Annotated in this window: 53 protein-coding genes (2 of these 53 cut by a window edge); 17 read left to right on the forward strand and 36 right to left on the reverse strand. The window is 62.1% G+C overall.

The window, feature by feature from the left end; translation table 11 throughout:
• On the reverse strand, positions 1-451 hold the 5' portion of the coding sequence (locus tag JYP46_RS06335) for a single-stranded DNA-binding protein (protein ID WP_206547595.1). Its footprint begins 50 nt before the window's first position; 451 of the gene's 501 nt are visible here — the first part of the coding sequence; its start codon is at positions 449-451; its stop codon lies off the left edge, out of view.
• A gap of 939 nt (positions 452-1,390) precedes the next feature.
• Between JYP46_RS06335 and uvrA the strand changes: the two genes are divergently transcribed.
• Both uvrA and JYP46_RS06345 read left to right on the forward strand, forming a co-directional pair.
• A complete protein-coding gene (gene uvrA, locus JYP46_RS06340) occupies positions 1,391-4,315 on the forward strand; it encodes an excinuclease ABC subunit UvrA (protein WP_206547596.1) in 2,925 nt (974 codons plus the stop codon).
• A gap of 4 nt (positions 4,316-4,319) precedes the next feature.
• Positions 4,320-5,120: a DUF72 domain-containing protein gene (locus tag JYP46_RS06345; protein WP_206547597.1), complete on the forward strand. Its 801-nt coding sequence runs from the start codon at positions 4,320-4,322 to the stop codon at positions 5,118-5,120.
• Between the two features lie 95 nt (positions 5,121-5,215).
• Here the strand turns inward: JYP46_RS06345 and JYP46_RS06350 are convergent, their stop codons facing one another.
• Entirely contained in the window at positions 5,216-7,600 is a 2,385-nt protein-coding gene (locus JYP46_RS06350) for a ComEC/Rec2 family competence protein (RefSeq protein ID WP_206547598.1), read from the reverse strand.
• 129 nt (positions 7,601-7,729) lie between these two features.
• Between JYP46_RS06350 and gltX the strand changes: the two genes are divergently transcribed.
• Both gltX and gltA read left to right on the forward strand, forming a co-directional pair.
• A complete protein-coding gene (gene gltX / locus JYP46_RS06355) occupies positions 7,730-9,151 on the forward strand; it encodes a glutamate--tRNA ligase (RefSeq protein ID WP_206547599.1) in 1,422 nt (473 codons plus the stop codon).
• Positions 9,152-9,345: 194 nt separating this feature from the next.
• Complete coding sequence (gene gltA, locus JYP46_RS06360) at positions 9,346-10,641, forward strand: citrate synthase (protein ID WP_113155150.1); 1,296 nt, start codon at positions 9,346-9,348, stop codon at positions 10,639-10,641.
• 88 nt (positions 10,642-10,729) lie between these two features.
• Here gltA and JYP46_RS06365 read toward each other — a convergent pair whose 3' ends face one another.
• From JYP46_RS06365 to JYP46_RS06440, 16 genes are all read right to left on the reverse strand, one after another.
• The gene (locus JYP46_RS06365; RefSeq protein ID WP_206547600.1) at positions 10,730-11,164 is read right to left on the reverse strand and encodes a glyoxalase superfamily protein; all 435 of its coding nucleotides are present in this window, start codon (positions 11,162-11,164) and stop codon (positions 10,730-10,732) included.
• Positions 11,161-12,552: an MATE family efflux transporter gene (locus JYP46_RS06370; RefSeq protein ID WP_206547601.1), complete on the reverse strand. Its 1,392-nt coding sequence runs from the start codon at positions 12,550-12,552 to the stop codon at positions 11,161-11,163. The genes JYP46_RS06365 and JYP46_RS06370 overlap by 4 nt, the downstream gene beginning before the upstream one ends.
• Before the next feature lie 263 nt (positions 12,553-12,815).
• A complete protein-coding gene (gene lpxB / locus JYP46_RS06375; RefSeq protein WP_206547602.1) occupies positions 12,816-13,991 on the reverse strand; it encodes a lipid-A-disaccharide synthase in 1,176 nt (391 codons plus the stop codon).
• Positions 13,988-14,878 (reverse strand): LpxI family protein, encoded by an 891-nt coding sequence (locus tag JYP46_RS06380; RefSeq protein WP_206547603.1) that lies wholly within the window; start codon positions 14,876-14,878, stop codon positions 13,988-13,990. The genes lpxB and JYP46_RS06380 overlap by 4 nt, the downstream gene beginning before the upstream one ends.
• Positions 14,865-15,695, reverse strand: coding sequence for an acyl-ACP--UDP-N-acetylglucosamine O-acyltransferase (gene lpxA, locus JYP46_RS06385; protein ID WP_206547604.1), 831 nt, complete (start codon positions 15,693-15,695; stop codon positions 14,865-14,867). Before lpxA ends, JYP46_RS06380 begins: the two co-directional genes overlap by 14 nt.
• 18 nt (positions 15,696-15,713) lie before the next feature.
• Positions 15,714-16,184 carry a 3-hydroxyacyl-ACP dehydratase FabZ gene (gene fabZ / locus JYP46_RS06390; RefSeq protein WP_113155145.1) on the reverse strand — a complete coding sequence of 157 codons (471 nt, stop codon included), beginning with the start codon at positions 16,182-16,184 and terminating at the stop codon, positions 15,714-15,716.
• On the reverse strand, positions 16,177-17,238 hold the full coding sequence (lpxD, locus tag JYP46_RS06395) for a UDP-3-O-(3-hydroxymyristoyl)glucosamine N-acyltransferase (protein ID WP_113155144.1): 1,062 nt from the start codon (positions 17,236-17,238) through the stop codon (positions 16,177-16,179). The genes fabZ and lpxD overlap by 8 nt, the downstream gene beginning before the upstream one ends.
• 65 nt (positions 17,239-17,303) lie before the next feature.
• Positions 17,304-19,667, reverse strand: a complete 2,364-nt coding sequence (gene bamA, locus JYP46_RS06400) for an outer membrane protein assembly factor BamA (RefSeq protein WP_206547605.1) — start codon at positions 19,665-19,667, stop codon at positions 17,304-17,306.
• A gap of 216 nt (positions 19,668-19,883) precedes the next feature.
• Positions 19,884-21,023, reverse strand: a complete 1,140-nt coding sequence (gene rseP, locus JYP46_RS06405; protein ID WP_206547606.1) for an RIP metalloprotease RseP — start codon at positions 21,021-21,023, stop codon at positions 19,884-19,886.
• Between the two features lie 195 nt (positions 21,024-21,218).
• Entirely contained in the window at positions 21,219-22,079 is an 861-nt protein-coding gene (locus tag JYP46_RS06410) for a phosphatidate cytidylyltransferase (protein WP_206545349.1), read from the reverse strand.
• A complete protein-coding gene (locus JYP46_RS06415) occupies positions 22,076-22,840 on the reverse strand; it encodes an isoprenyl transferase (protein ID WP_113155140.1) in 765 nt (254 codons plus the stop codon). Before JYP46_RS06415 ends, JYP46_RS06410 begins: the two co-directional genes overlap by 4 nt.
• A gap of 92 nt (positions 22,841-22,932) precedes the next feature.
• Positions 22,933-23,493, reverse strand: a complete 561-nt coding sequence (gene frr, locus JYP46_RS06420) for a ribosome recycling factor (protein WP_113155139.1) — start codon at positions 23,491-23,493, stop codon at positions 22,933-22,935.
• A gap of 12 nt (positions 23,494-23,505) precedes the next feature.
• Entirely contained in the window at positions 23,506-24,252 is a 747-nt protein-coding gene (gene pyrH / locus JYP46_RS06425) for a UMP kinase (RefSeq protein ID WP_113156292.1), read from the reverse strand.
• Between the two features lie 92 nt (positions 24,253-24,344).
• Entirely contained in the window at positions 24,345-25,268 is a 924-nt protein-coding gene (gene tsf, locus JYP46_RS06430) for a translation elongation factor Ts (RefSeq protein ID WP_206545350.1), read from the reverse strand.
• A 104-nt stretch (positions 25,269-25,372) separates the two neighbouring features.
• Entirely contained in the window at positions 25,373-26,155 is a 783-nt protein-coding gene (gene rpsB / locus JYP46_RS06435) for a 30S ribosomal protein S2 (protein ID WP_113155137.1), read from the reverse strand.
• A 162-nt stretch (positions 26,156-26,317) separates the two neighbouring features.
• Entirely contained in the window at positions 26,318-27,151 is an 834-nt protein-coding gene (locus JYP46_RS06440; protein WP_206547607.1) for a cell envelope integrity EipB family protein, read from the reverse strand.
• A gap of 234 nt (positions 27,152-27,385) precedes the next feature.
• Between JYP46_RS06440 and JYP46_RS06445 the strand changes: the two genes are divergently transcribed.
• The 3 genes from JYP46_RS06445 to JYP46_RS06455 all read left to right on the forward strand — a co-directional run bounded on the left by JYP46_RS06445 (position 27,386) and on the right by JYP46_RS06455 (position 29,878).
• Positions 27,386-27,853: a RidA family protein gene (locus tag JYP46_RS06445; RefSeq protein ID WP_113155135.1), complete on the forward strand. Its 468-nt coding sequence runs from the start codon at positions 27,386-27,388 to the stop codon at positions 27,851-27,853.
• On the forward strand, positions 27,853-28,563 hold the full coding sequence (locus JYP46_RS06450) for a glycerophosphodiester phosphodiesterase (RefSeq protein ID WP_206547608.1): 711 nt from the start codon (positions 27,853-27,855) through the stop codon (positions 28,561-28,563). The genes JYP46_RS06445 and JYP46_RS06450 overlap by 1 nt, the downstream gene beginning before the upstream one ends.
• Before the next feature lie 187 nt (positions 28,564-28,750).
• Positions 28,751-29,878 (forward strand): GNAT family N-acetyltransferase, encoded by a 1,128-nt coding sequence (locus JYP46_RS06455; protein WP_412033251.1) that lies wholly within the window; start codon positions 28,751-28,753, stop codon positions 29,876-29,878.
• A 4-nt stretch (positions 29,879-29,882) separates the two neighbouring features.
• Here JYP46_RS06455 and JYP46_RS06460 read toward each other — a convergent pair whose 3' ends face one another.
• Positions 29,883-30,212, reverse strand: a complete 330-nt coding sequence (locus JYP46_RS06460; protein WP_113156291.1) for a DMT family transporter — start codon at positions 30,210-30,212, stop codon at positions 29,883-29,885.
• 108 nt (positions 30,213-30,320) lie between these two features.
• Between JYP46_RS06460 and JYP46_RS06465 the strand changes: the two genes are divergently transcribed.
• A complete protein-coding gene (locus JYP46_RS06465; RefSeq protein ID WP_113155132.1) occupies positions 30,321-30,746 on the forward strand; it encodes an HIT family protein in 426 nt (141 codons plus the stop codon).
• Here JYP46_RS06465 and JYP46_RS06470 read toward each other — a convergent pair.
• The 5 genes from JYP46_RS06470 to clpS form a co-directional block, all read right to left on the reverse strand.
• Positions 30,743-31,681 carry a phosphatase PAP2 family protein gene (locus JYP46_RS06470; protein ID WP_206547610.1) on the reverse strand — a complete coding sequence of 313 codons (939 nt, stop codon included), beginning with the start codon at positions 31,679-31,681 and terminating at the stop codon, positions 30,743-30,745. The genes JYP46_RS06465 and JYP46_RS06470 overlap by 4 nt on opposite strands.
• A gap of 47 nt (positions 31,682-31,728) precedes the next feature.
• Complete coding sequence (locus tag JYP46_RS06475) at positions 31,729-32,079, reverse strand: AzlD domain-containing protein (protein WP_206547611.1); 351 nt, start codon at positions 32,077-32,079, stop codon at positions 31,729-31,731.
• Positions 32,076-32,825 (reverse strand): AzlC family ABC transporter permease, encoded by a 750-nt coding sequence (locus tag JYP46_RS06480; RefSeq protein WP_113155130.1) that lies wholly within the window; start codon positions 32,823-32,825, stop codon positions 32,076-32,078. Before JYP46_RS06480 ends, JYP46_RS06475 begins: the two co-directional genes overlap by 4 nt.
• A gap of 130 nt (positions 32,826-32,955) precedes the next feature.
• Positions 32,956-35,415, reverse strand: coding sequence for an ATP-dependent Clp protease ATP-binding subunit ClpA (clpA, locus tag JYP46_RS06485; protein ID WP_206547612.1), 2,460 nt, complete (start codon positions 35,413-35,415; stop codon positions 32,956-32,958).
• Between the two features lie 8 nt (positions 35,416-35,423).
• The gene (gene clpS, locus JYP46_RS06490) at positions 35,424-35,774 is read right to left on the reverse strand and encodes an ATP-dependent Clp protease adapter ClpS (protein WP_113156290.1); all 351 of its coding nucleotides are present in this window, start codon (positions 35,772-35,774) and stop codon (positions 35,424-35,426) included.
• 368 nt (positions 35,775-36,142) lie between these two features.
• On the opposite strand from clpS, the gene JYP46_RS06495 reads away from it, so the two are divergent.
• A complete protein-coding gene (locus JYP46_RS06495) occupies positions 36,143-37,465 on the forward strand; it encodes a D-alanyl-D-alanine carboxypeptidase family protein (protein WP_206545507.1) in 1,323 nt (440 codons plus the stop codon).
• 47 nt (positions 37,466-37,512) lie between these two features.
• On the opposite strand, the gene JYP46_RS06500 is transcribed toward JYP46_RS06495, so the two are convergent.
• From JYP46_RS06500 to JYP46_RS06535, 8 genes are all read right to left on the reverse strand, one after another.
• Positions 37,513-38,208: a DnaJ domain-containing protein gene (locus JYP46_RS06500; RefSeq protein WP_206547613.1), complete on the reverse strand. Its 696-nt coding sequence runs from the start codon at positions 38,206-38,208 to the stop codon at positions 37,513-37,515.
• On the reverse strand, positions 38,205-38,948 hold the full coding sequence (locus JYP46_RS06505; RefSeq protein ID WP_206547614.1) for a vWA domain-containing protein: 744 nt from the start codon (positions 38,946-38,948) through the stop codon (positions 38,205-38,207). The genes JYP46_RS06500 and JYP46_RS06505 overlap by 4 nt, the downstream gene beginning before the upstream one ends.
• Positions 38,949-39,014: 66 nt before the next feature.
• On the reverse strand, positions 39,015-39,449 hold the full coding sequence (locus JYP46_RS06510) for a DUF1489 family protein (RefSeq protein ID WP_113155125.1): 435 nt from the start codon (positions 39,447-39,449) through the stop codon (positions 39,015-39,017).
• Between the two features lie 71 nt (positions 39,450-39,520).
• Positions 39,521-40,921 carry an L-serine ammonia-lyase gene (locus tag JYP46_RS06515; protein WP_206547615.1) on the reverse strand — a complete coding sequence of 467 codons (1,401 nt, stop codon included), beginning with the start codon at positions 40,919-40,921 and terminating at the stop codon, positions 39,521-39,523.
• Between the two features lie 589 nt (positions 40,922-41,510).
• Positions 41,511-42,320, reverse strand: a complete 810-nt coding sequence (locus tag JYP46_RS06520; RefSeq protein ID WP_113155123.1) for a YdcF family protein — start codon at positions 42,318-42,320, stop codon at positions 41,511-41,513.
• Positions 42,321-42,361: 41 nt separating this feature from the next.
• On the reverse strand, positions 42,362-43,843 hold the full coding sequence (gatA, locus tag JYP46_RS06525) for an Asp-tRNA(Asn)/Glu-tRNA(Gln) amidotransferase subunit GatA (RefSeq protein ID WP_206547616.1): 1,482 nt from the start codon (positions 43,841-43,843) through the stop codon (positions 42,362-42,364).
• A 63-nt stretch (positions 43,844-43,906) separates the two neighbouring features.
• On the reverse strand, positions 43,907-44,194 hold the full coding sequence (gene gatC, locus JYP46_RS06530) for an Asp-tRNA(Asn)/Glu-tRNA(Gln) amidotransferase subunit GatC (RefSeq protein ID WP_113155121.1): 288 nt from the start codon (positions 44,192-44,194) through the stop codon (positions 43,907-43,909).
• Positions 44,195-44,360: 166 nt separating this feature from the next.
• Positions 44,361-45,068 carry a metal-dependent hydrolase gene (locus JYP46_RS06535; RefSeq protein WP_206547617.1) on the reverse strand — a complete coding sequence of 236 codons (708 nt, stop codon included), beginning with the start codon at positions 45,066-45,068 and terminating at the stop codon, positions 44,361-44,363.
• A 222-nt stretch (positions 45,069-45,290) separates the two neighbouring features.
• Between JYP46_RS06535 and ruvX the strand changes: the two genes are divergently transcribed.
• A complete protein-coding gene (ruvX, locus tag JYP46_RS06540) occupies positions 45,291-45,776 on the forward strand; it encodes a Holliday junction resolvase RuvX (RefSeq protein ID WP_113155119.1) in 486 nt (161 codons plus the stop codon).
• Here the strand turns inward: ruvX and JYP46_RS06545 are convergent.
• Positions 45,722-46,054, reverse strand: coding sequence for a DUF6105 family protein (locus JYP46_RS06545; protein WP_206547618.1), 333 nt, complete (start codon positions 46,052-46,054; stop codon positions 45,722-45,724). The genes ruvX and JYP46_RS06545 overlap by 55 nt on opposite strands.
• On the reverse strand, positions 46,054-46,638 hold the full coding sequence (locus tag JYP46_RS06550; RefSeq protein WP_206547619.1) for a hypothetical protein: 585 nt from the start codon (positions 46,636-46,638) through the stop codon (positions 46,054-46,056). Before JYP46_RS06550 ends, JYP46_RS06545 begins: the two co-directional genes overlap by 1 nt.
• 165 nt (positions 46,639-46,803) lie before the next feature.
• On the opposite strand from JYP46_RS06550, the gene JYP46_RS06555 reads away from it, so the two are divergent.
• On the forward strand, positions 46,804-47,742 hold the full coding sequence (locus tag JYP46_RS06555) for an AEC family transporter (RefSeq protein WP_113155116.1): 939 nt from the start codon (positions 46,804-46,806) through the stop codon (positions 47,740-47,742).
• On the opposite strand, the gene JYP46_RS06560 is transcribed toward JYP46_RS06555, so the two are convergent.
• Entirely contained in the window at positions 47,724-49,337 is a 1,614-nt protein-coding gene (locus JYP46_RS06560; RefSeq protein ID WP_204360903.1) for an acyl-CoA dehydrogenase family protein, read from the reverse strand. The genes JYP46_RS06555 and JYP46_RS06560 overlap by 19 nt on opposite strands.
• A gap of 218 nt (positions 49,338-49,555) precedes the next feature.
• On the opposite strand from JYP46_RS06560, the gene JYP46_RS06565 reads away from it, so the two are divergent.
• The 4 genes from JYP46_RS06565 to dprA are packed head-to-tail and all read left to right on the forward strand — an operon-like array spanning position 49,556 to position 53,576.
• Positions 49,556-50,518 (forward strand): aspartate carbamoyltransferase catalytic subunit, encoded by a 963-nt coding sequence (locus JYP46_RS06565; protein ID WP_113155114.1) that lies wholly within the window; start codon positions 49,556-49,558, stop codon positions 50,516-50,518.
• A complete protein-coding gene (locus JYP46_RS06570) occupies positions 50,515-51,801 on the forward strand; it encodes a dihydroorotase (protein WP_113155113.1) in 1,287 nt (428 codons plus the stop codon). Before JYP46_RS06565 ends, JYP46_RS06570 begins: the two co-directional genes overlap by 4 nt.
• A gap of 30 nt (positions 51,802-51,831) precedes the next feature.
• Complete coding sequence (plsY, locus tag JYP46_RS06575) at positions 51,832-52,446, forward strand: glycerol-3-phosphate 1-O-acyltransferase PlsY (RefSeq protein ID WP_206547620.1); 615 nt, start codon at positions 51,832-51,834, stop codon at positions 52,444-52,446.
• On the forward strand, positions 52,443-53,576 hold the full coding sequence (gene dprA / locus JYP46_RS06580; RefSeq protein ID WP_206547621.1) for a DNA-processing protein DprA: 1,134 nt from the start codon (positions 52,443-52,445) through the stop codon (positions 53,574-53,576). Before plsY ends, dprA begins: the two co-directional genes overlap by 4 nt.
• Here dprA and JYP46_RS06585 read toward each other — a convergent pair.
• Positions 53,538-53,786, reverse strand: a complete 249-nt coding sequence (locus JYP46_RS06585; RefSeq protein ID WP_113155110.1) for a hypothetical protein — start codon at positions 53,784-53,786, stop codon at positions 53,538-53,540. The two genes, dprA and JYP46_RS06585, sit on opposite strands and share 39 nt — an antisense overlap.
• 311 nt (positions 53,787-54,097) lie before the next feature.
• Here JYP46_RS06585 and topA point away from each other — a divergent pair, with 311 nt between their 5' ends.
• Both topA and rnr read left to right on the forward strand, forming a co-directional pair.
• Positions 54,098-56,719 (forward strand): type I DNA topoisomerase, encoded by a 2,622-nt coding sequence (topA, locus tag JYP46_RS06590; RefSeq protein ID WP_206547622.1) that lies wholly within the window; start codon positions 54,098-54,100, stop codon positions 56,717-56,719.
• A 4-nt stretch (positions 56,720-56,723) separates the two neighbouring features.
• Positions 56,724-57,671 carry the 5' end (the start) of a ribonuclease R gene (rnr, locus tag JYP46_RS06595; protein ID WP_206547623.1) on the forward strand. 1,395 nt of this gene lie beyond the right edge of the window, so the window shows 948 of its 2,343 coding nt (coding positions 1-948); its start codon is at positions 56,724-56,726; its stop codon lies beyond the right edge, outside the window.

Consider the following 57,671-nt stretch of genomic DNA (forward strand, 5'->3'; position numbering starts at 1 on the left):
CGCCGCTGCTGCCACCGGTGTCGGCGGGACCGGACTGGCCGAAGTCGGAGCTGCGACCACCGCCGCCGCCATAACCGACCTGGTTGTCACCGCCCTGCCCGCGCGCGTCGAGCATCTGCAGCTCGCCACGGAACTTCTGCAGAACGATTTCCGTCGTGTAGCGGTCCTGACCGTTCTGGTCCGTCCATTTGCGCGTCTGGAGCTGGCCCTCGACGTAAACCTTGGCGCCCTTCTTCAGATACTGTTCCGCCACCTTGGCAAGATTGTCGTTGAAGATCACGACATTGTGCCACTCGGTGCGCTCGCGCCGCTCGCCGGACTGGCGATCACGCCAGGTTTCCGAGGTCGCGATGCGGATGTTGACCACCGGATCACCGGAGTTGAGCCGGCGGATTTCCGGGTCTGCACCCAGATTTCCCACCAGAATGACCTTGTTGACGCTGCCCGCCATAACGCTTCTCCACGCTTATCCGAAATCTGCCGCGCACTTTATCGCAAGCAGGGCTGGCGCGCGCTCTCCCGCTGCCCCTGCTCCGGTCTCGTCCACAGCTCATTTGTTCTTCTTATGTTCGCATCTGACGGAATGCCTGTCAATGACCGCCCTCCAGCGCACACATGAAGCCGCGACGGAAACGGAAAAAGCCCCGCCGCTATTCTTCAAGCGCGCGGGGCTTCGGGTCTTCTGACCCTCCGTACCGGGAGTGGTTTACCGGTAATCATCAGGCAGGACGGGTTTCACCGTCCCTGTCTTCAAAGAGATTTGATTTTCATGGGGCAGCCAGCCGCCAGCGTTGTCGTGCCTGCCGACGAAAAAGGTTCTGCAGTGCAGTGTCCTCAATCGTCATGGACCGCGTCGGGAACGCATGATCGTACGAGACGGTTATGCGCTCAGGACCGATCAGCCAGCTGTGGCTTCGCACAAGAGGCGAAGCCCGATGCGTCGGTCAGGTGGAGTCATGCCTCCCTCCTTCTTCGCGTTACGAGGCTTTGCTCGGTGTCAGCGTGCTCAAGCAACCATGCGCGCCCGAAGCGCCCACCGGCGCGGTTTCAAGGGCGGCCAACAGCCACGAGCACTGACGAAAATGATACTGCGCCTTTGGTGAATGGCGGTCAAGGCGATGCGGCGGCGCGGGCGAAATTGTGATCATCTGTAACGGATGCTCACGAGAGCCAGCCCGGCGCAGGACGATAGTGTCAGGAGCGTGTTCGATATTTGTTCTTTTCCCTTGCTCTTTTTTTTAAAACGAGGGACAACCCCCGCAACGTCGAAACGCCCTCGTCTGTCAGCGGGCCGCGCGGCCCATCGACATTTGCGGCGCGTTTCCTACATGAAGCATGGTCCGGCATGCTGCCGGCCACACCAGATAAATGAGACAGGCAGCGACGGGGCATGCCAGAACACAAGTCCATCACAATTCGCGGCGCGCGCGAGCACAATCTCAAGAATGTCGATCTCGACCTTCCGCGCGAAAAGCTGATCGTCATGACCGGCCTGTCGGGCTCGGGCAAGTCTTCGCTCGCCTTCGACACGATCTATGCCGAAGGTCAGCGGCGCTATGTCGAAAGCCTTTCGGCCTATGCGCGCCAGTTCCTGGAAATGATGCAGAAGCCGGATGTCGACCAGATCGACGGGCTTTCGCCGGCCATTTCCATCGAGCAGAAGACCACGTCGAAAAATCCCCGCTCCACCGTCGGCACGGTGACGGAGATCTACGACTATATGCGCCTTCTCTTCGCGCGTGTGGGCGTGCCCTATTCGCCGGCGACCGGCCTTCCCATTGAGAGCCAGACCGTGAGCCAGATGGTGGACCGGGTGATGGCGCTGGAGGAAGGCACCCGCCTTTACATTCTCGCCCCCATCGTGCGCGGGCGCAAAGGCGAATACCGCAAGGAGATGGCCGAGCTTCAGAAGAAGGGTTTTCAGCGGGTGAAGGTGGACGGCACCTTCTACGAGATCGCCGATGTGCCCGCCCTCGACAAGAAGTACAAGCACGACATCGATGTGGTGGTGGACCGCGTCGTGGTGCGCGCCGATCTGGCGACACGCCTGGCGGATTCGCTCGAAACCTGCCTGAAGCTCGCCGAGGGGCTGGCTGTCGCCGAGTTTGCCGACAAGCCTCTTTCGGAAGGCGCGACCGCCAAGGGCGGCGGCGCAAACAAATCGAAGAACGAAACGCATGAGCGCATCGTTTTCTCCGAAAAATTCGCCTGCCCGGTCTCCGGCTTCACCATTCCGGAGATCGAGCCGCGTCTCTTCTCGTTCAACAATCCGGCCGGCGCCTGCCCCACCTGTGACGGTCTGGGCAGCCAGCGCGCCATCGACCCCAATCTCGTGGTGCCGGACGACAATGCGATCCTGCGCGAAGGCGCCATCGCGCCCTGGGCCAAATCCACTTCGCCCTATTATCTGCAGACGCTGGAAGCGCTTGGCCGCGAATTCGGCTTCAAGGTGGGCGACCGCTGGCGCGATCTGCCGGACGACGGCAAGGACGCGATCCTGAACGGCACCGGCAACAGGAAAATCGTCTTCGACTACGATGACGGCCTGCGCAGCTACCGCACCACCAAGCCTTTCGAGGGTGTCGTGGTCAATCTTCAGCGGCGCTGGAAGGAGACGGAATCGGCCTGGATGCGCGAGGAGATCGAGCGCTACATGTCGGCCCATCCCTGCCCCGCCTGTGATGGTCACCGGCTCAAACCCGAGGCGCTTGCCGTCAAGATCGACGGCCTGCATATCGGCCAGGTAACCGCAATGTCGATCAGCAAGGCCGGCGCATGGTTCGAGGACCTGCCGGAGCATCTGAACGACAAGCAGAACGAAATCGCGGTGCGCATCCTCAAGGAGATCCGCGAGCGGCTGCGCTTCCTCAACGATGTCGGGCTCGAATATCTGACCCTGTCGCGCAATTCGGGCACGCTGTCGGGCGGCGAAAGCCAGCGCATTCGTCTGGCCTCGCAGATCGGCTCCGGTCTGACGGGCGTGCTCTATGTTCTGGACGAACCCTCCATCGGCCTGCACCAGCGCGACAATGACCGCCTGCTGGCGACGCTCAGACATCTGCGCGATCTCGGCAACACGGTGATCGTGGTGGAGCACGATGAGGACGCCATTCTGACCGCCGACTATGTGGTCGATATCGGCCCCGCAGCCGGTGTTCATGGCGGACAGATCATCGCTGAAGGCACGCCACAGGAGATCATGGCCAATCCGGCATCGGTCACCGGCAAATATCTCACCGGCGAAATGGCAATCCCGATGCCGGAACAGCGCCGCGAAATCTCCAAGAAGCGGCGCATTCGCGTCGTGGGTGCGCGCGGCAACAATCTGAAAAACGTGACGGCGGATGTGCCGCTTGGCACTTTTGCCTGCGTCACCGGCGTTTCTGGCGGCGGAAAGTCCACGCTTCTGATCGAGACGCTGTTCAAGGCCGCATCGCGCCGCATCATGGGGTCGCGCGAGCAACCGGCCGATCACGACCGGCTCGAAGGGCTTGAGCATCTCGACAAGGTCATCGATATCGACCAGTCGCCCATCGGCCGCACGCCGCGCTCCAACCCGGCCACCTATACGGGCGCGTTCACGCCGATCCGCGACTGGTTCGCGGGCCTGCCCGAGGCCAAGGCGCGCGGCTATCAGCCGGGGCGCTTCTCCTTCAATGTGAAGGGCGGGCGCTGTGAGGCCTGTCAGGGCGATGGCGTCATCAAGATCGAAATGCACTTCCTGCCGGATGTCTATGTGACCTGCGACGTCTGCCACGGCAAGCGCTACAACCGCGAGACGCTCGACGTCACCTTCAAGGGCAAGTCCATTGCCGACGTACTCGAGATGACGGTGGATGAAGGCGTGGAGTTCTTCTCTGCCGTTCCGGCCGTGCGCGACAAGCTCGTCACGCTCTCGCGCGTGGGGCTCGGCTATATTCATATCGGCCAGCAGGCAACCACGCTCTCCGGCGGTGAGGCGCAGCGCATCAAGCTCGCCAAGGAACTCTCCAAACGGGCAACCGGGCGCACGCTCTACATTCTGGACGAGCCGACCACGGGTCTGCATTTCCACGATGTGGCCAAGCTGCTCGAAGTGCTGCACGAGCTGGTGGACCAGGGAAACACGGTGGTGGTGATCGAGCACAATCTCGAAGTCATCAAGACCGCCGACTGGATTCTGGACCTCGGCCCCGAAGGCGGTGACGGCGGCGGCGAGCTCGTGGCCTGCGGCTCCATCGACGATGTGATGGCCGAGCCGCGCAGCTACACCGGCAAATTCCTGAAAGAACTTCTGGAGCGCCGGCCAGCCGGCAAGGCCCAGGCAGCGGAGTAAGACGATGAGCGCAGGCACCATTCGCGCCGGCATGGGCGGCTGGACGTTTCAGCCCTGGGAAGGCACGTTCTATCCGGACGACCTTCCAAAGAAGCGGCAGCTCGAATATGCGGCGCGACAGGTGCCGACCATCGAAGTGAACGGCACCTATTACGGCAGCCAGAAGCCGGCCACCTATGCCAAATGGGCGGATGAGGCCCCGGATGGTTTTGTCTTTTCACTCAAAGGGAACCGCTTCGTGACGAACCGCAAGGTTCTTTCGGAAGCCTCTGCTTCTCTTGAGAAATTTCTGGGTTCCGGCATCACGGAAATGGGTGACAAGCTCGGCCCGCTCGTCTGGCAGTTCGCGCCCACGAAGAAGTTCGACCCGGAAGATTTCGAAGGGTTCCTGAAACTGTTGCCGGCCGAGCGTGACGGCATCGCGCTGCGGCACGTTCTTGAAGTGCGGCACGATTCTTTCTGCACGCCTGAATTCCCGCAGCTGGTTCGCAAATTTGGCGCGGCCATCTGCTACGCCCACCACAACACCTATCCCGAGATTGCCGATGTGACGGGTGACTTCGTCTATGCGCGCCTCCAGCGTGGCGAGGACGATGTGCCCACGGCCTATCCGCCCTCCGAACTGGAGAACTGGGCCAGACGCGCAGAGCAATGGGCCGAAGGCGGACAGCCAGACGATTTGCCGATTGTTGACCCCGGCTTCACGGCGGAGAAGAAGCCGCGTGATGTGTTCGTCTACTTCATTCATGAAGGAAAGATCCGCGCCCCACATGCTGCAAAAGCCTTCATGGGCCTTGTCGGCTGATCTCGCTTCAGGCCGCACGCAAAAGCGCATGTAGAGAGTCAATATAGCGGCGTATCTATCTGTTTTCATTCATTATGCGAACGATGGTGCGCCGCTTATTCTTTGTCTTTACGCCTGTAGGGGCCAAGCCCTCTCGATGCCCGTGAATATTGCCGGTGTTCATGCCAGGGCCGGTATGGCTCGCGGATCGCGAAGGCGATGTGCGGCATCCCGGCGCCTTCCGAAAAGCGGACTTCGGCGCTGCCGCGACGCGCAAGATCGCGCGCCGTGATGATGCGCGCGCCATCTTCACTGCAATGGCGATCAAGCGTTGGATCATTCACCACGACCAGATCGACCGATGCGCAAAGAGCGATGATGCTGCGCCGCACGGTCGCGGCATCGTCCGACTTTTTCACATGCGCGATCCGCATACCCTCTGGATGCCGCAGAACGCAGATCGATTGATTACACAGGAAACGGCCGACGCTCTGATCTGCGAGAAGGTCGGCCAGCGACGCGCCTTTCGAACCGGCGGGCTTGCGCACCGTTCCCGCGCCCGCTGCGCGCAACCAGTTCTCGATAGAAAACCCGTTGGGGCGCGCGCGGTTGACGGCGAGCGTGTCGTCCCCGATCTGGACCGCGACCAGCCGCGCATCTTCAGAAACGAACATGTCGGGCAGATCGTGGTTTGCCAGAAGCACGCCGCCCGCCAGCAGGAACGGAACAGCCGCCAGCCACAAACGGGTGGTTGTGAGGGTGGGAATGGCCAGCGCGCAGCTCAGGCTCAGCGTGGCTGACAGCGGGATCGCTCCCGTTGCATCGAATGGCGTGCGCTCAGAGAACCAGTGCGCGATCGCCATGACTGTCGAGATGCCGCGCCCCATGAGGGCAAGCACCCAGCCATCGAGATTCAAGGGCATCGTCGCCATGGCCGCGACCGCCGATGGCATGACGACAAGAGAGACGACGGGCATGGCCGCAAGATTGGCCCCGAGCGCCAGTGGCGATGCACGCTGGAAATGCCAGACGCCATAGAGCGTGGTCGCCACACCCGCGATCAGCGAAGTGAGCGCCAGACCGCCCGCATAGACCAGAACAAGGCGGAAAAGACGACGCGCGCCCGAAGGTTCGATCTCGGCAGAATTGCGCCCGAATGCCCTTTCACGACGTCGGTTCCAGGCCGCATAGCCGGCAATGAGCGCCGCCGTCGCGGCAAAGGACATCTGGAACCCCGGACCGACCACCTCATGCGGCGAAAACGCAATCACCACCAGCGCAGCGATGGCCAGATTGCGCATGGTGAGCGCGGCGCGGTCGAACAGAAGCGCCAGAAGCATGACGGCCAGCATGAGAAAGCTGCGCTGCGCGGCCACGCCCGCTCCGGAAATGAAAAGGTAGAGGAAGCAGACCATAAGTGCTGCGCCGGCCGCATATTTGCGGACCGGATGCCTTGAGGAGAAACCGGGAAAGAGCGCAAAGCCCAGCCGCGCCGCGCCGATGATGGTGAAGGCTGCGAGCGCCATGTGCAGGCCCGAGATCGCCAGCACATGCGCGAGCCCGGCCCGGCGCAGATCCTCATTGACCTCTTCCGGAATGCCGCTGCGCAGGCCGGTGATGAGCGCCGCGGCGACATTGCCCTCCGCGCCGCCGATCTTCTCGCGCAGCCGGGCGGCAAGCGCTTCGCGCACCGCCTGCAGGCGGGCGGCAAGCCGCTGCAGCAGCCCGACAGGGTGATCAAGGGCGATGCGCGCCGGCTCCCGCATGAAGAAACCGACTGCGCCAAGGCGGTCAAAATAGCTCTCGAACGAAAAATCATAGGCATGGGGGCGCACCGGACCTGAAGGCGACATGAGCCGGACAAGCCCGCTCAGACCCTCGCCGGGTTTCAGGTCTGGCGGGATCGTGCGGGCGGAAAGCCGCGCGCGCTCCGGCGCATAGCGCAGCTGCGGGCGTGCCGTGGACAGAATATCGATGGTCAGGCGGAACCGGCCATCGGCGCGTTGCTCGACCTTGAGCACACGCCCGGTGATGCGTGTGGTGATGTCGGAGCCGACCATGGGCGTGCTGGCGCGCCAGGTCTCCACCTTTGCGGCCACGAGCCCCAGAAGCACGACGAGACCGGCCAGAAGGGCAAGGCGCAGCCGGGGCTTTGCGCCGGCCAGATGCGCTGCCAGAACACAGAGCGCCAGCCCGCTGACCAGTGCATAGGCCGGCGGTTCGACCGGCAGGGCGAAATAGATGAGCGCCCCGCTGCCCAGAAGGACCGGAAGCCATAGAAAAATCGTGCCCCGCGCCACTTCCTGCGCGATGGCGAAGCGGATTCCTGCCGCAACGGGCCTGGCGCCATGGCTCGGGATCTTACGCGCCTCATAAGAGCGAAGCGCGCGCGCCTCAATGGCAGGCGCAGGGCCGCAACTGTCCACTGCGACGGGAGCCGGCTCTGTGTCGGTGAACTGCATGCGTTCATCGGCGCGCGCCGATGCCACCTCGCCCCCCATGGCGTGGTCCCCCGTGCAATGCTTGCGCCCCGAGCGTTGTATGCTACATGACTGCCAGTCGAATGCCACCTGCGGTATCACCTACCCCCTGCGGGCCGGGAGACCGCGACAATTCCCGGGAAAGACCCCATGACAAAACCCGTCGTCACGCGCTTTGCGCCCTCACCCACCGGCTACCTGCACATCGGCGGGGCACGCACGGCGCTCTTCAACTGGCTCTATGCGCAGCATACGGGCGGCAAGATGCTTCTGCGCATCGAGGACACCGACCGTCAGCGCTCCACCGAAGCCGCAACCGCCGCGATCCTCGACGGCCTTGCCTGGCTGGGCCTCGACTGCGACGGCGAGCCGATTTCCCAGTTTGCCCGCGCAGACCGGCACCGCGCGGTGGCCGAGGAACTGGTGGCCAAGGGCGAAGCCTATTACTGCTACAGCTCTCCCGAAGAGCTGGAGGCGATGCGCGAAAAGGCGCGCGCAGAGGGACGCCCGCCGCGCTATGACGGCACCTGGCGCGACCGCGATGCTTCCCAAGCGCCTGAAGGCGTGAAGCCCGTCATTCGCATCAAGACCCCGCAGGAAGGCGAGACGGTCGTCGAAGACCAGGTGCAGGGCACGGTGCGCTTCCCGAACAAGGATCTGGACGATTTCATCATCCTGCGCTCCGACGGTTCGCCGACCTATATGCATGCCGTGGTGGTCGACGATCACGACATGGGCGTGACCCACATCATCCGTGGCGATGACCATCTGACCAACGCCGCGCGCCAGACGGTGATCTACAAGGCCATGGGCTGGGACGTGCCGGTGATGGCGCATATTCCGCTCATTCATGGCGCCGATGGCGCAAAACTTTCCAAGCGTCATGGCGCGCTCGGCGTCGAGGCGTACCGCGCCATGGGCTACCTGCCTTCGGCACTGCGCAATTATCTGGCCCGCCTTGGCTGGAGCCATGGCGATGACGAAATCATGTCGGACGAGGACATGATTCGCTGGTTCGACATCACCGATGTGAACAAGGGCGCTGCACGCTTCGACTTCCAGAAACTGGAGGCGCTGAACGGCGTTCACATGCGCCAGATGGCCGATGAAGAGCTGCTTTCCCGGCTGATAGACACATTGCCGCATCTGGAAGGTGGCGAAGCGCTTCTTTCCGCGCTGGACGAGCAGCGCAAGGCGCAGCTTCTTGCCGCCCTTCCCGGCCTTAAGGAGCGTGCGAAGACGCTGGTTGAACTCGTTGAAAGTGCAGCATTTATCTTCGACCAGAGGCCGCTCTCCTTCGATGAGAAGGCACAGCAGCTTCTCGATGAGAATGCGCGTCAGCTTCTTGCGGAAATTCTTCCCGTATTGCAAAATGTCGGCGATTGGACCCTTGCGAACATCGAAGCAGCTGTCCGCGAATTCGCGGAGCAGACCGAACGCAAGCTTGGCAAAGTCGCCCAACCCCTCAGGGCAGCGCTCACCGGGCGCACCACATCGCCAGGCATCTTCGATGTTCTCTCCGTTCTTGGGCGCGAGGAGAGTTTGGCGCGTATCAGCGATCAGGCTGCCTAGCTTCGTCCCGCAAAGGACCTGGCTTGCGGAACGGGTTTGATCACCGAGTGCGTGCTGCACTGCAATATTTGCATGCTGCACGCGCTTGGCACCACGGGGGAAATGCGTTAGCTATTTCGCGCGCTCGACCGCCAGCCATTATTTTGGGCGACAGATTTCTGGCGCCAAGTTCCTTGAAGTGAGAGGTGATTGCGATGACCAAACCAACTGCGAAGCTGGAAATTGGCGGCCAGGAAGAAGGGCACGAATTCGAGGTATTGAAGGGCAGCGTGGGCCCGGATGTGGTCAACATCGCCTCGCTTTACAAAGACACCGGACTGTTCACCTACGATCCCGGCTTCACGTCGACCGCAAGCTGCGAATCGAAGATCACCTATATCGATGGCGATGAAGGCATTCTGCTGCACCGCGGCTACCCCATCGAACAGCTCGCCGAGCACGGCGACTTTCTGGAAACCTGCTACCTCCTGCTCTACGGCGAGCTTCCGACGAAGACGGAAAAGGCAGACTTCGATTACCGCGTGACGCACCACACCATGGTGCATGAGCAGATGAACCGCTTCTTTACCGGCTTCCGCCGTGATGCGCACCCGATGGCCGTTATGTGCGGCGTTGTCGGCGCGATGTCTGCCTTCTATCACGACTCCACCGACATCTCCGATCCGCACCAGCGCATGGTCGCCAGCCTGCGCATGATCGCCAAAATGCCAACCATCGCGGCCATGGCCTACAAGTACCATGTCGGCCAGCCTTTCGTTTACCCGAAGAACGATCTCGGTTACGCGGCCAACTTCCTGCACATGTGCTTCTCGGTGCCGTGTGAGGACTACAAGGTGAACCCGGTTCTGGCCCGCGCCATGGAGCGGATCTTCATCCTCCATGCCGATCACGAGCAGAACGCCTCCACCTCGACGGTGCGTCTGGCCGGCTCTTCGGGCGCAAACCCGTTTGCCTGTATCGCTGCCGGCATCGCCTGCCTCTGGGGCCCTGCCCATGGCGGCGCGAACGAAGCCGCGCTCAACATGCTCGACGAAATCGGCTCCGTTGACCGTATCCCCGAATATATCGACCGCGCCAAGGACAAGAGCGATCCGTTCCGTCTCATGGGCTTCGGTCACCGGGTCTACAAGAACTACGATCCGCGCGCCAAGATCATGCAGAAGACCTGCCATGAGGTGTTAAGCGAACTGGGCATCAAGGACGATCCGCAGCTCGACATCGCCATGGAGCTGGAGCGCATCGCCCTGACGGACGAGTACTTCATCGAGAAGAAGCTCTACCCGAACATCGACTTCTACTCCGGCATCACGCTGAAGGCGCTGGGCTTCCCCACCACCATGTTCACGGTGCTCTTCGCGCTCGCGCGCACCGTCGGCTGGATCGCCCAGTGGAAGGAAATGATCGAGGATCCGAAGCAGAAGATCGGCCGTCCGCGTCAGCTCTACACGGGCGCAACGCACCGCGACTACGTTCCGATCGCCAAGCGCTGATTGTTCGACATTCAAAAAAGCCCCGCCAGACTGGCGGGGCTTTTTCTTTGAGCTGTTGCTCCTCTCTCAGGGACGGAGAAGCTTCTGCCTATTTTTCGGCTTCGACGCGCAGATGCGGAACGCCGTTGGATGTGCGTTCTCTGGAATGACCATCCGGACCCACAATACCGCGAATGCGCCTGCGGTAGTTGGAGAAGCCTTCAAACATCACCACATCGACGGGCTCGTCCAGATCGAGCACCAGCCTGAACCAGCCCGGCCCCTGCTTCATCTTGGCGATGATGCTGCCCTTGAAGGGTTGGGCCAGATAGGTCCCCTGCACGCGCATGCCAGGCTCCCACGGGTCTTCCTCACGGGCGGAAATCACCGCGCAGAACGTGTTCCAGTCGCGATAGCCATGCTGATGCGCGACCGTTTCCAGAGCCTGCGCATGAGACGTTGCACGTCCCTGGCTCTCCAGATGCGCCCGCAGTTTCTTTGCGAGCGCCTTGGCTTCCGCCATGGTCGGGATCTGGTTCATCATGCCTGCTCCGCTGCACCGGCCTGAAACAGGCCCCATTTCAGAGAGCGCGTGCGCGCCGTGCGGAAGAGAACAATCAGTGTCAGACAGAACAGCAGCAGTTCCGCAAACGGCCCGGCCATCCAGATGCCGCGCTCACCCACCATGTCGGCAAGGACAAAGGTGAGCGGGATGCCGAACAGATAGGGCTTTGACAGACCAAGCAGTGCGGCGCGACTGGCGTCGCCGATGGCCTGAAAATGCATCGCAATCATCATCAGCGGCCCGCCGGCAAAGAGCAACGCCACCATGATCGGAAGAACGCGCTCAACCTCCGAGACCACAGCCGGATCATCAACGAAGCCTCGTCCGATGTCCGCGGCAAAGACGGTCAGCAAGAACTGGACCACCAGCGCGTAGACGAAGGCCGTGACAACGGCGATGCGCAGGCTCCGGTCGGAACGCGCCCAGTCGCGCGCGCCGTAATTGTTGCCGGTGATCGTCTGCATCGCGTGGCTCAACCCCAGAAGCGGCAGGAAGCAGAAGGTCATCACCCGCGTGATGATGCCATAGGCGGACACCGTATCGCCGTAACCGGGCGCGTTCACCCATTGCAGGGCGATGATGATCGCCGCAGACCCGAGCGCCAGCCCCATGAAGTTGAGGCTCTGGGGGGCGCCGAGCGCCAGGATGCGCGTCCAGGCCGTATCGAGCCGGTGGTGCAGCAGAACGCTGGGACGCAGTTGCGTGCGTCCGCGCAGCCGAAACGCCAGAATGATGATGAAAGCCAGCGCCTGCGCCATCGCCGTGCCATAGGCGGAACCGGCGACGCCCATCTCCAGAATGGCGATGAACACATAGTTGAAACCGATATTCGCGACGGACACCAGAAGGCTCATGCCCGCCATGAGGTTGATGAGCCCCTCATTGCGCAGAGCGTCGGAATTGACCGAGAGGATGAACAGAAGCGGCGAACAGAACACCGTGATCCGCAGATAAACGAGCCCCATCTCGGCCAGAGGAACCGAGCCACCAGCGGCAAGCAACGCAACCGGAGCACCGAAGAGCATGAACAGGACGATGAGGACACCGCCCAGAAGAAGGGCGAGACCATGCGCGCCTGCGAACACCGCCTGCGCATCATCCATCGAGGATGCACCGAGGTGGCGGGCAAGCAGGCTGGACATGCCGCTTGCGACCAGCGTCGCCATTGCGACGATGAGCATGTAGACGGGAAACATCAGCGTAACGGCGGCAAGCGCATCCGGGCCGACAAAATGCCCCAGAAAGAGCGCATCGCACACGGCAAGAAGACCGTTCATCCCCATCACAAAGATGATCGGCAGCGCCGTTTTTGCGTAGATCGGCCCCAGTGGGCCTTCCGTAAATGTATTGGAGGACGTTTCAGACAAATCCCCATTCTCCTGTCGCAAAGGCCGCGCTGGAACTGGATGGGGCCCGCATTTCCATCCGCGCGACGAGCGTGGAGGACGAAGAAATCAGTCTGAGGCAGAACTTCACCGGGACATGTGTCAGCGGGCGGCGGGCGTCTGCAGCCAACCGCCATCTAGCGGGAACGCTGGCAAACGTCAAGAAGCCGTTCGGTAATGCGCTGTCTCAGAACACGAGCGCGCCTGATCAAACGGCAAGCGCTCGGCGTCTGACTACACCGTTTTCAGGCCGCGCCTGCGATGTGCCGCATAACGACTTCGGCCGCGATCTGGCCGGAGGGGCGCGGCGTTTCGAGCGCATCTGCGACCTGCTGGAAACCGTCCATCTGTGCTGCGCGCGGCGGCTTGTCCGCCCACAGCCCGGTGAGCTGACGTGCCAGATAGGACGGGCGGACATACTGGTTGAAGTGCTCCGGAACGACAGGCCAGCCGGCAATGAGATTGGGCAGCGCCGCCGACCAGACGGTGATGAGCGGGATCAGCGCCCGCGCAACAAAATCCGTTTTGTAACAAAGGATTGTCGGAACCCGTGAAAGCGCCAGTTCCAGCGACACCGTGCCCGAACAGGCAAGGGCTGCATCGGCTTCGGCGAAGGCCTCCCACTTGCGCGCAGGCTCCAGAATGATCTCCGGCTGAACGGGCCAGTCCTTCACGGCGGCTTCCACCATGGGCGCGACATGCGGCACGGTGGGCATGAGCAGGTGGAAGTCGTGCCCGGCTTCATGGAGGTGCCGCACAGTCTCTCCAAACGGCTCCAGAAGACGCGACACCTCGCCCCGGCGCGATCCGGGCAGGAGCAGCAGCGCGCGCTGCGCATCGCCAGGCTTGGCGGGTCCGGAAAGATGTGCGCTGGCAGCTGCAAGAATATCGGGGTCGGTGGCCAGACGATGTCCGACAAAGGTTCCGGGCGGACCTTTCAACCGTTCCAGCTCCGCCGGTTCGAATGGCAGCAGGCAGAGGATTTCGTCCACATGCGGGCGCATCGCGATGGCCCTGCCCGGTCGCCAGGCCCAAACGCTGGGGCAGACATAATGGATGATGGGGATGGAGGGATCGAGCGCACGGACCTTCTTCGCCACGCGCAGGCTGAACTCGGGGCTGTCGATGGTGACGAGGCAATCGGGCTTTGCCTTGACGATGGCCTGCGCTGTCTGGCCGATACGGCGCAGGAGACGCGGCAAGTCGCGCAAAATGGCGCTGACGCCCATAAGCGCTATTTCCTCGGCACTGAAGATCGGCTCCAACCCAAGCGCCATCAAATTGCGCCCGCCGACGCCGGTGAGTTCGACCTCTGCGCCGCTTTCGACCCGCAGCGCCTTGACCAGATCCGCGCCAAGCAGATCGCCGGATTCCTCGCCGGCGATGATCGCCAGTTTCAATGCCCCGCCTTTCGCGCTCATGCCCGCCCCTCCGGCTCAAGGCCAACGATGAACAGGCCAAGCGCGTCGGCCCGGCCAATCGTGTCGGCATAATCTATGATCAGCGAGCGGCCCGCCTCCAGCCCCACACCGGCAAGGCCGGCTGCATGCGCCGCCTCGATGGTGTTCGGCCCGATGGTCGGCAGGTCTGCGCGTTCATCCTGATCCGGTTTCACACATTTGACCAAAGCGCCCCCGGACTTGCCTGCAAGGCGGCCATGGTTGCGCATGTCGCGCATCCGGTCCAACAGGCCGGCCGTGCCCTCAATGCCTTCCAGAGCCACAGCGCGCCCGCCGACGGCGATGGCGGCCTGTCCGATGTCGAGACCACCGATCATGCGCGCAGCTTCATAAGCGGCGGCGAGATCCTTGCGGTCTCTGGCGCCGGGCTTTGTGCGGGTCATGACACCTTCAGCCGACAAAAGCTCCGGCGCGATCTCATGCGCGCCCAGAACCCGGATGCCTTTCGATTCGATATAGGCGATCACCGCCCGCAGCAGGCCATCGTCGCCCTTGGCGTAAGCGGCGATCAGCTTCGGCAGCGCCCGGAATACGTCCCAGCCGAGCCGCACCTTGCGGATGGGCGGTCGCCGGCTGACGCCGCCGGCCAGAACCAGATGCGTCACGCCTGCGCGCTTGAGTTTTGGAAGAAAGAGCGCCAGACGCTCAACGGGCGTCGGCCAGAGATCAAATGCGCTCTGATCTTCACCGGCCACCCAGTCTGCCTCGCCTTCCATGGCGACGACGAGCGGCCTGTGGCCATTCCTCACCAGCGTGCGCACCACATCGCGTGGCAGACCGCCGCTGCCGGCGACCACGGCAACGCGGGCGCCCGCTGGCAGGACCGACTTGGGGTCAGGCTGTCTCATTTTCCTCGGCCGCGCCCTTGCCGCGCGCCGGTAGCGTGAAGTGCCGCTTGTCCTTTGCACCGACAAAGGCCACCACGTCGCCGATCAGTTCCGAATCGGGATAGGCGCGCAGAACGGCGGCAGCGTTCTCTTCAAGCGAAGCGCCTTCGGCAAAGAGCATCCTGTAGGCCTTGCGCAGCGCCGAAATGTCTTCACGCGGCATGCCCGAGCGCTTGAGCCCGACCAGATTGAGGCCGCGCAGGCGCGCACGGTCGCCCACAGCCATGCCGTAGGGGATCACATCGCCGACAACGGCAGCAAAGCCGCCCAGAAAGGCGTGATGACCGATGCGCACGAACTGATGAACCGCAGCATAGCCGGAGATGATGACGTGATCGCCGATCTCGGCATGTCCGCCAAGACCGGCATAATTCGCCATGGTCACATGATTGCCCACCGCGCTGTCATGCGCGACATGGGAATAGGCCATGAAGAGGCCATGGGAACCGACCGTGGTCTTGCCACGGCTGGTGTCCGTGCCGGCATGAAAGGTCACGCCCTCGCGCACGACGCACTGTTCGCCCACTTCAAGCGTGCTGTGACCGCCCTTGTGGCCGAAATTCTGCGGCGGAGCGCCGAGAACCGCCTGCGGATAGACCTGGCAGCCTGCGCCAAGCGTGGTGTCGCCCATGATAGTGACATGGCCGATCAGCTCCACATCGTCGTGCAGCTTCGCCTGAGCGGAAACATGGCAGAACGGGCCAATCCGCACCCCCTCGCCCAGCTCTGCGCCGGGTTCGATGATGGATGAGGGATGAATGACGGTCTCTCGGGTCATCTATTCTATATTCTTCCGTCAGCCAGCCTGTTCGACAGACATCAGTGCCGAAATCGTGGCCTCGGCAACCTTCGCCTCATCGACCTTGGCCACGCAGTCGAACTTCCAGATGCTGCCGCGCTGCTTGACCTTGGTGACGTGGATCTCCATGCGATCCCCCGGCACGACGGGCTTGCGGAACTTCGCATTGTCGATGGTCATGAAATAGACGAGAGACGGGCTCTCATCACCCGCATTGTTGATGCAGATTGCACCGGCGGTCTGCGCCATGGCCTCAACGATCAGCACGCCCGGCATGACCGGCTGTGTTGGGAAGTGACCGGTGAAGTGCGGCTCGTTGGCCGTCACGTTCTTGATGCCGATGGCAGAGCGGTCGCCGTCAATCTCGATGATCTTGTCGACCAGCAGGAACGGATAGCGATGCGGCAGCAACCGCATCAGGTCCATGATGTCGAGGCTTTCAAGCGTGGTCGAAGCGGAGTCAGTCATCCCCATCCCTCTGTTTCTTCTTCCTTCCACCAACAAGACCGCGCAGCGCGGCCAGTTCGCGGAAAGCTTCCCGCATCGGCTGCGCCGGCGAGCCAGCCCAGCGTTCTCCCGGCGGCACGTCATTCATGACGCCGCTGGAAGCCGCAAGCTGCGCGCCTGAGCCGATGGTAATGTGATCCGCGATGCCGACACGTCCGCCGAGCATCACGAAATCGCCAAGTGTGACGGAACCGGACAGCCCGCAATGGCCTGCAACGATGCATCCCCGGCCAAGGCGGACATTGTGCGCGATCTGCACGAGATTATCGATCTTGGAGCCCTGCCCGATGATCGTGTCGACCAGCGCGCCACGGTCGACTGTGGTGTTTGCGCCGATCTCCACATCGTCCTGAATGACGACGCGTCCGATCTGGGGCAGTTTTTCGAGCCCGGTGGGGCCTGGAAGATAGCCGAACCCATCCTGACCGATGCGCACACCGGCGTGAATGATCACGCGGTCGCCGACCATCGCGCACTGAATGGTGGCGCCGGGGCCGATATAGCTTTCGCGTCCGATTCGCGTGCCCGCTCCAATCACCGCATTGGGGGCGATGATCGTACCGCTGCCGATATGCACGCCGGAGCCGATAACGGCTCCCGGCTCGATGGTGACATCGTCTTCAAGAATTGCGTCGGAGGCCACGCTTGCACGGGCGGAGACGCCGGTTTCGCCGGTCATCGAGCCCGGGCGCATGGCCTGAGGGAAAAGAAGGCGTGTTATCTGCGCGAAAGCGGCCTGCGGTTTGTCGACCACGAGGACGGCAACACCTTCGGGAACATGGCCCGCGATCTCATCCCTGCACAGAACGGCGGAAGCCGTTGTGCCCTTTGCCAGATCGGCGTTGCGCTTTCCTTCAACGAAAACAAGCGTTCCGGCACCGCCCTCAGAGGCTGCGGCAACGCTTTCAATAACAATCCCGGCATGCTCTGCATGCGTGAGATTCGCTCCCGTCAGCGAGGCGATCTCGCCTGCCGTTATGCGGCGCGCGGGAGCAAAGAATTCAGGATCCTTCATGGAAACCTTTCGCCCGGGCCACCGGGGCCCGGGCTAAACAGGGTGTGCCAGAAAACGTCAACCGGTTAGAAGCGGGTCGAAATACCGAAGTTGAAGTTCTGCACGTCGTCTGTGTCTTCTTTCAAGATCGGGTATGCGTAATCGACACGCAGCGGGCCGAAGGGCGAAGCCCAGATCAGGCCTGCACCGACCGAAGCGCGCCACTGCAGATCCGTTCCGATGGCGCCTGCGATATCGCTGCCATAAAGCGTTGCCGCATCAGCAAAGACCGCGCCGCGAAGACCGAAGCTCTCCGGCAGGACCGGGAACGGGAACTGCGCTTCTGCCGAAGCGTTGAAGTAGGTCTTGCCGCCGATGTGGTCGATGCCGCCACCCGAAGCGTTCTGGTACGGGCCGATGCCGTTGTAATCGAAGCCACGGATGATGCGGTCGCTGCTCGAGAAGTGGTCGAACACGCGCAGATCGCCATCCAGAGCCTGGATGTGACCGGCACCAACCGTGAACAGGCCGACGAGATCGAGTTCTTCGGACAGCGTCTGGTAGTAGGTGCCGCGCGCCGTCGCCTTCACGAACTTCGCATCGCCACCGAGACCGGCAACCTCAAGCGTGAGGTTCGCATAAAGGCCCGAATGCGGGTTCTTCATGTCGTCGATCGTGTTGTAGACCAGCGAGCCGCTAACCGAGGACTTGATCCACTTGCCGTCGTCGATGGCGTCCTGCAGAGCCGGGGCCAGATTACAGCTTGCGTCATACGGGTTTTCGCAAACGCCAACGCCCGTATACTCCTCCTGGGAGAAGTTGTAGGCGAGCTGCGAAGACAGGGCTTCCGTGATCGGCAGACCGAAGCGGATCGTCGCACCGGTGGTGTCGCGATCATACTTGTCGTCGAACTTGCGGGTGCGGCGGTAGACGTCGAAACCAGCCGAAATCCGGCGACCGAGGAAATACGGCTCGGTGAAGGAGAACGAGTAGTCGCGCGAGTCCTTGCCACCGCCGGCCGCGATGCGGACGAACTGGCCACGGCCGAGGAAGTTGCGCTCGGTGACGGAGCCTTCAACAGAGAAGCCGCCGCTGCTGCTGTCGCCGCTAGCCGTCGAGTAACCGGCGCCGATGGAGAACTCACCGGTCGACTTCTCAACCACATCAACGACCAGAATGACCTGATCGGGCTGCGAACCCGGAACCGTCGAGATGTTGACGGTCTGGAAGAAGTTGAGGCCTTCGAGGCGACGCTTTGCGCGCTGCACGAGCACCTGATTGAAGGCGTCGCCCTCGCTCAGATCGAACTCGCGACGGATCACGTAGTCACGCGTGCGCTGGTTGCCGCGGATCTCGATGCGCTGGATGTAAGCGCGCGGACCTTCGTCGATCGAGTACACGACGTCGATCTCGCGGGTCTCGAAATTGCGGTTGCCGCGCGGCGTCACCTGGGCGAAGGCATAGCCTTTGCCAGCCACATTCTCGGTCAGCGCAATGATGGAGTCTTCAACGTTCTTGGCGCTGTAGACATTGCCCTGACGGGTCTTGATCTCTGCATTGAGAGCGTCCGTGTCGATACCGGTGACCGTGCTCTCGACGCCGATATTGCCGAAGCGATAGCGCTCGCCCTCGTCCACGGTGAAGGTCACCGTGTAGGCGTTCTCGACTTCGTCTAAGTCGGCGGTCGCCGAGATCACGCGGAAATCCGCATAACCACGGTTGTAGTAGAAACGGCGCAGCGTCTCTTCATCCGCGCGCAGACGATTGTCGTCATAGATGTCGTCGCGCATCAGGAAGGAAAGGAAGTTCGACTGCTTGGTCGAGATCACGTCGCGCAGACGGCCATTGCCGAAAGCTTCGTTGCCAACGAAGTTGATCGCGGCGATCTTCGTGCGGCCACCTTCCTGAACTTCGAAGATGACGTTGACGCGACCGTCGTCAAGCGCCTGCGTGCGGCCGGTAACGGTTGCGTCGTCACGACCGATGCGGCGATAGGCTTCCCGAATCGTCTCCTCGTCAGCCTGGAGCGACTGGTTGGAGAAGGACTTGCGAGGCTGCAGCTGAACAGCGCGCGCCAGATTCGCGTCCTTGATCTTCTTGTTGCCCTGGAAAATGACCTGGTTGACGATCGAATACTCGTCAACGGTCACGATCAGCGCGCCGCCGGACTGGCTGATCGACACGTCGGCAAACAGGCCGGTTGCGAACAGGCGCTTGACGGCCTCGTTCACATCATCGTTCGAGAAAGAGCGCCCCGGACGAATGTCGATATAGTTGCGAATGGTCTCGTCTTCGACGCGGCGGTTTCCACGCACCTCGATACGGCTGACCGTCGCGGCCTCGGCCGCTTCCATGGCGGCGAGCTGGACGGCAACCGTCCCCGTCATCGCCAACCCCGCCGAAAGGGCTACTGCCGAAACGGCGTTCTTAAAGCTAGAAGATGCCTTCATTGGGCCTGAAAACCTCTATTCTCTTTGTCCCCGCAGCGAGAAATAGGAACAATCTAAAAAAGCAGCTATCGTAATAGCCAGATTTTCCCTACACGCAAGCCTTCTGGTTAATTTGCGTTTACGAACCACCGCTTAGTGGCATTCGCGTCACGCGAAATTCAAAGCCATGGTAAATATCGTCTCAATTTTTACACATTCCGCCTTCCCGATCCTCCCTCAGCATCCGAACAGGTCGTTCCAGAAAACGAATCCCATGAATGCGAGAACGGCGAACAAGCCGACGCGGTAAACCGCATCCATGACCCTCTCGGACACAGGACGACGCATTACAGCTTCTATGGCGTAGAACACCAGATGCCCGCCATCAAGGGGGGGAATGGGCAAAAGATTAAGAACACCGATACCGACTGACAATAATGCAACAAGTTGTACGAGCCATTCGAAGCCGAGCTGGGCCGCCTTGCCGGCCATATCGGCGATCTTCACCGGGCCACCAAGCTGACACCTGTCCTCACGCCCTGCGACAAAGCGTTTTAGAAACTGGCCGGTGCGATAGATCACATAGCCGGTTTCCTTGACCGCCTCGCCCAGCGCATCCAGCGGGCCATACTCAACCAGTCGCGGCTGGCCCATTTCCTCATCATTGACGACGCCGATGATTCCGATCTTCACCGTGTTGCCGAGTGCATCCTTCTGCTCGACCATTTCGGGCGTCGCCTTGAGCTCCAGCTCTTCATCACCACGACGCACCACGAAGGAGAGTTCGTCGCCCGACCGCCCGGACACGAGACGCTGCACATCGCCAAAGCTGCGCACCTGCGATCCATCGACGGAAACGAAGCGGTCGCCCGGTTCGAAACCGGCAATGGCGGCCGGCGTGTCGGGCCGAACCTCGGCCACCATCGGCTCCATCACATAACGCCCGAAACCGGCGAACATCACCGCGAAAACCGCAATGGTGAGAAGGAAGTTGAACAGCGGACCGGCAAAAACCGTGGCCGCGCGCTTCCAGACCGGCTGGGTATGGAAGGCGACGCGCAGCTCTTCGGGCGACAGGCGCTCCGTCGATTCGGGATCGGGCGTGCTGGTCACAGACATGTCGCCGGTGAACTTCACATAGCCGCCGAGCGGAATGGCCGACAGCTTCCAGCGCGTGCCATGCCTGTCGTTGAAGCCGAAGAGTTCCGGCCCGAAACCGATCGAGAACGCCTTCACGCCAATGCCGCACCAGCGCCCCACCAGATAGTGCCCCATCTCGTGCACGAACACGACAACGGTCAGGACGAAGAGAAACGGCACGATGGTGCCGATCAGCAATCCGTCCGTGCTGAATATGGTGCTGAAAAAATCGGTCACGGTTGTTCCACTCGATTACGGTTTGCATCAGCGCCTCGATCCGAAATGTCTGCATGACTTTCAGAACGTCAGCTGCACTGTTCCAATAAGCTGCTGCTTAACAGCCTGCGGGATTCCGTCGACGCTGTACGGCGAATCCCGGAATTCGACACTTCAATGCCATTCCGGCATTGCGAAGGCAAACGCCCTCAGCCCCTAGAACCGGAAAAAGGCGTGAGCCGGCATCTCCGGACTGCCGAGCAGCGCCGCCACGAGATATAGGGCGAGCGCTGCCGCCATCAGCCCGTCGACACGATCCATGACCCCGCCATGGCCGGGAATGAGATTGCTCGAATCCTTCACGCCGCTGCGGCGCTTCAGGGCTGATTCGAACAGATCGCCCAGCTGCGAGATGACAGAGAGAACAAGCGCGATGAGCGCCAGCAGAACCACGCCATGGACGGTGCTTTCATGCATGGCAAAAGCCGCGCCTGCGACAACCGCAAAGGCCGCGCCGCCAATCGCGCCGCTCCACGTCTTGCCGGGAGAAATCGAAGGCGCAAGCTTCGGCCCGCCCAGACTGCGGCCGGTAAAATAGGCCATGATGTCCGAGGTCCAGACCACGGCGAACAGAAACAGGATTGCCAGGAAACCGGACTGGTCGTCCGCCCGCAAATGCACCAGGGCGATTGCGGGTGCTGCGGCGTAAGCGACGCCGGCCGTGGTTCCGAGCCCCTCGCCCGACGCCCATCCATGAAGCGCAAGCACGACAAGAATACCGGCCAGCGCCAGAAAAACCGCGCCCGCTGAAAGGCCGAGTATCATCATTGCCATCACCACCGCCAGAAGTGCGATGGCGATGGTCGCGTGAACGCCGGTCTTCGAGCCGGGTCGCATCGCGAGCCATTCATAAAGGATCGCGCCGGCCATGACCGCCGCCATGAGACGGAACGGCAGGCCACCCAGATAGGTGATCAGAAGGACGACGCTTCCAAGAACGAGCGCTGAAACGGCCCGCACCTGAAGATTGCTGCGCGGGCGCCGTGTCGGCCCGCCTTCATCGCCGGGCTTGCTCATAGAGCCGCTTCGCGTGCTCCAACACCGCCGAAGCGGCGCTCGCGCGCGTTGAACGTGGCCAGAGCCGTCTCCAGCTCGCATCGGCCGAAATCCGGCCAGTGGCACGGCAGGAAGACGAATTCCGCATAGGCTGCCTGCCACAGAAGGAAATTCGACAGGCGCTGCTCGCCGCTTGTGCGGATAATCAGGTCGGGATCGGGAATACCGGCGGTATCGAGACGGTTTCCGAAACCATCGATATCGATGTCGTCGGCGGTGATCTTTCCCGCCTGCACATCGGCGAAGAGCGATTTGGCAGCGCGCACGATCTCGTCACGCGCGCCGTAGTTGAAGGCGATCACCAGATTCATGCTGGTGTTTTCCGCCGTCAGATTTTCCGCTTCAAGCAGAAGGGACTTGATGTCCTTCTCGAGGTTTTCGCGGTCGCCGATAATGCGAACGCGAACCCCGTTCTGGTGCAGTTCCGCCAGATCGCGCCTGATGAACAGGCGCAGGAGGCCCATGAGGTCATTCACCTCGGAGCGCGGTCTGGACCAGTTTTCGGAGGAGAAGGCGTAAACGGTCAGCCAGTTGATGCCCAGCTCACCGGCAGAGCGCACAGCCTTGCGCAGCGCCTCCACACCGGCGCGGTGGCCGGCACGGCGTGGCAAGCCGCGCGCTTCCGCCCAGCGACCGTTGCCGTCCATGATGATCGCCACATGCGCCGGCTTCACGTATCTGCCTCCCCTCGCGTTCGAGCAGCCCTGGGGCTGGTAGAGCATCGGACCGAAACGGGAATCCGGTTTTCGATTGTTCCGATGCTCCATCGATGGTCTGGATCGTCCCCTATGCGTCCGGATGGACGCAGGGCGACCTAGACGTGCATGATCTCGGCTTCTTTCTCGGTCAGGAGCTTGTCCATGACGGTGATGGTCTCATCCGTCATCTTCTGCACCTGTTCGGACTGCGTGTGCAGCTCGTCCTGGCTTATGTCGCCATCCTTTTCGGCCTTTTTGAGATGCTCCATGCCGTCGCGGCGCACGTGGCGCGCGGCAACCTTGGCGCCCTCGGCGTACTGATGGGCGATCTTCACGAGTTCCTTGCGCCGCTCTTCATTGAGCTCGGGCAGCGGAATGCGCAGGGTCGAACCGTCCATGATCGGGTTGAACCCGAGATTCGATTCGCGGATCGCGCGGTCCACGGCATTGACCATGCTCTGGTCCCACACCGACACGGAGATCATGCGGGGTTCGGGCACGGACACCGTGGCCACCTGGTTGATCGGCATGGGCGTGCCATAAGCCTCCACCTGGATCGGGTCCAGAAGGTTGGCAGAAGCACGGCCCGTACGAAGTGAAGCAAGATCGTGCTGAAACGCACTGACTGCCCCTTCCATACGTCGCTTCAGATCTTTGAAATCAACGCCGTCGGCCATTCTTAAATCTCCTTACGCACCGGCACGCTGTTCGGTATCGGCGTCATCGGACACGATGGTGCAATGTCCGCCGCCTTTCAAGATGGCGTTAAATCCGCCCTCTTCATGAATCGAGAAAACGATTATCGGAATGTGGTTCTCGCGCGCAAGAGCAATCGCAGCGGTATCCATAATCGCCAGCCCGTCACGTATAACTTGTGCATGGCTGAGAGTGTCAAAGCGCGTGGCGTCCGGGTCCTTGCGGGGGTCGGCGGAATAGACGCCATCCACCTGCGTGCCCTTGAACAGCGCGTCTGCGCCGATTTCCGCAGCCCTCAGAGCGGCGGCCGAGTCGGTCGTGAAGAACGGGTTGCCCGTGCCACCGGCGAAGATGACCACCTTGCCTGCGTCCATGTAACTCATCGCCTGACGCTGGGAGAAGCTTTCGCACAGCTCCGGCATCGCAATGGCCGACATGACCACCGCATCAACGCCCATCTTGACGAGCGAGGTGCGCAGGGCGAGCGAATTAATGACCGTGGCGAGCATGCCCATATGGTCGCCCGTCACACGGTCGCCGCCCTTCGAGGCAACGGCCACACCGCGGAAGATGTTGCCGCCGCCGATGACAACGCCAACCTCGACGCCGATCTTGCGCGCCTCGACGATATCGCGGGCAATCCGGTCGACCACCGAAACATCGATACCGAATCCCTGCTCGCCCATCAAAGCTTCGCCGGATGCCTTAAGGACAACGCGCCGGTAGCGTGCTTCGCTCATCTTCATAGTCTCCAAATTTGCCCCTGCGTTACACGAAGGGCGCCGCGTTGTCACGCGGCGCCCTTTATCATCAAGCAGTTATACAACCAGTCTTAAGACTTGGCGGCTGCCGCAACCTCGGCTGCGAAATCGCTCTCTTCGCGCTCGATGCCTTCGCCAAGAGCGAAGCGGACGAAGCTGACGATTTTCGCCGGTGCGCCGATTTCCTTCTCGGCTTCGGCAAGCGCCTTCTCGACCGAGAGATCCGGGTTCATGACGAAAGCCTGCTTCAGGAGGACAACCTCCTCGTAGAACTTGCGCATGCGGCCTTCGACCATCTTCTCGATAATGTTCTCGGGCTTGCCGGACTGGCGTGCCTGGTCGGAGAAGATGTCCTTCTCGCGCGCTGCGGCAACCGGGTCGACATCGGCCTCGGTCAGAGCCAGCGGGTTGGTCGCGGCAACATGCATGGCGACCTGACGGCCGAATGCACGGGCAGCTTCCGCATTGCCGGTGGTCTCGATGGCGACCAGAACGCCAAGCTTGCCAAGACCGTCGGTCACGGCGTTGTGGATGTAGCTGGCAACCGCACCGTTCTCGACGGAAAGCTTCGCCGAACGACGCAGCGACATGTTCTCGCCGATCGTGCCGATCGCGTCCTTGACGGTGTCTTCAACCGACTTGCCGGTTTCCGGGTAGGTCGCAGCAGCAACGGCCTCGATGGAGCCATCGGTGCCCAGAGCAACGGTTGCGATGTTGCTGACGAGCGACTGGAACGCGTCGTTGCGCGCAACGAAGTCGGTCTCGGAGTTCACTTCGACGACAACGGCGCTGTTTGCGTCGCCTGCAACGCCGACCAGACCTTCAGCAGCCGTACGGCCGGCCTTCTTGTCAGCCTTGGCGATGCCCTTCTTGCGCAGCCAGTCCATGGCTGCTTCCATGTCACCGTCGTTTTCCTTCAGGGCCGTCTTGCAGTCCATCATGCCTGCGCCGCTTTTCTCGCGCAGTTCCTTGACCTGTGCAGCTGTAATGCTCATCGTCGCCTCTTCATCAATATTCTAACAAAAACGGCCGCGTAGCTGGTCGTCTGCCGCGCGGCCGTCGCGGGGCCATAAGCCCCACATTTTCGGAACGGCGCTTGTTAGGCGTCCTTGTTTTCGCCCTCGGCGGCATCGTTCAATGCAGCTTCTTCCGGCGCATCGACCGCTTCGCCAATGTCGAAGCCGAGTGCACCCTGCTGACGCTCGATGCCGTCGATTGCGGCCTTCGCGATCAGGTCGCAGTAAAGTGCGAGTGCGCGTGCGGCATCGTCATTGCCCGGGATCGGGTAATCGACAACGTCCGGATCACAGTTGGAGTCGACGATTGCGACAACCGGAATGCCAAGGCGCTTGGCTTCCTGAACGGCAATCGCTTCCTTGTTGGTGTCGATCACGAACATCAGGTCCGGCGTGGAGCCCATGTCGCGAATGCCGCCCAGCGCGCGGTCGAGTTTCTCGCGCTCGCGCTCAAGGTTCAGGCGCTCCTTCTTGGTGAAGCCCTGTGCTTCCGAAGCGAGCAGCTCGTCGAGCTTGCGCAGACGCTGGATGGAATGAGAGATCGTCTTCCAGTTGGTCAGCATGCCGCCGAGCCAGCGTGCGTTCACATAGTACTGAGCCGAGCGCTTGGCCGAGTCGGCAACGATCTCGGAAGCCTGGCGCTTGGTGCCGACGAACAGGATGCGGCCGCCCTTGGCCACCGTGTCGGACACGGCCTTCAGCGCCTGGTGCATCAGCGGCACGGTCTGGCTGAGGTCGATGATGTGAACGTTGTTGCGGGCGCCAAAGATGTAGTTGGACATCTTCGGGTTCCAGCGGTGGGTCTGGTGACCAAAGTGAACACCAGCTTCGAGAAGCTGGCGCATGCTGATATCGGGCAGTGCCATTCTTTTTCCTTTCCGGTTGAACCTCCACGGACCGTCAGGCGGAAACCGCCACCGGGGGCGCCGACCGGATTTCTCCCGACCGGAACCAAGATCCGTGTGTGGAATGCGCGCGCATATACGAACTAATCGCGCACAATGCAAGCGTTAGGCCGGCAAAAGCGCCTATTCAGCGCAGTCTGCCTCTTCTTCGGCCGTATCGAACAGGGTGAGGTCGACAAGCTGACCGCGAATCGAAAACTCGCCATAGTTCATGTCGAGGCTGCGCGTGACGCCGCTTTCATGCAGCAGGAAACCGATATCGTAGTCGGGCAGCGTCTCGCCCCGCTCATTGCCGGGGTCGAAATAGGCGATGCTCACGGGCCAGTAGGACTGGTTGTCGAGCGGCGCTGCCGCCTGTTTCTCGGCATCGCCCTCCTCCATCGGCTTCGGCTGGCCGATGGTGACCGACGTCATCATGACCCGGTCGGCATCTTCGGAACTGTCATAGAGTGTCGTCTGATAAAAGCCGCCGCCGGCAGCCGCCTTCTCCAGCACTTCAATCATATGCTGAACCGGGAACTGCGTCGCCTCGAGCGTTTCGCTGCGCCGCTCGGGCTTTGACAGTTCGACCAGGGTTTCATCGCCTTCCAGCCGGGCGACGCCCTTCACCTCGCGGTCGAGCATGTTGTCCAGATACATCTTGTTGACGAACTGGAAGACCTCGCCCTTTCCATCCTCATAGGTGGTGGTCTGCTGATCGGAAAGCCGCGATGCCTCATCCGTCTCAAGCCGCATGACGAAGCGGAACGTCGTCGTGTAGCCTTCGCAGGCCGAGCCGGCGAACTCATAGACCATACGCCCCGATATGCCGTTGATGCCCGAGCGGTCGCTCGCCTGTTCCAGCGAGAGATCATAGACCGCCCGATGGGGGAGCAGGTTGGGCTCGGCCGCCGCTGCACTGATCGCGGCGCTCGAAACGGCGGTGAGTGCCAAGGCAAATAAGCGCGATGCGCGCATGTACGACCTCCCGGTATTCGGCATTGTCGCGGTCGGAGAGTGGATTGACCGCCTGGAGCGTTATCGTTTGGACAAGAGTCGTGGCGGAAGCGAGGTAAATATGCAACCTCTCGCCCTGCGGCGCTTTCCCCATCAACGGCGGATTCGATTGCGAAACTGTCACGAGTGACGTTTAGATCTGCCGACAGTGCGGAGCCCGCTCTGTTTGAATTCAAAAAATGCCGGGAGACAATCATGGCAAGCGAGATCGAGAAAAGACTGTTGGAGCTGGGTGTGGAACTGCCCGAGGCGGCAGCCCCCGTGGCGAACTATGTGCCTTACGTCCAGACCGGCTCCCTGCTGATGACCTCCGGCCAGCTGCCCGTAAAGGACGGCAAGCTGATGGCGATGGGCCTTCTGGGCCGCGAGCTCGGCGTTGAGGCCGGCAAGCTTGCCGCCAAATGGTGCACCGTCAACATTCTCGCCCAGGCGCGCGCCGCGCTCGGCGATCTGGAGCGCATCAAGCGCGTTGTGCGCATTTCCGTCTTCGTGGCTTCCACGCCCGACTTCACCGACCAGCATCTCGTCGCCAATGGCGCATCGGATTTCCTCGTCGCCGCTCTGGGCGACCGTGGCCGTCACGCCCGCGCAGCCGTCGGCATGGCGTCCCTGCCGATGAATGCGCCCGTCGAGATCGACGCCGTCATCGAGGTCGCTGAATAATGAGTGCGCTTTCCTGGCTGACCGAGCGGCCGATTGCCCATCGCGGTCTGCACGACATGAACAATGTGCGCTGGGAGAACACCCTCCCCGCGTTTCAGGCGGCCATCAATGGCGGCTTCTCCATCGAGTGCGATCTCCATCTTTCCTCCGATGGCGTTCCGATGGTCTTTCACGATCACGCGCTGCGCCGTCTCACCGGTCAGGAAGGCACCATTGCAGAGAAAACGGCCGCCGAAATGGGCGCAATGCCCATCGGCGGCACGTCGGACTGCGCTCCGACGCTTCGCGAAATGCTCGATCTGGTCGCCGGCCAGGTGCCGCTGGTGATCGAGCTCAAGGGCTCGGAAGGGCATGACGACGCGCTTGTCGGGAAAGTCGTGGAGACGCTTCATGGCTATTCTGGAAAGGTGGTGCTGATGTCGTTCTCGCACCGTCTTGTCCGGCAATTGGCCAAATTCGCGCCGGACATTCCGCGCGGACTGACGGCCGAAGGGCTTTCGCCCGAAGCCATGGAGGCGCATTTCTCCATGCTGGCGCACGATCTGTCCTTCGTGTCCTATGCAGTGAAGGAACTGCCGAACCCGTTCGTCAGTTTTGTGCGCGAGCGCCTTTCGCTGCCCGTCATTACCTGGACGGTGCAGGATCAGGAAGCCGTTGACCGCACCTTCCGGCATGCCGACCAGATGACGTTTGAGGGTTTCACGCCCTGAAGCACCGGACCCGAAGGGAGTTTCCGCCTTTTGGGCAATGCCGCTGCTCCATCCATATGCCCTCAAGGGGCATTGCCCCTTGAAGCGCCCTGCCTCACGCGCTTACTTATCTGGCATGTCATCAGCCCAAACGAGTGCCGCCATGCCAGGCGATGTAACGCTGACGGTTTCGCCGTCCTTCGCCGACATGCCGGCATCCGACTGGGAAGCGCTCGCCGGCGCTGGCCCGCAGGCAGCGGGCGCGCCCTACAATCCCTTTGTTTCCCACGCTTTCCTTTCAAGTCTTGAAGAAAGCGGCTGTGCGGTGCGCGAAAGCGGCTGGCTTGGCCAGCATCTTTTCCTGCGCTCGGAAGATGGCGCACTGCTCGGCGCAGTCCCCTGCTACCTGAAATCCCACAGCCAGGGCGAATATGTGTTCGACCATGGCTGGGCCGATGCCTTCGAGCGCGCCGGCGGACACTATTACCCCAAACTGCAGGTTTCGGTGCCGTTCACCCCGGCAACGGGTCCGCGCCTTCTGGTGCGCGATGGCATAGCGCCCGACGCGGTGCGCCATGCGCTGGCGGAAGGATTGAAGACGCTGACCGACAAGCTTGGCGTTTCGTCTGTCCATGTCACCTTTGCCCGTGACGAGGACATTGCAGCGCTCGATGATGCGGGCTTTCTTCTGCGCACCGACCAGCAGTTCCACTTCTTCAACCGCGGCTATGAAAACTATGACGATTTTCTGGGCACGCTTGCCTCACGCAAGCGAAAGGCGCTGAAGAAGGAACGCCGCACGGCGCTTGAAAACGGCATCGAGATCGAATGGCTGACGGGAGCCGGGCTCACCGAAGCCGTCTGGGACGATTTCTTCGCCTTCTATCTGGACACCGGCAGCCGCAAATGGGGGCGCCCCTATCTCAACCGGCGCTTCTTTTCGCTGATCGGCGAACGCATGGCCGACGACATTCTTCTGGTGATGGCGCGCCGCGAAGGCCGCTACATCGCCGGCGCGATCAACTTTATCGGTTCCGATACGCTGTTCGGCCGCAACTGGGGCTGTATCGAGCATCACCCGTTCCTGCATTTCGAGGTCTGCTACCATCAGGCCATCGAATTCGCCATCGCGCGCGGCCTGTCGACGGTGGAGGCCGGCGCGCAAGGGCAGCACAAGCTGGCGCGCGGCTATGAACCGGTCACGACGCGCTCGGCGCACTACATTCCGCATCCGGGTCTCCGGCGCGCAGTGGCGCAGTATCTCGAACTGGAGCGGCGCGACGTGGCCGAGATCAACCGCGTGCTCGAAACCCACACGCCCTTCCGCAAGGGTTGACGCTTCAGTGCATCACGGATTTTGAAAACAGGTTGATGACCAGCACGCCGGCGATGATCAACGCGACGCCGATGAGCGCCGGCGTATCGAGCGACTGCTGAAACCACAGCCAGCCAATGGCGGTGATGAAGACGATGCCCGCACCTGACCACAGCGCATAGACAATGCCCACCGACATGGTGCGCAGCGTCAGCGACAGGAAGAAGAAGGCCACCGCATAGCCGATCAGCGTGATCAGCGACGGCACAAGACGCGTGAACCCCTCGGTCTGCTTGAGTGCAGTGGTGGCCACGACTTCGAACAGAATGGCCACGAGCAGAAAGAGATAAGTCACGGACGGCACCTTTTCGAAAAGCGCGGCGAATCGCCCGCTCCCGGGAGTTGACGGGCGCGACATTAGCGCAGAAAAATGCGGCCGCAATTGCCCAGACGAGAGGTTTCCATGAGCAGCGCCGCCTATGACAACGACAATGTTTTCGCCAAGATTTTGCGCGGCGAACTGCCCTCGCACAAGCTCTACGAAGACGACGAAACCTTTGCCTTCATGGACATCATGCCGCGCGGCGACGGCCACTGCCTGGTGATCCCGAAGAAGCCGTCACGCAACATTCTCGATGTCGAGCACGATTCGCTCGCCGCCGTCATGCGCACGGTGCAGAAACTGGCCCGCGCCGCGAAGGCCGCCTTTGGGGCGGATGGCGTGACGGTCCAGCAGTTCAACGAGGAAGCCGGCGGTCAGGTGGTGTTTCACCTTCACGTCCACATCATCCCGCGTTTTGATGGCGTCGCCCTGCGTCCCCACACGGGCGAAATGGCGGATCAGGCTGTTCTCGCAGAGCAGGCGGAAAAGATCCGCGCAGCGCTTTAAAGCCCCTGTTCGGCCGGGGCCACTGGCTCCGGCCTTTGCCTTGTGTCCGAAACCCGTGCGAGAACACTCCGGGCAAGCCAGACACTGATCAGGAAAGCAGCAAGACCGCCGAACAGGTCAATCAGATGATGCCCGCCATGGATCAGGATTGCGGGCAGCATGAGCGTGTTGATCACGACGAAGACCGGGAACAGCCCCCTGATGGATCGGGTAAACCAGACGGCCATCAGCGCCATGACAGTGTGGAACGAGGGAAAGGCGATCAGCCCCAGTGCGTCCTGCGGCGACAGACGCTGAGCGCCCTGTGTCATCACGCGGTTGAGCTCCACACCATAGTCAGGCCCCACCACCATTCCGAGACGTTCAGCAGTCTCCACCGGGATCGCAAAATAGGCCGATGGCCCGGAACTTGGGAAAGCCAGCCAGAAGGCCATGGTGAGCGTGGCGGCAAGCACACCGGTCAGGAGGAAAGCGTGGAGCTGCGCCTGACGTTCGGTCATGCCAAGCGTCAGGATGACGATCACGAATTGCGGCAGTGAGCTGACATAGGTCCAGCGAAGCAGGGTTCCAAGCACCGGATGCTCGCTCGCCCACCCCACAAGCCCCGGCCATGAATAGCCCACGAGACCATCGAGCCTGATCAACAGCGGATCGACGCGTTCGGCGCCTGCCGGTATGAGCAGATAATTGAGCGCCGCGCCGACAATGGTGAAGAGGATGAAAAGCCCGGCAGCGATTGCCGCCAGCGCAATCTTCTGGTCACGCCCGCTCCAGCGGTATGCGAGGCCAACCGCAAGTATGACTGCACCACAGGAAACGACAGCGCCATAACCACGCCAGTCGACCGAAATGGCGCTGCCGGCCACAAGCGTCAGATCAGCAATCAGGAAAGCGCCAATGACAAGCGCGACCAAACGTTCAGCTGGAAAAAGCATCGCCCACCCCTTGATGCCGCTCTACCTCAGATTGTTCTAAAAAAGAACTAATCGATCAGGTAGAGACCTGTGAGCAGGATGATCTCTGCAACCACGATGCCGACGAGGATCTGCTTGCGGGAGAAAAGATAGGCGGCGAAGCCGGCTATGGATGCGCCGACCCGCAGGGTGAGCGGTGCATCGGCCAGAGCGCCGCTGGGAAAGACAATCAGATTGGCGATGACGGCGGCGACCAGCGCCGTCGCCACACAGCGCACGAACACCAGAATGTCCGAACCTTCCGAAAGCTTGCCGCCAAGATAGACACCGAGATAGCGCCAGGAATCGGTGGCGAGCCAGCCTGCAAGCAGGATGAAGAGATAAGGCCACCACCAGGCATCAAAGGCGTCGAAACTCATCCGACAGTCTCCCGTCTGACGCGCGCGCGGTGCCAGAAATAGGCCACCGAGCCACCGATAACCCCGGCTGCCAAAAGGTCAAAACCGGGCAGGAGAATGTGAAAGACCGGGCCTACGGCGAGGCCGAGCACCATCGCGACATGCCCTGCCCGCTCCCGCGCAGAACCCCAGAGCGATGTCAGGAAGTAGAGCGGTGTCAGGAAGAAGAGCGCGGCCGTCAGTTGCGGCGGCAGACGTTCGGCCAGAAGAAAGACGGTCGCCACCACGCCCATATTCACCAGAACAAGCGTCGAGCCGATGCCGGTGTAATAGGCCGTGCGCATTGCGCGCGGAACGTTCTTGAAGCTCTCCATCGCCAGCACCCATGAGGTCACGGCAACGAAATGCGAAAGGCAATAGAGCACCCAGGGCCGGGTCTTCTCCGTGCGCATTTCAGGCGTGATCGCCACCACCATGGGCGCAAGCCGGACCGATGACAGCGCCACGGCGAAAGCCGCCGCAAACAGGCTGTTGCCCGCCAGTACGGCGCCAATCAGCACCACCTGCGCAGGCAGGGCCCAGACAGCCCCTGTCATGAAAACGGTTTGGGGAAGCGAAAGCCCGGCCTCGCGCGCCAGACCGGCGAAACCGATAAAGGCGCTGACCAGCACCAGACCCGGAATGGAGAAACAGCGGCGCACGCCCCGCAGATACCAGGTGACGTGCTTTTCCTGACTGTCCGATTCGACTTCCGTGTTCTCGCTCATCGGTCAAATGATTTAGCACAGCGCATGCAGGCCTGCGATACAACGAAGGCGTGAGTGCTTGGGGCACCCACGCCTTCGAAATTGGACCAGTTCCGAGACCGGACTTGCCTGTCAGTACCGGGCCTGCCTGTCAGTCCTTGCGCGGCAATTGCGGCACAAGGCTGCGCTTTGGCGGATCCTTGGGCTTCTGCGCCTTCGGCTTGGCCGCTGCCGCCTTGGGCTTGCGGGTCCGTTTGGCCGCCGGCTTCGCCTTCTTCTCGGGCACCTCGTCGCGCGGCTTGATCGGTGCATCATCGGGAAGCGCATCGAGTTTGAGGTGGCTCTTGCCCGCCTCGTCCTTCTCGACGCTGACGCGGACCGTGCCGCCCTTCTTGAGCTTGCCGAACAGCACTTCATCAGCCAGCGGCTTCTTGATGTGCTCCTGGATCACGCGGCCAAGCGGCCGTGCGCCCATCCGCTCGTCATAGCCCTTGTCCGCCAGCCAGGCGATGGCGTCATCCGACAGGTCGAAGGTGACGCGACGCTCGGCGAGCTGCGCCTCGAGCTGCATGACAAATTTCTGCACCACCTGGTGAATGACCGGAACCGGCAGCGAGCCGAACGGGATGACCGCGTCGAGACGGTTGCGGAACTCCGGCGTGAACAGCCGGTTGATCGCTTCCATGTCGTCGCTGTCGCGCTTCGTCGATCCGAAACCGATGGCCGGCTTGGCGAGATCGGCCGCACCCGCATTGGTCGTCATGATGAGGATGACATTGCGGAAGTCGATGCTCTTGCCGTTATGGTCCGTCAGCTTGCCGTGATCCATGACCTGCAACAGGATGTTGAACAGATCCGGATGCGCCTTCTCGATCTCGTCGAGTAACAGCACGCAATGCGGATGCTGATCGACACCGTCCGTCAGAAGGCCACCCTGGTCGAAGCCCACATAGCCGGGCGGCGCGCCGATCAGGCGCGACACGGTGTGGCGCTCCATATATTCCGACATGTCGAAACGCAGGAGTTCGACACCCAGCGAAGCGGCGAGTTGCTTGGCCACTTCCGTCTTGCCGACGCCCGTGGGGCCGGAGAACAGGTAGGAGCCAATCGGCTTTTCAGGCTCGCGCAGACCGGCCCGCGCCAGCTTGATCGCCGACGACAGCGCCGTGATCGCGGCATCCTGACCGTAAACAACGCGCTTCAGCTCGTCCTCGAGCGTCGCCAGCACCTTCTCGTCATCGGCCGAAACGGTCTTCGGCGGAATGCGGGCCATGGTGGCGATGGTCGCTTCGATTTCCTTGACGTTGATCGTCTTGCGACGCTTCGATTCCGGCAGAAGTTTCTGCGATGCGCCGGTCTCGTCCAGAACGTCGATGGCCTTGTCCGGCAGCTTACGGTCGTTGATGTAGCGCGCCGACAGTTCCACCGCGGCCTTCACCGCCTCGTTCGTGTAGCGAACCTTGTGGAAGTCCTCGAAGTAAGGCTTCAGCCCCTTCATGATCTCGACAGCGTCCTCAACGGAGGGTTCGGCGACGTCGATCTTCTGGAAGCGGCGCACCAGCGCACGGTCCTTCTCGAAGAACTGTCGAAACTCCTTGTAGGTGGTCGAGCCGATGCAGCGGATCGAGCCGGACGATAAGGCCGGCTTCAGGAGGTTCGATGCATCCATCGCGCCGCCCGACGTTGCGCCCGCGCCGATAACCGTATGGATCTCGTCGATGAACAGAACCGCGCCCGGGAAATCCTCAAGCTCCTTGACGACCTGCTTGAGGCGTTCCTCGAAATCGCCACGATAGCGCGTGCCGGCCAGAAGCGTGCCCATGTCGAGCGCGAAGATGGTGGCGTCCGACAGAACATCCGGCACATCGCCCTCGACGATGCGCTTGGCGAGCCCCTCGGCGATGGCCGTCTTGCCGACGCCGGGATCGCCCACATAGAGCGGATTGTTCTTCGAACGGCGGCACAGAACCTGGATGGTGCGGTTGACCTCGGCCGTGCGACCGATCAGCGGATCGATGCGGCCGGCCCGCGCCTTGTCATTCAGATTGACGCAGTAAGCCGTCAGCGCGTCCTGCGCCTGTTTCTTCTTGGCGCCCTCTTCCGCCTCGGCGCCCGGTGCGCCGGCATCATCGTCCTCGGCCCCGCGCGGCGTGCGCGCTTCAGAGCCGCCCGGCCGCTTGGCAATGCCATGGCTGATATAGTTGACGGCGTCATAGCGCGTCATCTGCTGTTCCTGCAGGAAGTAGGCGGCGTGGCTCTCGCGCTCGGCGAAAATGGCCACGAGCACATTTGCGCCCGACACCTCTTCACGACCGGAAGACTGCACATGGATGACCGCCCGCTGGATGACCCGCTGGAATCCGGCGGTGGGCTTGGAATCCTCGTCATAGCCCGTGACGAGATTGTCGAGCTCGCTGTCGATATATTTGACCACGGTCCCCTTGAGCGCATCGAGATCGACATTGCATGCGCGCATGACGGCGGCGGCATCGGCATCATCGATCAGCGCCAGGAGAAGATGCTCCAGCGTCGCATATTCGTGGTGGCGCTCATTGGCAAATGTGAGCGCCTGATGCAGAGCCCGCTCCAAGCCTTGGGAAAAAGCCGGCATTCAGTACCTCATTTCTTTTCCATCACGCATTGAAGTGGATGCTGGTGCTGTCTGGCGAAGTCCATCACCTGCGTTACCTTGGTCTCGGCCACTTCGAACGTGAACACGCCACATTCACCAACACCGTGATTGTGTACGTGCAGCATAATTCGCGTCGCAGCCTCGCGGTCCTTCCTGAAGAACCGCTCGAGCACATGAATGACGAACTCCATCGGCGTGTAATCGTCATTCAACAACAGAACACGATACAGACTCGGCTTCTTTGTCTTGGTCTTCGTGCGCGTGATGACAGCCGTTCCGCGATCGGATTCGTCGCCATCGCCCTCACCATCCTGCAATCGCCAATCGTAACGCTGCATGGCTTCGCTGCCGGTGCTCAAAAATTCCATTCCCTTTGCCGAGCCCTTACGTAGGACATGTAGGTACCCTTCCGACAATTTTAAGACCTTCTCAGTTCCTGACAATACGGCGCAGGGGCTTTTACGTTCAAAACTACGCCATCAAACGGATAGACGATTCTCTACCCCCAATTCCCCTGCGGAATGGCTCAATTTCGCTTCAATGTTAAGAAATTCCGTCAACGTTTGGGTCACCATAAACGGATTGGTAACGCCGCTCGCACTAAAGTTTCGGGAAATGGGCCTGTGGGTTGGGATGCCCCGCGGCCTGAAACCAGGTGCAAATAGGTGTTGTTGTGCGTCAGGCGTTGTTGGGTAGAGCGAATCTTGTGCGGCTCCCGGGCAAGATTCTCACCGCACTTTTTCTTTCATGTCTCATGGTATTCGGTGTGATTGGGCAGGCTTCGGCCAACTCCAAATATGCGGGCATCGTGATGGACGCCAAAACCGGCAAGGTCCTCTATGAGTCCAATGCCGACTCGCTGCGTTATCCGGCCTCGCTCACCAAGATGATGACCGCCTACATGCTTTTCGAAGCCATGGAGAGCGGTCGCATCAACAAGAACACCCGCATTCCCGTTTCACGCAACGCGGCAGCAGAGCCGCCAACCAACATCGCGCTCAAGCCCGGCGACAGCCTGACCGTCGACCAGGCGATCCGCGCGCTGGTCACCCGCTCGGCAAACGATGTGGCAACGGCAGTGGCCGAGTTCCTCGGTGGCTCGGAAGCGAAATTCGCGGCCATGACGACCGCCAAGGCCCGCCAGCTCGGCATGTCCCGCACCACGTTCAAGAACGCGCATGGCCTGCCCAACAGCAAGCAGAAGACCACTGCGCGCGACATGGCGAAACTCAGCATCGCACTGCGTGAGCACTACCCGCAGTATTACAGCTATTTCCAGACCAGCTCCTTCACCTACAAGAAGCGCCGTTACGGCAACCACAACCGGCTTCTCGGTCGCGTCAAGGGCGTGGACGGCATCAAGACCGGCTACACGCGTGCCTCCGGCTTCAATCTCGCCAGCTCCGTGCAGGCAAATGGCCGCAGCATCGTTGCCGTCGTCATGGGCGGGCGCACCTCCCGCAGCCGTGACGCACACATGGCCGACCTCATCAAGCGCTACCTGAACAAGGGTTCGACCGGTCGCGACCGCATGCTGATCGCCAAGGCGCCCGGCGGCGCCCGCACAGCACTTGCCGCGATGATCCCCGGCAGCGATGTTCCGCTTCCGACCGATCGCCCCGAGGCGCAGCCGCAGACCCTGACCGCCTATGCGCCCGAGCCGCCCGTCAAGGCAGCTGCCGTGGTGAACGCTGCCGTTCCGCGTCCGCGTGTTGCCGTCGCAGCCGTCGACCCGATGCCGACGGCCTCCACCAATGCCGCGGCAACCGAGACCGCCTCCATGGGTGGCTGGGTCATTCAGGTTGCGTCGCTTCCCACCGAGGATGAGGCCCTCATGGTTCTCGCCCAGACGGAGCAGAAGGCCGGCAGTGTTCTCGCCCGCGCCGTTCCGATCACCGAGACCTTCGAAAAGGGCGGCGTCGTCTATCACCGCGCCCGCTTCGTCGGCTTCAACAGCAAATCCGACGCCTGGGGCGCCTGTGCGTCTCTGAAGAAAAAGAGCATCTCCTGCTACGCGGTGCAGCAGTGAGAACCAGTTTGAAGAACAGCAAGGAAAGTGTCTTGCCCACCGGGAGTTCAGTTGTGAGTGGAGAGCAGAACGTCGCGCGCCTCGTTGATACGGGCGGCAAGAGAAGAGGTTCCTCCCATGTCGGGATGCAGGCGCTGCATCAGGCGGCGGTGAGCCTGTCGGATCTGCGCAACGGACGCACCGCGTTCAAGACCAAGGATCTCATAGGCCTCCTCCTTGGTCATGGGGCCCGTGCCCGCCGCACGTCCCTGCCCCGCGTCTCCGTGCGTGTCCGCGCTGTCGCGCCAGGCGGGGAATTCTCCGTCAAGGTAGGTTTCTAGGAGCCTCAGGCTCTCTTCGTCGCTGGCAAGTTCAGCGTACAGATCAAGCAGTTCATCCTGCGTCATCTCGCCGAGCCGGCGTCCTTCATGCCGGCCGGCAAGCACCACACCGGATAATTTGCCAGTGTCGTGATCAAGCTCCATTTCGAGCGCTGCCGAACGAACGGTGGACCTTTGCCCAGGCGTTTTGCTCTGCCCCATCTTGAGGCGTCCAGAGCCATACCAGGCGGCAGCGCCCGACAGGAGCATTCCTCCCAGGCCCGCCCTTCCGATGAAAAGCATCGCCACGCCGACCACCGCCATGAGCGCCGGCCCGGCGATCCGCAGCGTGTTTGCGATGCTGCGCGGGCTGGACTTCACAAACGCCATGCCCGCCAGAAGCATGAGCAGGACAAGTGCGAAGAAGAAAAACGGATAGGTCATCGCTCTTGTCCGCCGCGCAGATGCTCCAGCATCCTGCGGTCTTCGGGCCGGTTGCGGTCGCTTAATGCCTTGAGCCCGCCAGTCGCATAGACCGCGACGGCTGAAAGGAGCTTCCCAAGCTCTGCGGCCGCGCGCGCATCGAACCGGAACCATGCGCCTTTGGAAAGCCGCGCGATCTCGCGGAAGGCGCGTTCGGCTGTCGGGTCATGCCCTTCCTGGAAGACGAACACCGGCACGCCGCCCAGCCCCAGCCTGCCCGCCTTCTCGGCAAGGTCATCCACGCTCTCTTCCATCGCATCCCCGATATAAACGAGCGCGTTGACCTTCTCGCGTCCGGTCTCCTTCAGCGCATGCGACAGCACCTTGCCGATCTGCGTGTGGCCGCCACGGCAGTCGATCTTCGTCATCAGCGTCTTGAGCGCATCCGTGTCGCGCACGAAGCGCGAGGCGCGGCTTTCGCCAAACCCGCGAAAATAGACGAGCTGGACGTTGAGCGAACCGGCCTTGCCCACCGCATCGAACATCTCGGCCTGCAGCTTGCAGGCCAGATCCCAGGTGGGCTGCCGGCTCATCGTCGCATCAAGCGCCAGAATGAGCCGGCCACTCCCGGCTTCTCCGCCGCGCACGGGTGCGACGGCGCGCGCATGGCGCACGAAGGCATCAATCGCTCCCGATGACGATCGGGTCTTGGCGATGTCCGATTCGACGCGGCGCGGCGCAGGCGTTTTCTTGTCGTTCATGATGAAAAAGATGGGCTCGTTGAGAGCAGTTGCAAGACTATCCCGCAGCCTGCGCCAGAACAGCGCTTACAGCAAGCCGAGTTCGGTGAGTTCGCGGCGCAGTTCCGGCGGCATCTCCGCATCGTCTCCAGCCGCGCCAAGATCAGCCGGCGCATCCTTGGGATCGAGATAGCGCCAGCCCTGAAACGCGCGGCGCGGCTGAAACTGCGTGCGCACAAGCTTCGGCTCCAGCACCAGATGGCAACGCGACACGCCTTCCGCATCGCGAAACGGGCGGATGTCGATGAGCTTCTGGCGGCACTGCACCGTGCCCTTGATGACCCAGTAGAGCGAACCGCCATCGGTCAGCTCTTCAACGCGCTTGGGCACCATGCGGGTCGTGTGAAACTGCTCCGCCGGTTCGCCCAGCGCCCGCTGTTCCTGCGTGCGCAGCCTGATCCAGTCCTGCAATTGCTCGACGCTTTCGCAGCCGACGCACAGTTTTATGAGATTTAGTGCCATGCTCTAAATGTCGGGCGCAGCTCCACCAAGGTCAAGCACGATAGCCGGCTCTCCACAGCGCGAAATGTCGCTCAGCACTCCACCACATTGACCGCCAGACCGCCAAGACTGGTCTCCTTGTAGCGTTCATTCATGTCGACGCCGGTCTGACGCATGGTTTCGACTGCGGCATCAAGTGAGACGAAGTGCTTTCCGTCGCCCTTCACCGCAAGCGATGCTGCCGTCACGGCCTTTACCGAGCCCAGCGCATTGCGCTCGATGCACGGCACCTGAACGAGCCCGGCCACGGGATCACAGGTCATCCCCAGATGATGCTCCAGCGCGATCTCGGCCGCATTCTCCACCTGTTCCGGCGTGCCGCCCAGAACCGCTGCCAGCCCGGCCGCCGCCATCGCCGAAGCGGAGCCCACCTCGCCCTGGCAGCCCACCTCTGCGCCGGAGATCGAGGCATTGTGCTTGACGATTCCGCCAATGGCCGCCGCCGTCAGCAAGAAGTCGCGGATGCCGTTCTTGTCCGCATCCACGTGGAATTTCTGCCAGTAACGCATGACTGCCGGCACGACGCCCGCCGCGCCATTGGTCGGCGCGGTGACTACACGGCCACCGCTGGCGTTCTCCTCGTTCACCGCCATGGCGAAAACCGCCAGCCAGTCGTTTGCGGCAAGCGGGTTGGGCCGGTTCTGGCGCCAGTCCTCGTCAAGCCGGTCGTGAAGCTGGCGCGCACGGCGGCGCACATTGAGCCCGCCGGGCATGATGCCGTCCTGGGAAAGCCCGCGCTCGATGCACGAATCCATCGCCTGCCAGATCTCGTCGAGCCCCGCGTCGAGCGCGGCGCGATCCATCTTCACTTCCTCATTGGCGCGCTTCATCTCGGCAATGGAAAGCCCGCTCTCGGCTGCCATCGCCAGCATCTCGCGCCCGTTGGCAAACGGATATGGCACAGTGCTGCCCTCGGGCCCGGCCTTCTGGGCCTTGAGGGTCTGAAGCTCCTCTTCGGAAACGACGAAGCCGCCACCGACCGAATAATAGATGCGCCGCAGAAGAAGGCGGTCGTCTGCATCATAGGCGTTGAAGGCCATGCCATTGGCGTGACCGGGAAGCGGCTGCTTCTTGTCGAGCACAAGATCGCTTTGCGGATCGAAACGATAGGCCGGATGGCCCTTTGGCCGCACCATCTTTTCCCCGGCGATGGTGGCCAGTTGCCCGTCCATGCGATCCGGATCGACCGTCAGCGGGTTGAAGCCCGCAAGACCGAGGATCACGGCGCGGTCGGTGCCGTGCCCGATGCCCGTGAATGCAAGCGAACCATGCAGGCTGACCGAAAGACGGTCCACTTCGCTGCCTGCCGGGCGCGGCCAGTCATCGCCTGCAATCTCCGCCAGAAAGCGCTCTGCCGCCGTCATCGGCCCCATTGTGTGCGAACTCGACGGTCCGATGCCGATCTTGAACAGGTCGAAAACGGAAAGAAACATGGGCGAAGGCTCCGGGATTTCACCGCTGGAAGCATTCCAGCGATCAGTTGCCGTGGCGGGCTATCGCGCGGCACGGGCTGGCGTGAACGCGACAGGAAAGATGTAGGCGATTTCCCTGAACAAGCAAAGGGCGCAGCGATTGCGCTGCGCCCTTCAACTTCTGTGAACCGATGTTGTGCGGTTTTGCTGGTTGTTCAGCCTGCCGTTGCTACGACCGCTGCCGTCTCGGCGCCAATCAAGAGCCATGCCAGAAAGATGATTCCCGCAAGCCCGATCACTGCCTTGGCGGTTACGCCCCAGCAGGATCTCTCAACGCTATCGTCCATGCATATCCCGTTTGTTATCCGATCTCCGACCGGGATGATCCCGACCGCCGATCCGTGACGGCGGGAGATACTCCTAAGCACATGCTTCCGCAAGTCCAAAAACGGCAAAATGACGGCATTTGAACTGTTAAAAACCCGCAGAAAACGGGGCTTTCCGTGTCTAATCAGGCACTTGCACGCATAAAGGAATTTTCAATACATGCGACCAAAAAAGGACAATATTGCTGCACTGCACCATCAGACAGGGAAAGCCGGTCCGAAACTCAGTCTGTGCGTGTATCGGAAGCCGGCAAAAACACGTCCGTTCTGCCTGCGAACCAGTAGGCGGCGAGCCCCAGCCATTCCCTTATGCCCACTGTGAGATTGCGCAGGGAATCGAGCGCATTGTCCTCGGCAAGGCCGGGCTTCTCATTGCCGGCGGTCTTGTAGTCGACCGGCCACGGCGTCACAGGGAACCCCGCCTTGCGGAACACGCCCACCGCGCGCGGCATGTGAAACGCGGATGTGACGAGCAGCCATGTCTCGCCTTCGGCCGGTTGCACCATCTCGCTGGAGAAGCGCGCATTCTCATAGGTATCGCGTGAGCGGTTCTCCAGAATCAGGCGTTCCGGATCGACGCCAAGCGCCGTCAGCAGACGCGGCGCCGTATCCGCGTCGCCCTCACCGGCCAGGAAAACGGCTCCCTGTCCGCCAGAAATCAGGATTTTCGCCTGCGGGAAGCGGCGCGCCAGGATGGCGGTCTCAACGAAACGGTCGCCACTGGCATTCAGTTCGTGGCCGCCGCGCGCACTGTTGATGGAACCTTCCAGCCCGCCGCCCAGAACGACGATGCCGTGAACCGTCTCAGGCACGGGGTCGGGCTTCTGGAAGCGGTCTTCGAGCGGTCCGAGAAGAAGCGCGCCGAGCGTCGTCCAGGCCGACAGAAAGAGAACGATAAAAGAAAGGCCGCCTGCCGTCATGGACAGGCGGCGCCAGCCAAAAAAGGCGGTGACCACCGAAACCGCAATCAGGATCGCGGCAAGGCCGAGCGGCTGCAGGAACAGCCAGCCAATTGCGGAGACGAAATGGAACATGACGCGGCCTTTCTCTCAGGAAGCGAGCCGCGCCATGGGCATCACCACCACTTGTTCGGTGCGAAACGCCCTGCGGCCTGTTCGATCACATGTGCTGTGCGGAACAGCGTTTCTTCTTCAAACGGCTTTCCGATCAGCTGCAGGCCGAGCGGCAGGCCCTTCGCGTCAAGACCGGCGGGCACGGCGATGCCGGGCAGGCCCGCCATGTTCACCGTCACGGTGAAGATGTCGTTCAGATACATCTTGACCGGATCGGACGCCATTTCCTGATCGGCGATGCCGAAAGCGGCCGACGGCGTTGCCGGCGTCAGGATCGCGTCGACGCCCTGATCGAAGACCTGCTCGAAGTCGCGCTTGATGAGCGTGCGAACCTTCTGCGCCTTGAGGTAATAGGCGTCGTAATAGCCGGCCGACAGCACATAGGTGCCGATCATGATGCGGCGCTTGACCTCGCGGCCGAAACCGGCGGCGCGGGTCTGCTCATACATGTCGGCAATGTCCTTGCCGGGCACGCGCAGGCCATAACGCACGCCGTCATAACGCGCGAGGTTGGAAGACGCCTCGGCAGGCGCAACGATGTAATAGGCCGGCAGCGCATATTTCGTGTGCGGCAGCGAGATGTCGACGATCTCCGCGCCCGCATCGCGCATCCAGTCAATGCCCTGCTTCCACAGCGCCTCGATTTCCTCCGGCATGCCGTCGAGACGGTACTCGCGCGGAATGCCGATCTTCATGCCCTTGATCGACTGGCCGATGGCGGCCTCGTAATCCGGCACCGGAAGATCGACGGAGGTGGTGTCCTTTTCGTCAACCGAAGCCATGGACTTCAGAAGGATCGCGGCGTCGCGCACATCGCGCGCAATCGGGCCTGCCTGATCGAGTGAGGAAGCGAAAGCCACCGTGCCCCAGCGCGAGCAGCGGCCATAGGTCGGCTTGATGCCGACCGTGCCGGTGAAGGCTGCCGGCTGGCGGATGGAGCCGCCGGTGTCCGTTGCGGTTGCGCCGGCGCACAAAAGGGCGGAAACGGCTGCCGCCGAACCGCCGGAAGAGCCGCCCGGCACGAGATCGGCATTGGAGCCTTCGGCGCGCCACGGGTTGATGACCGGACCGTAATAGGAGGTCTCGTTGGACGAGCCCATGGCGAACTCATCCATGTTGAGCTTGCCGAGCATCACCGCGCCATCGGCCCACAGATTGGCCGTCACGGTGGATTCGTATTTCGGCTTGAACCCGTCGAGAATGTGGCTGGAGGCCTGGGTGTGAACGTCTTCGGTCGCGAACAGGTCCTTGATGCCGAGCGGAATGCCTTCCAGCGCGCCCGCCTCGCCCTTCGCGATCCGCTCATCGCTTGCCTTCGCCATGGCGCGCGCCTTGTCGTGGGTGACGGCGACATAGGCGTTGAGCTTTTCATTGGCCGTGTCGATGGCCGAAAGATAGGCCTCGGTCAGTTCCGTGGCGGTGAACGCCTTGGCAGCCAGCTTTTCGCGCGCCTCGGCAATGGTGAGTTTGGTGAGCTCTGTCATGGAAAATCCGTGAAAATCCGGGGGCCGGTCAGGGCAAATGGGTTTGGAAGCCTATGCCGGCTTCTATTCGACCACTTTCGGGACAACGAAGAAATTGTCCTCCGAAACCGGTGCATTGGCGACGATGTCGTCGGCCTTGTTGCCGTCGGTCACGCCGTCCTGACGCTTCTTCATCGCCATCGGGATGACAGACGTCATGGGCTCGACGCCCTCGACATTCACTTCGTTCAGTTGCTCGACGAAACCGAGAATGGCGTTCAGTTCGCCTGTCATGCGCTCTGCGTCCGCATCGTCAACGGCAATGCGGGAAAGGCGCGCAACACGCTTCACGGTATCGATGTCCACGGACATGGTTCTCTCCAGGCGCTTATTGGCTGCGCCACGGCTATAATCGGCGCGCGGGCGGCGTGCAACCGCCAACGCGCTCCGGCGCACCGGAATTGCTATAGGAAAGGCCTGAAAATCGGAAACGATTTCCAGAATACGTGATGCATCAATGCCCGATGCATCGCGGTCCCTAAAGCGAAATCGTCTCGCCCACCTTCAGCGCCGGCACATTCACGCCGGAGCCTTCCATGCCGTCGATGAATTTCTGCGCCGTCTGATCGATGATCGGGAATGTCCCGAAATGGCAGGGCAGCACGGTATCGAACTTGAAGTAGCGGCGGCAGGCGAGTGCCGCGACGGCACCGCCCATCGTGAACCGGTCACCGACCGGCACAAGACCGATTTCAGGCTGATGGAGTTCGTGGATCAGCGCCATGTCGCCGAAAATGTCGGTATCGCCCATATGATAGAGCGTCTTGTCCTCGGGGAAGTGAAGGACGAGACCGGCGGGATTGCCCAGATAGGTGTTTGCCCCGCCCTCGCCTGCAGACGACGAGGAATGCAGCGCGTTCACGAATGTGGTGGTGAAGCCGCCGCAATCGACGGTCCCGCCGTGATTGCCGGGGTTGATGCGGTTCTGGTCGACGCCCTTGCCGACAAGGAACATGCAGATTTCGAAATTGGCGACCAGCATCGCGCCGGTCTTCTTCAGGATTTCGACCGCATCGCCGATATGATCGTCATGGCCGTGGGTGAGCAGCACATGCGTCACGCCCTCCGCCGGGCCTTCCCATCCATCGTTCCAGGAAGGGTTTCCGCTGAAGAACGGATCGATCAGGATGCGCGCATCGCCTGCATCCACGCGAAATGCGGAATGGCCGTACCAGGTCAGGTCCATGGGAAATACTCCTTGCTGAATGTGGCGCGTTCAACGACGCCTGTCGCGCAGCGACTTCTTTTCGTGTAACCGCTGCAGCGTCATTAGACCACTTTGTCGTCCCGCGGAATCGGCAAAGTCGCCAAGTCATTGTTTTCAGGCAGTTCCGGACGGGAAACCGGTTTCCACTTTCCCTGGAATTGCTCTAGAACCATCCCACAGTCGTAATTGGAGTGTACAGTTTTGTCAGTGGTCGACCTGCAGGAACTCCCCGCTTTTCTCACTGCGGGCCAGACGCTGGCCGGGCTCGACCTCGGCACCAAGACCATCGGGCTTTCGGTCTCCGACCGCGGACTGTCGCTGGCGACGCCGCGTCAGGTGGTGATGCGCAAGAAATTCACGCAGGACGCCGAAGCGCTGCTTGCCGCGTTCAAGCGCGACAATGTCGGTGGCATCGTCATCGGCCTTCCGGTCAACATGGATGGCACGGAAGGCCCGCGCGCCCAGTCAACCCGCGCCTTCATCCGCAATCTAGAGCGGCTGACGGACCTTCCCGTCGCCTTCTGGGACGAACGCATGTCGACGGTTGCCGCAGAGCGGGCGCTTCTGGAGATGGATGTATCGCGCAAGAAACGGGCGGAGCGGATCGATTCGGCCGCCGCCGCCTTCATCCTTCAGGGCGCGCTGGACAGGCTGCGTGCTTCCGGGGCCGCTTCACCGGCCCGGTAGGCCGCGCGCTTGTCCTGATACCACGCCTTGATTGCGCGCCGGCGACGAAACGCGACAATGCCCGCAAGGATGAATGAGTCGACCACGCAGGCCCGCGCGACCATGCCGGGAATCACCTGCGGATCGATGCCGAGAATATTGCCATAAATCCTGAACAGCAGATCATTCATCTCCCGGCTCAGGAATGTGAAGCCGAAGTTCAGATCGTTGTACGACAGGCCGTACCATCCCCAGAACAGGCCCATGGGTAATGCCCATAAGATAAGCAGCAGACGCATCAGTGGCTCCTGTCGTCATTGGCGGGTGGGGAAAACTGAAAGCCCCGGCGGGCGACAAGCCGGGAAGCAAGGCGCGCGGTCATGGCTTCGTGCGCGGCATCGACAAGGCGCATCGCCGAGAAGCGGTTCACCGGAACCGGCTGAAGCTGTTGCTCCGCGCCATTGTCCGCAAGCTCTTGGCGACGCAGCACCAGATGGGTTGCCAGGATGGCGAGGAATTTCACCGTCACCGCTCCCGTTGGCGTCGGAGCCGTCGCATCCGCGACGAAGCCGGCCTGAACCGCATCCACGATCAGCATGAGAAGCGCGCCGGCGCAGGCAAGCTGCGCCACGGTCGCGGTCTCCCGCGTCTCCCCCTTTTCCAGCACGGACACCACGAAGGTCCACAGGAACAGCACCGCAACGAGCGCGTTTCCAAGCACCACGCCGAGCTGGCCAAGGAGATGTGAAAGCTGCAACGCCCCCTCGGCAGCCGACGCACCGACAGGCATCAAAACGCCGTCAGCAAGCGCTGCCGCCCAGGCAGAGGCTGCGAAAGTGATGGTCCAGAAGACCGTCAGGAGGGTTGCGAATGTACGATTCATGGCTCTCATTCTCGAATGCGAACCACAGTGAACTGCGGGAAAATCCGCCGCAACGCTTACCAATTGTTAAGGTTAATTTTCACAAGCGACCGAATCCGCCGTCGCTTTACAGGCGCAGCCCCGGCCACTAGCTAATGAGGCTTCCTCTCGCCTGCCGGATTCTCCATGTTCGCGATCTTTGAAAGTATTCTGCCAATCTTCCTGCTGATCATCGCCGGCAATGTGCTGCGCCGCACGCCGCTGATCAATGATGAGACATGGCCCGGCCTCGAACAGCTCTGCTACTGGTTCCTCTACCCGTCGCTTCTCTTCATAACCATCGCGAACGCAGACTTTTCCGAGCTTCGGCTGGACGCGATGCTCGGCGCGCTGATCGTCTCCGTTCTCTCTTTCATAGCGCTCGTTCTGGCGCTCTGGCCTGCGCTGCGCGCAACCGGCCTCGTGCGCCACGCACAATATTCCTCGGTTTTCCAGACGGCGGTGCGCTGGAACGGTTTCATGGCGCTGGCGGTGGCCCAAAAACTCTTTCCGCCGGAAGGGGCGGCCGTTGTGGCGCTGGTGATGGCGACGATCATCATCCCGATCAACATCGCCTCTGTCTTTGTGGTGACGCGCTTTGCCGACAGCACCGCTTCGCTCTCCAAAGTGATGCTGGATGTCGCGCGCAACCCGATGATCCTGGCGGCAGCGACGGCAGTCCTGCTGCGCTTCATGCCCTTTGATCTCTACCCGCCGCTCAACCAGACGCTCGATCTGGTCGGACGGGCAGCGCTTGGCATGGGGCTGCTGACCATTGGGGCCAGCCTGCAGACGGACGATTTCCGCGCCGCAGGCGCGTCGCTCTGGATCTCATCCTTCCTGAAGCTTTTGTTCTTCCCGGTCTTGATGATTGCCGTGGCGCTCGGCTTCGGTGTGTCCGGGCCGGCACTCAGCTATCTGGCCCTGTGCGCCGCAGTCCCCACCGCCATGAACGGGTTTCTGCTGGCGCGTCAGCTTGGCGGCGACGCGCCGCTTTACGCCAGCATCACGACGGTACAGACCGCCCTCGCCTTCTTCACGATCCCGCTCGTTCTGACGCTCGTTTCTCAGTTCGTTTCCGGATAGAGCACATCGAGAATGGACGCCGCGTCATGGCGCGCGTCCAGCATGCCGTAGGTGCTGCGCCACTGGCCGGCGAGGCGCGTCTCGATGAAGGCGTCGGCGACCCGGCCGCCGCCCATGCGCCGCAGTTCGGCAGCCGCTGCCGCGAGCGCCAGCTGCTCGGTCAGGATGCGCGCAGAGCCTTCATCCGTCTGGCACACGCGGGCCGCAGCCGCCAGCACCTCAAGCGTTGCGCCGCCCTTTTCGCCAAGATCATTTCCGATCATGCCCAGCACATCGTCAAAGAGCCCGGCATTGCGATCCAGCACGCGCAGCACATCAAGGCCCATCACATTGCCAGAACCTTCCCAGATCGCGTTGACCGGGGCTTCGCGGTAATGGCGCGCAAGCGGCGCTTCCTCCACATAGCCATTGCCGCCAAGACACTCCATCGCCTCATAGGTGACGGCTGGCGCAAGCTTGCAGACCCAGTATTTCACGACCGGCGTCATCACGCGGGCAAAGGCTGCCTCGCCGCGATGATCCGCAGCCTCGTCGAAAGCGCGCGCAAGGCGCATGGAAAGCGCCGTCGCCGCTGCCACATCCAGCGCCATGTCGGCCAGAACGCGCAGCATGAGCGGCTGCTCGATCAGCGTTTTTCCGAAGGCGGAACGATGACGCGCATGATGAACCGCCTCTGCAAGGCTCGCCCGCATGATGCCCGCTGATCCGAGCGCGCAATCGAGCCGCGTCAGCGTGACCATGTCCATGATGGTGCGCACACCGGCTCCCGGCTCCCCCACGAGTTCGCCCATCGTGCCGTCGAACTCCACTTCGGCGGATGCATTGGAGCGATTGCCAAGCTTGTCCTTCAGGCGCTGAAGACGCAGCCCGTTGCCGGCATTGTCTTCCAGAAGACGCGGAACGAGGAAGCATGACAGCCCCCGGTCCGTCTGTGCGAGCATGAGAAACGCATCCGACATGGGGGCGGACAGGAACCATTTGTGGCCCGACAGACGGTAAATCTTGCCTTCCAGCGGCTCGGCGCGCGACGTGTTCGCCCGCACATCCGTTCCGCCCTGCTTTTCCGTCATTCCCATGCCGATGGTGATGCCGGCCTTTTGCGCAAGCGGCTTGCTGGTGTGATCGTATTTGCGCACCGCCACGCGCGGCGCCCAGCGCCGGAAGAGCGATGTATCGGCCATCAGCGCGGCCAGTGACGCATTGGTCATGGTCAGCGGGCACAGATGCCCGCTCTCGAGCTGCGCCGTCATGAAAAAGCGGGCCGCGCGAATCTGGTGGCGCATGCCGGATTCGGATGCCGTTTTCTCCCAGATGGAAGAATGCAGGCCGTTCGCCGCAGAACGCCGCATGAGCGCGTGATAGGCCGGGTGATACTCCACCAGATCAAGCCTGTTTCCGTAACGGTCATGGGTGCGAAGCTGGGGAATTTCGGAATTTGCAAGCCGCGCCAGATCAAGCGCTTCCTGATTGCGCACGAAACGGCCAAGCGTGTCGAGATCCTTGCGCACGGGTTCGGAAAAATTCTCCGCCGCCTGCATCAGCAGCGGGTCGCTGCGCCAGGCGTTCGTACCGGCGATCGGAGGCGACTGGTTCATTACTTCGTGCGTCACGGTTTCACTCTATCAGAACTGCGGCGGCGCGTCGGGAATCAACGCACTTTTAACGATGCATGATGGCAACCACACCTTGCCAATCCATGAAAACGGGGGCGATCCATGAAAACAGAAACCTGTTACTTTTGCCGGATTAATCAAGTGCGCGCGTGATGCGCGCTTGCAGGCTTGCCGGGCGGGGCCTATAGCAAACTCTTGAGATGACAAACACTTCTTTCCCGCTCTATCCGCACCGCCACCTGCTTGGCATCAAGGGCCTGTCGCCGCTGGATATCGAGATGCTTCTCGACCGGGCCGACGCCGCTGTTGCCATTTCACGACAGCAGGAAAAGAAAACCGCCACGCTGCGCGGCCGCACCCAGATAAACCTGTTCTACGAAGCCTCGACGCGCACGCAGTCCTCGTTCGAGCTGGCTGGCAAGCGGCTTGGCGCTGACGTGATGAACATGTCCGTCGCCAGTTCCTCGACCAAGAAGGGCGAGACGCTGCTGGACACGGCCATCACGCTGAACGCGATGCGCCCGGACATTCTGATAATCCGCCATGCGGCGGCGGGCGCGGCTGCGCTTCTTGCCCAAAAGGTCTCCTGCTCGGTCGTGAATGCCGGCGATGGCGCGCACGAACATCCGACCCAGGCCCTGCTCGACGCGCTGACCATCCGCCGCGCCAAGGGCCGGATCGGTGGGCTGACGGTTGCGATCTGCGGCGACGTTCTGCATTCGCGCGTGGCGCGCTCGAACATCGTTTTGCTCAACGCGCTGGGTGCGCGGGTTCGGGTGGTCGCCCCCTCCACGCTTCTGCCTTCCGGCATCGACCAGATGGGCGTCGAGCCGTTCACCCGCATGGACGAAGGCCTCAAGGGCGCGGACATCGTGATGATGCTGCGCCTGCAGCGCGAGCGCATGGCCGGCTCTCTGGTTCCGTCCGTTCGCGAATATTTCCGCCATTTCGGGCTTGATGCGGAAAAGCTGAAAGCGGCGAAGGATGACGTCCTTGTCATGCATCCCGGCCCCATGAACCGCGGCGTCGAAATCGCCTCGGAAATCGCCGACGGGCCGCAGAGCCTCATTCAGGAGCAGGTTGAAATGGGCGTTGCCGTGCGCATGGCCGTGATGGATGCGCTGCTCGATCCGCGACGCAACGCGGAAGGAGGCGCAGCATGAGCGCGACGGTTTTCCAGAACGCCCGCGTGATCGACCCGTCGCGCGGCATCGATGAGCGCGGCGCGGTGATCGTCATCGACGGCGCTATTGCCGCCGCCGGCGCTGATGCGCTGAACCAGGGTGCGCCCGACAATGCAACGATTGTCGACTGCCAGGGCCATGCCGTCATGCCGGGCCTCGTGGATTCGCGTGTTTTCATCGGCGAACCGGGTGCCGAGCATCGCGAGACCATCGCTTCAGCCAGCCGCGCGGCAGCCGCCGGCGGCGTGACATCGCTGATCATGATGCCCGACACCAAGCCCGTCATCGACGATGTGGCGCTGGTGGAATTCGTCAAGCGCACGGCGCGCGAGACGGCCGTGGTCAACGTGTTTCCCTCCGCCGCCGTCACCAGAGGCTTTGCCGGCAAGGAGCTTTCCGAGTTCGGCCTGCTCAGCGAGGCAGGCGCGGTGATGCTCACCGAAGGTCGTGCAACAATTGCCAATGCGCTGGTGATGCGGCGCGCCCTCACCTATGCGCGCGATTTGGGCATCACCATCGCCCATGAGACGCAGGATCCGCATCTTGCCTCCTCCGGCGTGATGAATGAGGGGCTTTTTGCAAGCTGGCTCGGCCTTCCGGGCATCCCCCGCGAGGCGGAGACCATTCCGCTCACCCGTGACCTGATGCTCGCAGGCCTGACGGGCGGGCGCTATCATGCGGCGAAGATTTCGACCGCCATGTCAGCGGCTGCCATCGCCCGCGCCAAGGACGAAGGCGCGCAGGTGAGCGCCGGCATTTCCATCAATCACCTGACGCTCAACGAAAACGACATCGGCGATTACCGCACCTTCTTCCGGCTTTCGCCGCCACTGCGCACCGAAGACGACCGGCTTGCCATGGTGGAAGCGCTGAAATCGGGCGCGATCGACGTGATTGTCTCCTCGCACGACCCGCAGGATGTCGACACGAAGCGCCTGCCCTTTGCCGAAGCCGAAGCCGGGGCCATCGGCCTCGAAACCGTTCTGGCTGCTGCACTGCGTCTCTATCACAATGGCGACCTGCCGCTGCTGCGCCTGATCGAGTGCCTGTCGACCGCGCCGGCACGGCTTTTCGGCCTGCCCGGCGGCACGCTGAAGACCGGCGCGCCTGCCGATCTGGTGCTTGTCGACATTGATGCGCCGTGGATCGTGCGCGAGGCAGACATTCGCTCGCTGTCCAAGAACACCTGCTTTGAAGGCGCGCGCATGCAGGGCCGGGTCTTGCAAACAATGGTTGCAGGCCGCACAGTGTTCAGCGCCTGAGCACTCCGAAACACCGGGGGAGAGAGTCGGATGCCAGATCCCATCAGTTGGCAAGTAGCCTTGCCCTATCTCATTGCCGCGCTTGTCTTCGGATATCTGCTCGGCTCCATCCCGTTCGGCCTCATCATCACGCGGCTTGCGGGCAAGGGCGATGTGCGCAAGATCGGCTCAGGCAATATCGGCGCAACCAATGTGCTGCGCACCGGCAGCAAGAAGCTCGCCGCCCTCACCCTTCTGGGCGATGCGCTCAAGGGCACGGTGGCAGTTCTCCTGGCCGGGCTCTACGGGCCTGATCAGGCGGTCGCAGCCGGGCTTGGCGCGTTTCTCGGCCACCTCTTTCCCGTCTGGCTCGGCTTTCGCGGCGGCAAGGGCGTGGCAACCTATCTCGGCGTGCTCGTCGCCATCGCCTGGCCCGGCGCGCTGATCTTCGCCGCAGTGTGGCTCTCCGTCGCCTTCCTCACCCGCTACTCTTCACTGTCGGCGCTTGTCGCCGCCGTCGCGGTGCCCATCGGGCTTTACCTGCTTGGATATGTGCAGGCGGCGGAACTGTTCGTTCTGATGAGCCTGATCGTCTTCATCAAGCACCGCGCAAACATTGCGCGCCTTCTATCCGGCACGGAAACGCGCATCGGGGGCAAGGGGTGAACGCGCCCCGGGGCGGTGTGCGGCTCAGTGACCGACAGCGCCTCGACTGGCTGCAGCTCCTGCGCAGCGAGAATGTCGGGCCGGCGACCTTTCGCCAGCTCGTCAATCATTTCGGCTCGGCCGCAACCGCCCTTGAGATGATTCCCGAACTTGCGCAGCGCGGTGGCGCCAATCGGCGCATCGTGATCGCGACGCGCGAGGACGCCGAACGCGAAATGGAACAGGCCCGCCGTTTCGGCGCGCGCTTCGTCGCTGTGGGCGAGCCGGAATACCCGCCCCTGATGCGCCGCATGGACCAGCCCCCGCCGCTTCTCGCCATGAAAGGCGATCCCGCAATCGCCCAGCGCCCGACCATCGCCATGGTTGGCGCGCGCAATGCATCCATCACCGGCATCAAGATGGCCCAGCGCCTGGCCTCGGACCTTGGCAGCGCCGGCTTCACGATTGCTTCGGGCCTCGCGCGCGGCATCGACGCTGCCGCCCATAAGGGCAGTCTGGAGACAGGCACCGTCGCCGCGCTGGCCGGCGGGCTCGACAAGCCCTATCCGCCCGAGAACGACAGGCTCTATGGAGAGATCGCCGAGCGCGGCGTGGTGATCAGCGAAATGCCGTTCGGCTGGACGCCCCGCGCGCGCGATTTCCCGCGCCGCAACCGCCTCGTTGCCGGCATTGCCTTCGGTCTCGTGGTGGTGGAAGCCGCCAAGCGGTCCGGTTCTCTCATCAGCGCCAGACTGGCAGGAGAGATGGGACGGCTGGTTTTCGCGGTGCCCGGTTCCCCCTTCGATCCAAGGGCGGGCGGCGCGAACGCGCTTTTGAAAGATGGCGCGATCCTCGTGACCGAGATGGATGACGTGGTGTCGCAAATTCTGCCGCTTCTGGACACGCCGCCCGTGAGAACGGAAAGCTTTGAAGAGCCGGAGCCCCTGATCTCCGCTCCGCCCCCAAGCGAAAGCGAGCGCGACCACATCGTCAACACGATGGGACCGACGCCCGTGCTTATCGATGATCTCATTCGCCATACCGGGCTACACCCGGCACAGGTCATGACCATATTGCTTGAACTTGATCTGGCGGGCCGGCTCGAACGGCACTCAGGAAGCGCGGTCTCGCTTGTTCCCACCGACATCTAGCTCAAGACGGCATTCCCCGACCCCGCGACCTTGCCCGACCCGATGCGGTCGTTCGCCACGAATGATGTCGCTGGCCTCAAGATAGGCCATTTCGATCAGGTAGGCGAGCATATCGCACCGTTCGGAAAGCGCCATCGTCCGCAATTGCCCGAGCATCGCCTGAACGTAATCAAGCGTCTCGGTACGTCTCCTTCCATACTGTTCGCCCATTCGCCGACACTCCCTTCCAGCGCGCGGCACCCCTCTTCACAGCCCCGATGCTCCTGTTGTGCAGCCCCAGTGTTGCCTGTTTCCCCGGTACTTCTCCATTAAGGACCCAGATGGAGTATACATGCCGTTATAAACAAATAAACGATAAATTTACGATAAACGCACCGCCGTCCACAGCCCTTCGCCAGCGGACGAAATTCCCATTGGCCCTTGACCGCGGGGTAAAGCACGGCCATGTGACGGGGCTGGATTCGTTCAAAATGCGGGGCGCGGCGACAAAGCCGGAAGCCTGCGGGGAAATCTGAAAGCTTATGGATCTCGTTATCGTCGAGTCGCCTGCCAAGGCGAAAACCATCAACAAATATCTGGGCTCGAACTATAAGGTTCTCGCCTCCTTCGGCCATGTGCGCGATCTGCCGGCCAAGGACGGGTCCGTTCGCCCGGACGAAGACTTCGCCATGTCGTGGAGTGTCGACAGCCCTTCCGCCAAACGCCTGAGTGATATCACCAAGGCCGTGAAGGAGGCTGACACCCTTATCCTCGCCACTGACCCGGATCGCGAAGGTGAAGCGATTTCCTGGCATGTGCTTGAGGTTCTGAAACAGAAGAAGGCGCTGAAGGACAAGCCGGTTCGCCGCGTCGTCTTCAACGCCATCACCAAGAAATCGGTTCTCGATGCGCTCGCCAATCCGCGCGACCTCGACACGCCGCTGGTGGATGCCTATCTCGCCCGCCGCGCACTCGATTATCTGGTAGGCTTCACCCTGTCGCCGGTTCTGTGGCGCAAGCTGCCGGGCGCACGCTCGGCCGGCCGCGTTCAGTCCGTGGCGCTCAGGCTCGTCTGCGACCGCGAAGCCGAGATCGAGCGCTTCATCCGCGAAGACTACTGGCAGATCGCGGCAAAGCTCGCCACGCCCCGCCAGGAGAGCTTCGAGGCACGCCTGACGACGCTTGAAGGCAAGAAGCTCCAGAAGCTCGACATCAAGAGCCAGGAGCAGGCCGACGACATCAAGGCCATGCTGGAGGGCGCGACCTTCCGCACGCTGTCCGTCGAGGCCAAGCCGACGCGGCGCAACCCCGCACCGCCCTTCACCACCTCGACCATGCAGCAGGCCGCCTCCTCGCGCCTCGGCTTCGGCGCATCGCGCACCATGCAGGTCGCGCAGCGCCTTTATGAGGGCATCGATATTGGCGGCGAGACCGCCGGTCTCATCACCTATATGCGTACCGACGGCGTGCAGATGGCGCCCGAGGCGCTTGATCAGGCCCGCAAGGCGATCGGCGACAATTTCGGCGAGCGCTACCTGCCCGAGAAGCCGCGCTTCTATTCGGTCAAGGCCAAGAACGCCCAGGAAGCGCACGAAGCGATCCGCCCGACGGATTTCTCCCGCACGCCCGACCAGATGCGCCGCTATCTCGATCCGGATCAGGCCCGTCTCTACGAGATGATCTGGAAGCGCGCCATCGCCAGCCAGATGCAGCCGGCAGAGATCGAGCGCACCACGGTCGAGATCCTTGCCGAGAACGCTGGCCGCAATGCGGGCCTGCGCGCCGTTGGCTCGGTGATCCGCTTTGAAGGCTTCCTTGCCGCCTATGCAATCGACAAGGACGAGAACGCCGACGACGAAGAGAGCCGCCGCCTGCCCGAGATCCGCGAGGGCGAGGAGCAGACCCGCGAGACCATCGACGTCACCAAGCACACGACCGAGCCGCCGCCGCGCTATTCCGAAGCCTCGCTCATCAAGAAGATGGAAGAGCTCGGCATCGGCCGCCCGTCCACCTATGCCGCGACGCTGAAGACGCTTGAGGATCGCGATTACGTGATCATCGAGAAGCGCCGGCTCATGCCGCAGGCCAAGGGCCGTCTCGTCACGGCGTTTCTGGAGAGCTTCTTCGAGCGCTACGTGGAATACGACTTCACGGCCAGCCTTGAAGAGAAGCTCGACAAGATCTCCGACGGCCAGCTCTCCTGGAAGGATGTGCTGCGCGATTTCTGGCAGGACTTCTCCGGTCATGTGGACGAGATCAAGGAACTGCGCGTCACCAATGTTCTCGATGCGCTGAACGAGGAACTTGCTCCGCTCGCCTTCCCGGCAAAGGAAGACGGCACCGATCCACGCGCCTGCCCGCGCTGCGGCACCGGCCAGCTTTCGCTAAAACTTGGCCGGCACGGCGCATTCGTCGGCTGCTCCAACTATCCCGAATGCGGCTTCACCCGCCAGTTCGGCGAGGCTGGAAACGGCGAGAATGGCGAGAACGGCGTCGACGGCGACAAGGTGCTCGGCAAGGATCCGCAGACCGACGAGGACATCACCCTGCGCTCGGGCCGTTTCGGCCCCTATGTGCAGCGTGGCGAAGGCAAGGAAGCCAAGCGCGCCGGTCTGCCCAAGGGCTGGTCTCCGGCCGACATGGATCTGGAAAAGGCGCTCTCGCTTCTCGCCCTGCCGCGCGAGGTGGGCGAGCATCCCGAAACCGGCAAGATGATCTCCGCCGGCATCGGTCGCTATGGCCCCTTCCTGCTTCATGATGGCGCTTACGCCAATCTGGAAAGCGTCGAGGATGTGTTCACCGTCGGCCTCAACCGCGCGGTGACCGTCATTGCCGAGAAGAAGGCCAAGGGCGGTCGCGGCCGCTCCACGCCATCGGCGCTCAAGGAGCTTGGCGATCATCCCGACGAGGGCGGCAAGATCACCGTGCGCGACGGCCGTTATGGCCCCTATGTCAACCACGGCAAGATCAACGCCACGCTTCCCAAGGGCAAGGACCCGATGGAAGTGACGCTTGAGGAAGCCGTGGAGCTGATCGCGGCAAAAGCGGCCAAGGGCGGAAAAAAGAAGCCGGCTGCCAAGAAAAAGCCTGCTGCGAAGAAGACAACGACGGCAAAGAAAACCACCGCGGCCAAAAAGAAGACCGCAGCCAAGAAAGAGGAATAACGCCTTGGCGCGCAGCATCTCCGGCAAGTCCAGATCCAAGCCCCGTTCGGCAAAATCATCCGGCGCGAAAGGGGCATCTGGCGCAAAAGGGCCTTCCGATACGCGACTGCCCAGCCGCGACGAGGTGCTGCGCTTCATCACCGACAACCCAGACCGCACGGCGAAGCGCGACATTGCCAAGGCGTTCGGCCTCAAGGGCGGCGACCGCATCTGGCTGAAAGATATCCTGCGCGACCTGCAGGATGAGGGGCTTTTGAAGAAAACCCGCAAGCGCCTGCTGCGCCCCGGCGCGCTGCCGCATGTGGTGGTGCTCGACATCTTCTCGCGTGACGCATCGGGCGCATTGCTCGCGCGCCCCGCAGAGAAAGACGATCAGGACGAGGGCGAAGGCCCCCTGCCCCTGGTCGAAATCCGCACCCAGAAGGGCGGCAAGGCCGCCGGCATTGGCGACCGCGTTCTGGCCCGCGTCTTTCCGACCGAAAGCAAGGATGGTCCGGCCTATACGGGCCGTGTCATGAAGGTCTTCGAGAAGCGCCGGCAGAATGTGCTCGGCGTCGTGCGCAAATCGAAGGATGGCGGCTTCCGCATCGAACCGGTGGAGCGCACGCAGCGCGAACTGGTGATCGACGCGGATTATCTTAACGATGCCCAGGACGGCGATCTGGTCGAGGTCGAACCGGTCTCCGGCGGGCGCTACGGCCCCTCGCGCGGCAAGGTCACCTCGGTCATCGGGTCGCTGTCGAGCGAAAAGGCGGTCTCCATGATCGCCATTCACGCCCATGAAATCCCCCATGTCTTCCCCGATAAGGTGATCGCGGAGGCGGAGGCCGCTGAACCGATCACGCTTTCGGGCCGTGAAGACTGGCGCGACCGCCTTTTGATCACCATCGACCCGGCTGACGCCAAAGACCATGACGACGCGGTCATGGCCGAGCCTGATCCGGACGAGAAG

Source organism: Nitratireductor aquimarinus, assembly GCF_017255295.1.
Classification (GTDB): domain Bacteria; phylum Pseudomonadota; class Alphaproteobacteria; order Rhizobiales; family Rhizobiaceae; genus Nitratireductor; species Nitratireductor aquimarinus.

Coding starts and splice junctions, on each gene's coding strand:
- uvrA (WP_206547596.1), top strand. CDS start 1,391: ATGCCAGAACACAAGTCCATCACAATTCGCGGCGCGCGCGAGCACAAT.
- JYP46_RS06345 (WP_206547597.1), top strand. CDS start 4,320: ATGAGCGCAGGCACCATTCGCGCCGGCATGGGCGGCTGGACGTTTCAG.
- JYP46_RS06350 (WP_206547598.1), bottom strand. CDS start 7,600: ATGGGGGGCGAGGTGGCATCGGCGCGCGCCGATGAACGCATGCAGTTC.
- gltX (WP_206547599.1), top strand. CDS start 7,730: ATGACAAAACCCGTCGTCACGCGCTTTGCGCCCTCACCCACCGGCTAC.
- gltA (WP_113155150.1), top strand. CDS start 9,346: ATGACCAAACCAACTGCGAAGCTGGAAATTGGCGGCCAGGAAGAAGGG.
- JYP46_RS06365 (WP_206547600.1), bottom strand. CDS start 11,164: ATGATGAACCAGATCCCGACCATGGCGGAAGCCAAGGCGCTCGCAAAG.
- lpxB (WP_206547602.1), bottom strand. CDS start 13,991: ATGAGCGCGAAAGGCGGGGCATTGAAACTGGCGATCATCGCCGGCGAG.
- JYP46_RS06380 (WP_206547603.1), bottom strand. CDS start 14,878: ATGAGACAGCCTGACCCCAAGTCGGTCCTGCCAGCGGGCGCCCGCGTT.
- lpxA (WP_206547604.1), bottom strand. CDS start 15,695: ATGACCCGAGAGACCGTCATTCATCCCTCATCCATCATCGAACCCGGC.
- fabZ (WP_113155145.1), bottom strand. CDS start 16,184: ATGACTGACTCCGCTTCGACCACGCTTGAAAGCCTCGACATCATGGAC.
- lpxD (WP_113155144.1), bottom strand. CDS start 17,238: ATGAAGGATCCTGAATTCTTTGCTCCCGCGCGCCGCATAACGGCAGGC.
- bamA (WP_206547605.1), bottom strand. CDS start 19,667: ATGAAGGCATCTTCTAGCTTTAAGAACGCCGTTTCGGCAGTAGCCCTT.
- JYP46_RS06410 (WP_206545349.1), bottom strand. CDS start 22,079: ATGAGCAAGCCCGGCGATGAAGGCGGGCCGACACGGCGCCCGCGCAGC.
- JYP46_RS06415 (WP_113155140.1), bottom strand. CDS start 22,840: ATGCTCTACCAGCCCCAGGGCTGCTCGAACGCGAGGGGAGGCAGATAC.
- frr (WP_113155139.1), bottom strand. CDS start 23,493: ATGGCCGACGGCGTTGATTTCAAAGATCTGAAGCGACGTATGGAAGGG.
- pyrH (WP_113156292.1), bottom strand. CDS start 24,252: ATGAGCGAAGCACGCTACCGGCGCGTTGTCCTTAAGGCATCCGGCGAA.
- tsf (WP_206545350.1), bottom strand. CDS start 25,268: ATGAGCATTACAGCTGCACAGGTCAAGGAACTGCGCGAGAAAAGCGGC.
- rpsB (WP_113155137.1), bottom strand. CDS start 26,155: ATGGCACTGCCCGATATCAGCATGCGCCAGCTTCTCGAAGCTGGTGTT.
- JYP46_RS06440 (WP_206547607.1), bottom strand. CDS start 27,151: ATGCGCGCATCGCGCTTATTTGCCTTGGCACTCACCGCCGTTTCGAGC.
- JYP46_RS06445 (WP_113155135.1), top strand. CDS start 27,386: ATGGCAAGCGAGATCGAGAAAAGACTGTTGGAGCTGGGTGTGGAACTG.
- JYP46_RS06450 (WP_206547608.1), top strand. CDS start 27,853: ATGAGTGCGCTTTCCTGGCTGACCGAGCGGCCGATTGCCCATCGCGGT.
- JYP46_RS06455 (WP_412033251.1), top strand. CDS start 28,751: ATGCCGGCATCCGACTGGGAAGCGCTCGCCGGCGCTGGCCCGCAGGCA.
- JYP46_RS06465 (WP_113155132.1), top strand. CDS start 30,321: ATGAGCAGCGCCGCCTATGACAACGACAATGTTTTCGCCAAGATTTTG.
- JYP46_RS06470 (WP_206547610.1), bottom strand. CDS start 31,681: ATGCTTTTTCCAGCTGAACGTTTGGTCGCGCTTGTCATTGGCGCTTTC.
- JYP46_RS06475 (WP_206547611.1), bottom strand. CDS start 32,079: ATGAGTTTCGACGCCTTTGATGCCTGGTGGTGGCCTTATCTCTTCATC.
- JYP46_RS06480 (WP_113155130.1), bottom strand. CDS start 32,825: ATGAGCGAGAACACGGAAGTCGAATCGGACAGTCAGGAAAAGCACGTC.
- clpA (WP_206547612.1), bottom strand. CDS start 35,415: ATGCCGGCTTTTTCCCAAGGCTTGGAGCGGGCTCTGCATCAGGCGCTC.
- clpS (WP_113156290.1), bottom strand. CDS start 35,774: ATGCAGCGTTACGATTGGCGATTGCAGGATGGTGAGGGCGATGGCGAC.
- JYP46_RS06500 (WP_206547613.1), bottom strand. CDS start 38,208: ATGACCTATCCGTTTTTCTTCTTCGCACTTGTCCTGCTCATGCTTCTG.
- JYP46_RS06505 (WP_206547614.1), bottom strand. CDS start 38,948: ATGAACGACAAGAAAACGCCTGCGCCGCGCCGCGTCGAATCGGACATC.
- JYP46_RS06510 (WP_113155125.1), bottom strand. CDS start 39,449: ATGGCACTAAATCTCATAAAACTGTGCGTCGGCTGCGAAAGCGTCGAG.
- JYP46_RS06515 (WP_206547615.1), bottom strand. CDS start 40,921: ATGTTTCTTTCCGTTTTCGACCTGTTCAAGATCGGCATCGGACCGTCG.
- JYP46_RS06520 (WP_113155123.1), bottom strand. CDS start 42,320: ATGTTCCATTTCGTCTCCGCAATTGGCTGGCTGTTCCTGCAGCCGCTC.
- gatA (WP_206547616.1), bottom strand. CDS start 43,843: ATGACAGAGCTCACCAAACTCACCATTGCCGAGGCGCGCGAAAAGCTG.
- gatC (WP_113155121.1), bottom strand. CDS start 44,194: ATGTCCGTGGACATCGATACCGTGAAGCGTGTTGCGCGCCTTTCCCGC.
- JYP46_RS06535 (WP_206547617.1), bottom strand. CDS start 45,068: ATGGACCTGACCTGGTACGGCCATTCCGCATTTCGCGTGGATGCAGGC.
- JYP46_RS06545 (WP_206547618.1), bottom strand. CDS start 46,054: ATGCGTCTGCTGCTTATCTTATGGGCATTACCCATGGGCCTGTTCTGG.
- JYP46_RS06550 (WP_206547619.1), bottom strand. CDS start 46,638: ATGAATCGTACATTCGCAACCCTCCTGACGGTCTTCTGGACCATCACT.
- JYP46_RS06555 (WP_113155116.1), top strand. CDS start 46,804: ATGTTCGCGATCTTTGAAAGTATTCTGCCAATCTTCCTGCTGATCATC.
- JYP46_RS06560 (WP_204360903.1), bottom strand. CDS start 49,337: ATGAACCAGTCGCCTCCGATCGCCGGTACGAACGCCTGGCGCAGCGAC.
- JYP46_RS06565 (WP_113155114.1), top strand. CDS start 49,556: ATGACAAACACTTCTTTCCCGCTCTATCCGCACCGCCACCTGCTTGGC.
- JYP46_RS06570 (WP_113155113.1), top strand. CDS start 50,515: ATGAGCGCGACGGTTTTCCAGAACGCCCGCGTGATCGACCCGTCGCGC.
- plsY (WP_206547620.1), top strand. CDS start 51,832: ATGCCAGATCCCATCAGTTGGCAAGTAGCCTTGCCCTATCTCATTGCC.
- JYP46_RS06585 (WP_113155110.1), bottom strand. CDS start 53,786: ATGGGCGAACAGTATGGAAGGAGACGTACCGAGACGCTTGATTACGTT.
- topA (WP_206547622.1), top strand. CDS start 54,098: ATGGATCTCGTTATCGTCGAGTCGCCTGCCAAGGCGAAAACCATCAAC.